This window comes from Bradyrhizobium sp. SUTN9-2 (assembly GCF_003122645.1).
Lineage (GTDB): Bacteria > Pseudomonadota > Alphaproteobacteria > Rhizobiales > Xanthobacteraceae > Bradyrhizobium > Bradyrhizobium yuanmingense.
Genome location: NZ_LAXE01000001.1, coordinates 3,319,877 through 3,373,414 on the forward strand (window position 1 = coordinate 3,319,877; position 53,538 = coordinate 3,373,414).

Sequence of the window (53,538 nt, forward strand, 5' to 3'; positions counted from 1 at the left end):
CGTTCGGCCAGTGCAGGCGCAGGCCGGCGCACCTCGTCGGCGAAGGATGGCCGCGCGGGCCGCGGCGGCGGCTCGGGCATTTGCGGCTCGGGATGATCGAGCAGCTCGGGCCGCGGCGCTTCGTCGGCCCAGCCGCCGGCATCGGGCATGGGGGCAAGGCGCGGCGGTTCGGCGGCACTCGGACGTTGCGGGATCTGGTCGCGGCTGGGCGCGGCGCGAACGATGTTGGGCTCGACGACGATGTCGGTCGGGCCGCCGATCATCAGCAGATGCTCGACATTGTCGCGCCGGACCAGGACCAGCCGGCGCCGGCCATCGACCGCAGCGGCGTCGATCACGGCGAGGCGGGGCATCCGGCCGCGCTGAGTGTTGGCGCCGATGCGGCTACCGGCGAATCGGCGAACCAGCCATGCAGCGACGCCGATCAACGCCAGAACGACGATGAACGCGACGATGAAGGTGATAGGGCTGCCTTGCATACTTGTCCCCGACAAATGGCGCTTTTTTCGTGCCCATGGTCAGTCGAATCGACCACCGGCGGACGATGCCCCAAACTGCGATTTCTTAACGTTCCACGGCAAGTTTTGCCGTCCCCAACTCTTAATAACCCATGAATCGCCCGATCCAAAACGACTTCTTGCCCTGTGCACGTCTCGCCAAACGGCTGGGTTAATGCCACTTTTCGCGGCGTCGAATGGCGGGGCGCAAGAATCAGTTTCGGCTGGGGACATGCATCACGACCGGTCCTTAACCAGCTGTTAACCATACAGGCGGCAAATTCTGCCTAGCGGCGGTCTCTAGGGTCCGTCGGGGCGGAGGGAGCCGCGACGATGTCCATCAACGATATTCCGGAACTGTCGGTGCTTCGCACCAAGATGCAGTGGCATCAGGAGCGCCAGCGCGTCCTGTCCGAGAACGTCTCCAATTCCGACACGCCGAAATTCCGGCCGCGCGACCTGGTCGAGCCGAAGTTCGACAAGGCCGGCGCCGTCACGGGGTCCATGGGGCCCTTGGTCCTGACCCGGACCAGCGCCTCGCATTTGGCGCCGTCGGGGGCCCCTTCCGCCTTCGACCAGAACAAGAACGCGGGTTTCGAGACCCGCCCCGCCGGCAATGCCGTCAATCTCGAGGAGGAGATGATGAAGGCCGCCAGCAACCAGATGGACTACGCCGCGGTGACCTCGCTCTATTCGAAGAGCCTGCGCCTGCTCAAGACCGCGATCGGCAAAGGTTAGGCCCTAAAGGAGGCGGATCATGGCAAATGACAGCAGCGACTTCGCCCGCTCCATGGCAATCGCGACCTCGGGCCTCCGCGCGCAGGCCGGCCGCATGCGGGTGATCTCGGAGAACATCGCGAATGCGGACTCGACGGCGCAGACTGCCGGCGGCGATCCCTACCGGCGCAAGGTGCCGACCTTCTCATCCGCGCTCGACCGCACGCTCGACGCGCAGGTCGTCACCCTCGGCAGGATCAAGCCCGACCAGTCCGCCTTCCGCGTCCGATACGAGCCGAACAATCCGGCTGCGGATGCCAGCGGCAACGTCAAATATCCCAACGTGAACTCGGTGGTCGAGATGACCGACATGCGCGACGCGCAGCGGTCCTACGAGGCCAACCTCAACATCATCAGTGCGACGCGCCGGATGATCCAGCGCACGCTCGACATCCTCAAGAGCTGAACAGGACATTTGAGCCATGGCATCACCGACAATTGCCGCCAATGCTTACGCCAGCCTCGCCCGCGTGCTGGAGAACACCGGCGCCGGCAAGGGCAGCGAACCGAACGGGCAATCCTTCGCCGCGCTGCTGAAGGACGCCGTCGGCAGCGTCGTGGAATCCGGCCGCAAGTCCGACGCGCAGACGGTCGCAATGGCCGCCGGCAAGGCCAACGTGATGGACGTGGTTACGGCGGTCGCAGACACCGATGTCGCGGTGTCCACGCTGGTCTCGGTCCGCGACCGCGTCATCGCGGCCTATGAAGACATCATGAAGATGCCGATCTGATGCGCGCCGTCATTCCGGGGCGCGACGAAGTCGCGAGCCCGGAATCCATGGTGCGACCAACGCTGCGGCTAAATGGATTCCGGGTTCTCGCTTCGCGAGCCCCGAATCACAAACAATTTCAGAGTGAGAACTCCCAAATGACCGGACCCGAGACCCTCGACGTCGCGCGCGATGCGATCTGGACCATCGTGATCGTGTCGTCGCCGCTGATGGTGGTTGGCCTCGTGGTCGGCGTCATCGTGTCGCTGTTCCAGGCGCTGACGCAGATCCAGGAGCAGACGCTGATCTACGTGCCGAAGATCCTCGCGATCTTTGCCACGATGCTGTTGGCGCTGCCGTTCATGGCCGATTCGATGCACGCCCACATGCTGCGGATATCGTCGCGAATCATAGGCGGCTGAGGCACTATGCGTGAATTATGCGCATCGACGTCTCGTTGCTGCCGGCGCTCGCCGCTTCCTTCATGCTCGCCTTCGCCCGGGTCGGCGCGATGGTGATGCTGCTGCCCGGCCTCGGCGAGACCAACATCCCGACGCGGATCAAGCTGTCGATCGCGCTGTTGCTCACGCTGATCATCCTGCCGCTGCATCGCAACGCCTATCAGGTCGACATGGGCTCGCTGGCGCCGCTGCTGGTGCTGATGCTGCATGAGATCGCGATCGGCATCGTGCTCGGCGCGACCGCGCGCGTGACTTTGTCGGCGCTCCAGGTTGCGGGATCCGTGATCGCGCAGCAGATGGGGCTCGGCTTCGTCACCTCGGTCGATCCGACGCAGGGCCAGCAGGGCGTGCTGGTCGGCAACTTCCTGACCATGCTGGGCGTGACGCTGCTGTTTGCCACCGACAGCCATCATCTGGTGATCGCGGCGCTGAACGACAGCTACACGATCTTCTCGCCGGGCGAGACCGTGTCGAGCGGCGACGTCGCCTCGCTTGCGACGCGTGCCTTCGCCGCCGCGTTCCGTCTCGGCTTGCAGCTCTCCGGGCCGTTCCTGGTGTTCGGCCTCGTCTTCAATATCGGACTGGGCGTGCTGGCGCGGCTGATGCCGCAGATGCAGGTCTATTTCGTCGGCGTGCCGCTGTCGATCTTCGCGGGCTTCCTGGTGCTTGCCGTGGTGCTCACCGCGATGATGGGCACCTTTCTCGACTACTTCATCGGTGTCATGCACCAGATGATGCCGCTCAAGTGAGGGGGATCGATCGGTGGCGGAAGACAACGATCCCGAAAGTCAAACAGAAGACCCGACGCAAAAGCGCCTCGACGATGCGCTCGAACGCGGCGACGTCGCCAAGAGCCAGGAGATCAACACCTGGTTCATGATGGCGGGCGGCACGCTCGTCGTCTCCACCTTCTCGGGCTCGGTCGGCAGCGGGCTGCTGACGCCGATGCGCAACCTGCTTGCCAATTCCTGGATGATCAAGACCGACGGCAAGGCCCTGCTGGCGCTGATGCAGCAGATCGAGCTCGCCGTGCTTGCCGCGGTCGGCGTGCCCCTGTTGATGCTGGTGCTGGCGGCCATCGCCGGCAACATGCTGCAGCACCGGCTGGTCTGGTCGGCCGAGTCCCTCAAGCCCAAATTCAACAAGATTTCGCCCGGCGCCGGCTTCAAACGCATCTTCGGCAAGCAGGCGGCCGCCAATTTTCTCAAAGGCATCGGCAAGCTCGTCGCCTTGGCCGTGGTCATGACCATGATCCTGTGGCCGGAGCGGCACCGCATGGAGGCGATGGTCAGGCTCGATCCGGCCGCCATGCTCGGCGCCAGCACCAGCATGACCATCCAACTGCTCGGCGCGGTCGTCGCCGCGCTCGCGATCGTCGCCATCGCCGACTATTTCTTCCAGTACCGAAGTTGGTTCCAGCGGCAGAAGATGTCGCTCCAGGAGATCAAGGAAGAGTACAAGCAGTCCGAAGGCGACCCCCACATCAAAGGCAAGATCAGGCAGCTGCGGCAGCAGCGCGCCAAGAAACGCATGATGGCGGCGGTTCCCAAGGCCTCCGTGATCATCACCAACCCAACCCACTATTCGGTAGCGCTGTCCTACGAGCGCGGCATGACCGCGCCGATCTGCGTCGCCAAGGGCGTCGACAATCTCGCCTTCAAGATCCGGGAGATCGCGCGCCAGCACGACATCCCGATCGTGGAGAACGTGCCGCTGGCCCGCGCGCTCTACGCCACGGTGGACATCGACCAGGAGATCCCGACCGAGCACTACCATGCCGTCGCCGAAGTCATCGGCTACGTCATGCGCCTGAAGCGCGGATTCAGCGCCGGGCGGGGATAAGATGCCCGAAAAGTACCGGAAATGGCCGTAATCTGGGAATCAGCGTACCTTTTGCCGCTGCTGCCCTTGCACCTCAGGGTCCGATTCAGGCAGGGAGGACCCCACGCGCCCGGTGGCGCGTTGATTCTCTGCCGACAGGCTGCGCCAGCTCGAGAATGACCGCCGAGACCGACCACGACCTCACACGCGAGCCCGTTGCGGCGCACGAGCCGTCGCCGCGCTCGGGCAGCATTGCGCTGGTGCTGCTGGTGGCCGCCGGCCTCGTCGCCGTGGCCGTCGGGCTGATGACGCTCGGGCGCGCGCAGGCGCAGCCCTATATCCTCGGTATCCTCGCCGTGCTGGCGATGGTCGGCCTGTTCAACCTGTTCGCCTTCGCCGCCGGCATCATCCGCTTCGCCGACCGCAATCTCGACGATCCCATCATCGGCCGCATCTCCGATCACGCCTTCGACGGGCTCGCGGTCACCGACGCGCGCGGACACGTGGTCTATTCCAATGCTGCCTATCTGACGCTGACCGGCGCCACCGGCCCGCAGGACGTGCGCCCGGTCGAGCGCGTCTTCATCGGCAATCCCGACGTCTCGGAAGCCGTGTTCCGGCTGCTCAAGGCCGCCCGCGAGGGCAAGCGGCAGCAGGAAGAGGTGCGCATCTCCGGCCATGACGGCAATCAGGGCCGCTGGCTGCGCATGCGCGTGCGCCCGCTCGGCACCGGCAAGCGCGAGGCGAAATACGCGGTGTGGTCGATCGCCGACATCACGCGCGACCGCGAACGCCAGGAGGACGTGTTCCAGGAGCTCCAGCACGCGATCGAATATCTCGATCACGCCCCGTGCGGCTTCTTCTCGGTCAATCCGGCCGGCGAGCTCGCCTATGTCAACGCGACATTGGCGAACTGGCTCGACTACGACCTCGCCGAGATCGGCTCCGGCGGCCTGAAGCTTACCGATATCGTCTCCGGCGACGGCGCTTCGCTCTTGACCTCGATCGTGGCGGTGCCGGGCGAGGTGAAGACCGAGGTGTTCGACATCGACCTGCGCATGCGCACCGGCAAGACCATGCCGGTGCGGCTCTATCACAAGCTCGCCTTCGGCGCCGACGGCGCGCCGGGGCCCTCGCGCACGCTCGTGATCAGCCGCGCCCGCGACGAGCGCAGCGACCCTGATCGTGCCGCCGAAGTGCGCTTCATGCGCTTCTTCGACCACACGCCGATGGCGATCGCGACCGTCGATCGCGCCGGCAACGTGGTGCGCGCCAATGCGCGCTACGCCAAGCTCAGTCAGGCGCTGGGGCTCGACACCTCCTCCAAGTCGATCTTCCGCGCGGTCAATTCGCGCGACCGGCACCTCCTGATCGCGGCCATCAACCAGGCCGCCGAAGGCAAGGCCGATATCGCGCCGGTCGAGGTGGCGCTGGAAGGGGCCAAGGAACGCTGGGGCCAGTTCTTCGTGACGCCGGTCGATTCGGCCGAGACCGAGGCGGAAGCCGCCATCGTGCACATGCTCGAGACCACTGAGCGGCGCGCGCTGGAAAACCAGATCAACCAGTCGCAGAAGATGGAGACGGTCGGCCAGCTCGCCGGCGGCATCGCCCACGACTTCAACAACGTGCTGTCCGCCATCATGATGGCGAACGACTTCCTGCTGAACGCGCACAAGCCGACCGACCCGTCGTTCCAGGACATCATGCAGATCAAGCAGAACGCAACGCGCGCCGCCACCCTGGTGCGGCAGTTGCTGGCGTTCTCGCGGCGGCAGACGCTGCGGCCGCAGGTGCTCGATCTCGGCGACGCGCTGTCCGATCTCACCATGCTGCTGCGCCGGCTGATCGGCGAGAAGGTCAAGCTCGACCTCGTCCACGGCCGCGACCTCTGGCCGGTGAAGGTCGACGTCTCCCAGTTCGAGCAGGTGATCGTCAACCTCGCGGTGAACGCGCGCGACGCCATGCCTGACGGCGGCAAGCTGATCATCCGCACCGCCAACGTCACCAGCGACGATTCGGGCAAGCTCGCCTACAAGGGCATGCCCGCCGCGGATTATGTCCGCATCGAGGTCGCCGACACCGGCACCGGCATCCCCGCCGACATCCGCGACAAGATCTTCGAGCCGTTCTTCTCGACGAAAGAGGTCGGCAAGGGCACGGGCCTCGGGCTCTCCACCGTCTACGGCATCGTCAAGCAGACCGGCGGCTTCATCTACGTCGATTCCGAGCCGGGGCAGGGCACCTCGTTCCACATCTTCCTGCCGCGCCACATCGCCGAACCGGAGGTGCAGGTCGAGCAGCCCGCAGCCGCAATCGGCGCGACCAGCGGAGCCGCGAAGGAAGCCGCGCCCGCTGGGGCGGCAGAGGCGAAGCCGCGTACCGACCTCACCGGGCAGGGCACCATCCTGCTGGTCGAGGACGAGGAGGGCCTGCGCGCGCTCAATGCCCGCGGCCTGCGCTCGCGCGGCTACACCGTGGTCGAGGCCGAGAACGGCGTCGAGGCCATGGAGGTGCTGGACGAGCAAAGTGGCGCGATCGATCTCGTCGTCTCTGACGTCGTCATGCCGGAGATGGACGGCCCGTCGCTGTTGAAGGCCATGCGCGAGAAGAACCCCGACATCAAGTTCATCTTCGTCTCCGGCTATGCCGAGGATGCCTTCGAGAAGAGCCTGCCCGAAGGCCAGCAGTTCGACTTCCTGCCAAAGCCCTTCACGCTCAGCCAGCTGGTCGCGGCGGTGAAGGAGACGATGACGAAGCAGGGGTGAGACCTGCCGCTCTCCTCGCAATGACGGCTGGTGGGCCAGCTCGGCTCGCGGACCCGGGGAAAAGCGGAAATCGGGTCGTAAACCCGGCGGTAAGCATCCTCCAATGGTTCCCGTAAAACCCCTGTCATATATGGGCTTTTGCCACATCCCCGCGACTGAGGGCCGCAGCCGCAAGTTCCGAAACCGGCTTCACTTTTCGGGAAGTCTGACCATCTTAGGGGCACGTCCCCATGCCGGGGATTTGGGAAACGCACATGACTTTCTCGCTTCGCTCCCGGAAATTCTTCAACACCATCGCCGTCGTGCTGGCGCTTGCGCTGCCGACCGCGCTGACGATCTCGTCGGCCGACGCCCGCGCGGGTGGCGGCATGTCGTCCGGTTCGCGCGGTACGCGCTCCTATTCGGCGCCGCCGTCGACCACGACCGCACCCGGCTCGGCCTCGCAGTTCAACCGCACCTACACCCAGCCGGGCGCAGGCATGAACTCGGCCGCGACCGCGCCGGCGCGCGGCGGCCTGTTTGGCCGCGCCGGCGGCTTCATGGGCGGCCTTGCGGCCGGCTTCCTCGGCGCCGGCCTGCTCGGCATGCTGTTCGGTGGCGGCCTGTTCGGCGGCCTCGGCGGCCTGTCCTCGATCATCGGCCTGATCATCCAGATCGCGCTGGTGGTGCTCGTGGTCCGGCTGGCAATGTCCTGGTGGCAGCGCCGTCACACTCCGCGGGCGGCTTACGCCAATGTTGAGGCCGGCGCAGCGCCCGGACCGCAGACGAACTATCGCAGCGGTCTCGGTGGTGGCCTTGGTGGCGGCCTCGGTGGCTTCGGCTTCGGCGCCAACAACGCGCCGCTCGAGATCAAGCCGGACGACTATGAGGCGTTCGAGCGCCTGCTCGGCGACGTCCAGGCCGCCTGGTCGAACGAGGACGTGGCCAAGCTGCACACGCTCGCGACGCCGGAAATGGTCTCCTATTTCGAGCAGGACCTCGCCCAGAACCGCGCCCGCAACGTGGTCAACAAGGTCACGGAAGTGAAGCTGTTGCAGGGCGACCTCGCGGAAGCCTGGCGCGAAGGCGAGACCGACTATGCCACGGTGGCGCTGCGCTTCGCGCTCACCGACAAGACGGTGGATCGCAACACCGGCGCAATCGTCGCCGGCAGCGAGCAGCCGGGCGAGGCGACCGAGATCTGGACCTTCGCCCGCCGGCCGGGCACAGGCTGGGAATTGTCAGCGATTCAGCAGACCAACTGATCGCGGACGAGATGAGGAACCAGGGCGTCGTGCTTCGGCACGGCGCCCTTTTTCTTTGGGTGTCTCGCCTCGCTGCATCGGAATAAGCGGCCGCGTGTCGGGTTGACATGGGGCGGTTAACAACAAGCACAACGGGAGGACAGCATGATCCGCATCGAGAGAACCGTGACGATTTCGAGCCTTGCGCTCGCCATGGCCTTGCTGGCGGCGCCCGCGGCGCAAGCGCAGTCGGCCGACATGACCTTTTTCGTGACGTCGAACGGGCCCGGCAAGGGCGCCGATCTCGGCGGTCTCGAAGGAGCCGACGCGCAATGCCAGAAGCTTGCACAAGCGGCCGGCGCCGGCACAAAGACTTGGCGCGCCTATCTGTCGACGCAAGCCGCCGACGGCAAGCCGGCCGTCAACGCCAAGGATCGCATCGGCAAGGGGCCGTGGCAGAACGCCAAGGGCACGGTGATCGCCAAGGACGTCGCCGAGCTGCACGGCGCAACGAACAATCTCACCAAGCAGACCGCGCTCAGCGAAAAGGGCGAGGTCATCAATGGTGCCGGCGACCAGCCGAACCGGCACGACATCCTCACGGGATCGCAACCGGACGGCACCGCGTTTGCCGGGCCGGACGATCGCACCTGCAAGAACTGGACGTCGAGCACGCAAGGCGCTGCGATGGTCGGCCATTTCGATCGCCGGGGTCTGCGCGACGACGAGCCCTCGAAATCCTGGAATAGTTCTCACCCCTCGCGCGGGCCCGACGGCGGCTGCTCGCAGGCCGATTTGAAGACCACCGGCGGCGACGGGCTGCTGTACTGCTTCGCGGCGAATTGAGACGCTGAGTTCTCTCCACCGTCGGAGCTCTCTCCATTCGTCATCGCGAGGAGCTCTTGCGACGAAGCAATCCAGAGTGTCTCCGCGGAGGCATTTCTGGATTGCTTCCGCCTTCGCCAAGCCTTCGGCGGACAAGTCGCTTGCGCTCGCAATGACGGCGTATGTTGAACCGCCGTTCCGCCTCACGCTGACGGAACCTTCAGCCACGTGCTACATTGGTCCGATCGCCTCCACGCTCACGGACCTCCCCCATGAAATACGAGCTCTACTACTGGCCCGAGATCCAGGGCCGCGGCGAATATGTGCGGCTGGCGCTGGAGGAGGCGGGCGCCGCTTACGTCGATGTCGCGCGCGGTCCGCGCGGATCGGCTGTGATGATGAAGATGATGGACGCGCAGAAGGGCACGCCGCCCTTTGCGCCGCCGTTCCTGAAAGCGGGCAAGCTCGTCATCGGCCAGACCGCCAACATCCTGTTCTATCTCGGCTCCCGCCATGGGCTTGCGCCGAAGACGGAAGCCGGCAGGCTCTGGGTGCACCAGCTTCAGCTCACGATCACGGACTTCGTCGTCGAGATCCACGACACCCATCATCCGCTCGGGCCCTCGCTCTATTATGAGGATCAGAAGGCGCCGGCGAAGAAGCGCACGGCCGACTTCTGGGACGAGCGCGTGCCGAAATATCTCGGCTATTTCGAGCGGCTCCTCGCCGGGAGCGGCGGCATTTACGTGACGGGCCGGCGCCTGACCTATGTCGACCTCTCGCTGTTCCAGCTCGTCGATGGGCTGCGTTATGCTTTCCCCAAGCGCATGAAGGCGTTCGAGAAGGATGTCCCGGGCCTCGTCGGCCTGCGCGACCGCATCGCCGCACGGCCCAACATCCAGGCCTATCTCGCAAGCGAGCGCCGCATTCCCTTCAACGAGCAGGGCATCTTCCGCCGCTATCGCGAGCTGGACCGATAGCGGCTTCGTGCAGTTGGCGCGTTCACCAGACGCCGGGGATGAGGCGATGGCGCACCCGCGCCGTGTAATCGGTGTAACCGGGCAGACCCTCGCGCAGCGTGCGCTCCTCGATCGGGATGCGGACCGCGAGCAAGGCGAGGAGGAGCGGCATCATCGCAAGTCCCCACCACGATCCCAGCAGCAACGGCACGCCGGTGAAGAACAGGAGCATGCCGCTGTACATGGGATGACGGACATAGGCATAGGGTCCGGTCGAGATCACGTGCTGCGCGCGCTCGGCTTGCAGCTTCACCACGGGCGCGGCGAACGAGTTCTCGCGGAACACCCACATGGTGAACAGTGTCGAGCCCAGGAACAGCCCGAGTCCGAGCACCTGCAACGCCGTCGACATGTCAGAGGATCGAACACGCCGGTCGAGCCCCATCAGGACAAGCCAGGCCAGGATGGCGACGATGAACAGCGCCATGAACATCTTGTCGGCGGCGGGCTGATCCTTTTGCAGCACCGGCCGCAGGCGTTCGGCGAGCAGCGCCGGATCGGTCCGGTAGAGCCACCAGCCGCAGAGTGGGCCGAGCAGGGCGGAGGTTGCGAGGAAGGCCCAGGCCGACGGCCAATGCAGCGTCCCCGCGCACGCGAACAGCAGCGCGCCCATGCCGACGACGAACACCGTGTTCCGCAATAGCAGCCGTGCGAACATGCGCAGGTCCCGAGTGAACGGCGCATGATCCTGGTGCAGCTATCCGGCAAAGATGCGGCCGGACACGCCAAAAGCCCGATCGACCGGATCGGGCGCTTCGGTCTCGGGACGCCTGATCAGGCGAGCTGATCGATCCGCGTGCCCTGACCCGGCGGCAGCGGCGCCGGCGGCTGCGGCTTGAAGGTCGGATTCTCGTCCTTGACCTTGGTCTGATCGTCCTGCGGCTTGGTCGTGTCGTAGTTCGGAACCACGATCGCGATCGGCGGGGGCGCAACGGTAGAAACCTTCATCCGCAAATCCTCACACATGGAAACAATCAAGCCTGCCCTGCGAGGAGCGAAATTTCCTTCAAGCCAATCGTTAAAATGTGAGGGAATTGGCGCGGTGAAGGCTGTGCACGCGTGGCATCCGCAAACCGAGACGACGAGGCCTCTCCCCGTCATTGCGAGGAGCCCTTGCGACGAAGCAATCCAGACTGCTTCCGCGGATACAGACTGGATTGCTTCGCTGCGCTCGCAATGACGGAGTATGCGGCGGACGCCATCGCGCGATACGCACCCCGCAAGGGTGCGGAAAGAGCTGGCGCGTGCCCTATTCGTCCTTGCCGCGCGTGATGGCGATGGACGCCTCTGTCTTGGTGCGGGTGCATTCCATGTTGAGCCGGCGGTAGCGCATGGTGACCTTGTCGCCGCGCAATAGACCCATCCGCTTCAGGCAGCGCGTCGCTCCCGTCGTGGTGTCGTCCTTGGTCACGGTGAAGACGATCGCCGCCATCGAGCCGACCAGCGCGTAGAATTCCGGCTTCGGCTTGCGATCACCCTTGGCGTAGAGCTCGATGGAATATTTGTCGCCGCGGCAACCCACGGACAGCTCCTTGGCCGCCGGGTGCGTCAGGTAAACGACATTGGCGGCGCGAAAATTCACCTTGAGGCGATCGACCTGGCTCGCCAGCTCCTTGGCGCTGTCGTCGCAGCGATCGGCGCGGGCAGGCGAAGCGAGAGCCACAAGGCCGGTGAAGGCGGCGGCGACCAGGATCGCGCCGCGGACGTTCAGTTTCAATGTCATGATGAAAAGCCCCTTAGGGCACGCATTCAAGCGTCGGCGGACGCGAATCGCAAGGGTGGGCAGAGGCATTTCCACGAGCTGTGCCAATGCCTTCCCGTGCCGAACCTACCCCTCCCATGCGCACCGCTCCCTTTCTTTTCTGGCTAGAATGCGCTTAGAACGCTTCTATGCTGAGAGGCCCGCCACGGCCCCAAAACCCCGAGATTTGCCCCATGAACGCTCCCACCGCCTTCCCCGACCAGTCCAAGCCCGTTCCGCCCTACAAGCACACCCCGCTGTTCCCGCTGGGCAAGGACGAGACGCCCTACAAGAAGATTTCGTCCGAGGGCGTCAGGGTCGAGAAGGTGCTCGGCAAGGACATGCTGGTGGTGTCGCGCGAGGCGCTGCGGGCGCTGTCGGAGGCGGCCTTTGGCGACATCAACCATTATCTGCGCCCCGGCCATCTGAAGCAGCTCCGCGCGATCCTCGAGGACGGCGAGGCGAGCCCGAACGACAAGTTCGTCGCTCTGGACTTCCTCAAGAACGCCAATATCGCGGCTGGCGGCGTGCTGCCGATGTGCCAGGACACCGGCACCGCGATCATCATGGGCAAGAAGGGCTGCAACGTCATCACCGACGGTGACGACGAGGCGGCGCTGTCCGAAGGCGCGCGTGACGCCTACCTGCGCCGCAATTTGCGCTACTCGCAGGTCGCGCCGCTCTCGATGTACGAGGAGAAGAACACCGCCAACAACATGCCGGCGCAGTGCGAGATCTACGCCGAGGGCGATGACGCCTACAAGTTCATGTTCATGGCCAAGGGCGGCGGCTCCGCCAACAAGAGCTTTCTGTTCCAGGCCACGCCCTCGGTGCTGACCAAGGACCGGCTGCTCGCGTTCCTGAAGGAAAAGATCCTCACCCTCGGCACCGCCGCGTGCCCGCCTTATCACCTCGCCATCGTGATCGGCGGCACCTCGGCCGAGCTGTGCATGAAGACGGTGAAGCTCGCTTCGGCGCGCTATCTCGATGCGTTGCCGACGCACGGCTCGCCCGACGGCAACGCCTTCCGCGACGTCGAGATGGAGAAGGAAATCCACAAGATGACGCAGTCGCTCGGCGTCGGGGCGCAGTTCGGCGGCAAGTATTTCTGCCACGACGTGCGCGTGATCCGCATGCCGCGCCACGGCGCATCGCTGCCGATCGGGCTTGGCGTGTCCTGCTCGGCCGACCGCCAGGTGCTCGGCAAGATCACCAGGGACGGCGTCTATCTCGAGGAGCTCGAGCACAATCCCGCGCAATACCTGCCGCAGGTCGAAGAGTCGCTCGGCGGTGAGGTCGTCAAGATCGACCTCAACCAGCCGATGAAGGACATCCTGGCGACCTTCTCGAAGTATCCGATCAAGACGCGGGTCTCGATGACGGGCACCATGATCGTCGCGCGCGATAGCGCCCACGCCAAGCTGCGCGAACGGCTGGAGAAGGGCGAGCCGCTGCCGGACTATTTCAAGAACCATCCGGTCTATTATGCCGGTCCCGCCAAGACGCCCGAGGGCTACGCCTCCGGCGCGTTCGGTCCGACCACCGCGGGCCGCATGGATTCCTTCGTCGACCAGTTCCAGGCTGCCGGCGGCTCGATGGTGATGGTCGCCAAGGGCAACCGCGCCCCTAGCGTGCGGGAGGCCTGCAAGAAATACGGCGGCTTCTATCTCGGCTCGATCGGCGGCGCCGCGGCGAACCTCGCCGAGCACTGCATCAAGAAGGTCGAGGTGCTCGAATATCCCGAGCTCGGCATGGAAGCGATCTGGCGCATCGAGGTCGTGGATTTCCCCGCGTTCATCATCATCGACGACAAGGGCAACGACTTCTTCAAGGAGTTGAATTTGGGCTAGTTGCTTCACCCGCACGCGCGCGGGGGAAGATGCTCGTGCCGTAACAATGATCGTCATGCCCGGGCTTGTCCCGCCTGCGCGGCCGAAGCCGCTTCGGCGAGGCGAAGGCCCGGGCATCCACGTTCTTAGTGCCGCAAAGAAGCCGTGGATGGCTGAACAACAAGCCCGGCCATGACGAAGCCAATGCTTCAGCGCCTCAACTGCAATTCGTGACCTGGTTGGAGCACAGCGCGCGCCACCAGCCGCGGACGCCGTCGTGGCTCTCGACCAGACCCCAGAGCCCACTGCAGGCGAAGATGCGCTTCGGGCCGCCGTCGGTGTCGAGCGGCCCGCCGAGCTCGCGCTGGGCCGGCATCCATTTGGCATCGATGAAGGGCGCCTGAAACAGCCCGCCCATGCGCGTGGTGCCATTGGCATAGTTCGCGCCGACCTTGTTCGAGGCGACCCAGCCGCGCCCGGCATAGGGCCTCGGCGCGCTGCGCGGATATCGCGTCTCGTCCTCATAGTCCTTGCCCGGCGGCCTCGCGTCTTCGATCAGGAACCAGCCGTCCCTGAAGCCGATGATGCGGAATTCGGTCAGCCAGCCGCCCTCGGGCGTGTTCTCGGCGCCGCCGAGCCTCAGCCGGTAGGGCGGCGGCAATGTGCCAAGCACGCGCGCCTTGATCGACGGCTCGGCGCGCACGTTGAGGCCGCTGGAATCCTTGTCGATGGACCAGGCGCCGAGATCGCAGGGCTCGGTGCCAGCAGGCAGCTTTGCGCGCTTGGCGGCGAGCTCGGCGTGCATCCCGGCGAAATCATTGTCGTCGTTATCAGGGGCCGGCCCGGTGCGCGGCTTCAGCTCGGCTGACGTCGCCCGCGTCGCGTCCGCAGTCAGCGTGACGACCAGAACCTGGCGCGCCGCAAAGACGCTCCCCGGTGTCTTCGGATCGTTCGATGTCGCGGGATAGACCGCGAGATAACCGGTCGACCCCTCGGTTCGATAAGCGGTGCCGGCAACATAGCCTGTCGGCACCAAGGCGAGCGCGCTCGCGCGCCACGCCGGTTCGCTGTCACCTGCGCGCGCGGCCTGTGCTACGGCAGACAGGACTGCCGCCGCGATGAGGAGGAGCGCACGCATCGGTGCAGCGCGCGGTTTACGCCCGCGCGCCCGTGAACGGGAAGCTGCCCATCGGGCCGATGCCCATCTCGCCACTGATGCTGTCGCCGGAGACCGTGCCGGTGAATTCGAGCGTGAGCGGCATCGGCTTGTCGATCGAGACCTTCCAGGAGACGTTGTCGCCGGAGACGGTGCCGTCGAAGATCTCGGTGGTATTGCCTTCCGCGCCCTGCGTGCCCGTGAGCGTGCCGCCAGCAGCCTTCAGGCTCAGCGTCGCCTGGCGCTCGCCCATCGGCGTCGTCATGGTCAGATTCCAGTTGCCGTCTACGGCCATTTCCGTCTCCCGAACAGATTGCGGCGGTCCGCGACGATCCGCGGCCGTCCCTGGCGGAGCCTATAGCCCAACTCGCAACTCCTGCCTAACGCTCCGGTAGGGCATTTAGGCGCGGGCAGCGGCGCGTCGGCGGTTGGTTACGATCAGCCGCAGAACGAAGTACTGCACGGCAAAAGCCAGGATCTTGGCGCCGCCTGCGACCACCATAAGATAGAACGCCCAGAGCTTCAGATCGCCGGTGGCGGCGACTGCCATCATGCCGGCGCCGATCACGAACATCAGCGCCGCCCAGGCATAGCCCGCGATGGTGACATATTCCGGGACGGTCTCGACGATGACGGGCGGCATGTAGCGCAGCATCCAGCCGCGCTTGAGCATGATCGCGCCGATCGCGAAATGTGCGATCGAGGGTTTTGCCAGCATGAAGCGCGGATCATTGGTCAGCAGCGTGATACCGCCGAGCACGATGACCAGAGCGAGGCTCGCATAGGTCATGTAGTGGAGCGGCTGTCCCTTGAGGCGCGCATAGAGCACCTGCGCGAACGCGCCGGCAATCGCCACCGCCGTTGCGAGGATCACGTTGTCGGTGAGGAGATAGACGGCCAGGAAGATGATAACGGAGAGGAGGTCGGAGGCGAGGCGGGCGAATACGTCCTTCATCGTCATTCCTGTTTCGCGGTCGTGGGCAGGGCGCAGACGGGCGCACCCTACTTGATCCGGCGATGCCCGGCATATCACTTTGTGAAGACAACCGCGCTGGTACGAGATGGGGCATGGCAGCGCCCCGACCAGAATGCCAGGCCGGGACCAGCAGCGCGGGATTCGGAACCGCAACGAGCAGGGCGCGATACGCGAGACACGGAGCCGCGCCGGACCACCCGTCTCTTACAATGTCAAGACGACGTAAACGACCTCCAGAAAATGAAGTGCTGCAACGAGCTGGCTGGTCATCTCGTCGACCAACCCCGTCCAGGGCAGGCGCGACACCATCGGGAGTGCGGCCGCGAGCAGAAGGCCGGCAGCGAGCAGGACGCCGCCTTCGAAGAACGTGAGGCTTCGCCCGCGCAGCCGTATCGCCAAGCATGCAAGTACGGCGCCGGCCGGGGCGATGACAGCGGTGGAATACGCGGTGATCGAGAGCATGTGCATCGGGCTTTCTTTGACCACGCAATATCCACGTGGATTCCGGGGTCGCGATCTCCTCGCGTCCCATTGGCGAGGGCTACGCCGCGCCGACCCAATTGCCGTGGAAGCCGTCGGGGACGCGGTGGCCGAGCTGCACCAACGCAGCGGGGCCGGCCTCGATATCGGTGGCATTGAATACGGCGAGGTCGCTGCGATTTTCACGCGCGCGCCAGAGCACCGCGAGCAGCCAGCCGTCGCCTTCGGCGGCATCCTTGGATCGCTCGACGAAAACAGGCTCGGAGATGGTGTCGCCGGCCGGCAGCAGGTATTGGCCGAGCCGCCTGCCGTTGCCGTCGACATGGACGATGCCCGACAGCGCGCCGAACATCGGCAGTTTCGGATTGGCGCAGGCGTACCAGCCGTGACGGCTCTTCAGCCCGGCGCGGCGATCGTCGATGCGCGGGAATTCTCCGGTGAGGTCGTCCAGGTAGGTCTGCTGGAAGCGGTCGGTATTGCCTGCGAGATCGAAGGTCCAGCGGCAATGGCGGGCGCGCGATTTCTCGGGATCGGTGGGGCGGCCGTCCGGATGCGGAAACAGCGGCGCTTCCTCGAACTGCATGACGTCGGCGACGATACGGCCCTCGTCCTCCCACGCATTCATGACATGGAAGACGTAGCAGGCTTCGGCACGAAACCAGACGATGTCCTTCGCCGTGCCGCTGCGCTTCATCACGCCGACATAGGCGCCCTTGTCCGGCTCCCAGGCATAGGGCGGCTTTCCGCTCATCGCGCGCTCCATGCTGCCCGTGATCGGCAGGATCGGAAACAGCACATGGTTCGCGGTGACGATGAAGTCGTGCACCATGCTGGCATAGGGCGCCTCAAACCGCTCGAACCGCGTCGCCTTGCCTGTTGCGTCGATCGATCCGTAGGAGAGGGCAGGCGTCAGCGGGCCCGCAGCGTTGTAGCCGAAGAACACTAGCTCGCCGGTGACGGGATCGATCTTGGGATGCGCGGTGAAACTGCCGGCGACGCGGCCCTGGTAGTTGTGATAGCCGCGCGTCGCCAGCGTGCCCGGCTCGATCTCCGTCGGCAGGTGCGCTTCTTCCAGCGCCAGCAGCTTGCCGGCGTGGAAGATGATGTTGGTGTTGGCGACGCCGCCATCGGTCAGGTTTGCCGGCGCATCCGGCAGCTTGCGGCCGAAGCCGCCGAACAGCGCGCGGCCGGCGTCGTGCTCGGCGAGCCATTTCGGCGTGCGGACCCAGCGGTTGCGGTAGCTGGCGCGCCCGTTCTCGAGATGGAAGGCGTGCAGCATCCCATCGCCGACGAACCAGTGCGCGCCGGGCGAATCGAACTGCGGATTGGGGCCGTTGCGATAGAGCGTGCCGTTCAGCTCGCGCGGCAATTCGCCGACGATCTTCAGGAAGGGCGCGTCGGCCTCGAATGGGATCGGCGCGATATTGTTGCTGCGCTCGGCCATGGCGTCGTGCTGCACGGCGAATCCTCCCTTATCTTTACATCGTAAAGATTGAGTAGACCCGATCGCAGCTTTCGTCAAGCGAAATCTTTACACTGTCAATATTGCGTCATATAGCTTGCAAATGGCCAAGACAGACACCAAGGGCGACGCGGCGCGCAGCCCGCGTGCCCTAAGAAAAACCACCTCGACCGCGGCATCGCGCACCTCGCGGCGCGCGAGAAGCGCCAAGACCGAGACGCCGTATCATCACGGCGCGCTCCGCGAAGCGCTGCTCCAGGCCGCCGAACGGGTGCTGGAGCGCGACGGGCTCGCTGGCCTGACGTTGCGCGCGGTGGCGCGCGAGGCCGGCGTCTCGCATGCCGCTCCCACCCATCATTTCGGCGACCTGACGGGCCTGCTCAGCGAGCTCGCGGCCGTCGGCTTCCGCCAGTTCAACGCGGTCATGAACGCTTCGTGCGATGCCGCCACCACGCCGCTCGAAGCCGCGCTGGCGCGGCCGAAAGCCTACATCGCCTATGCGCAGGCCCATCCTGGCATGTACGGCATCATGTTCCGCACCGAGCGGCTGGATTATTCGAGGCCGTCGCTGCACGAGGCGGCCGAGGCATCCTTCGCGGGCCTTACCAATGCGATCGGCATGATGCGGCAGGAGCAGATCAGCGGCGACGCGCTGACGCTGAACCAGGGCGCCGCGATCGCGCGAGCCTGGTCGCTGGTTCACGGCTTCACCATGCTGCTGCTCGACGGACGGCTGAAGGACATTCTCGCGCGGCTGCCGGAGGGAACGACGGCCGAGCGGCTGCTCGAGACGATGCTGACCGCTCCAGTGACCGGTAAGCTGCCCGGCTCCTGATCACCAGGTGTGACGCAACTCTTGCTTTATTCAAGCGTTGATGCGCCATGGCAAAGGCATCGCGCTCTCCCTGGAAACGTGCCAACCCCCGTAAACGCGCGGGTAAGGCATCCAAGCATCTCAGTCCTGCACAGAAATCGGCGGCGAAGGCACGCGCCCGCCGCGCCGGGCGACGCTATCCCAACCTCGTGGACAACATGCGCGTGGCAGCGAAGAAGACCTCCAAGAGGAAGACGCCTTCCAAGTCGAAATCCTCCAAGGCAAAGTCTGCGAAGAAATCTGTCAGGAAAACCGGCAAGCGTAACGCAAAGAAGACCTCAAAGTCCTCGCGCAAGCGCGTCGCCTCCGCGCGCGAAAAGGATCCGCGGGGCGGGCTGACAGCAGCTGGCAGAAAGGCTTTCGCCCGCAAGCAGGGTTCCCATCTGCGACCAGGCGTCACCAAGAAACAATCCGAGATGACCCCGCAGGAAATGCGCCGGAAGGGAAGCTGGGCGGTTCGCTTCTACGGCCGCGCCAAAGTGCCACCGCTGGTCGATGCCAAGGGTCAGCCGACCCGGCACGCATTGTCGGCACATGCCTGGGGCTAGCCTGTTCCGAGGACGGTGGCAGCGGCCAGGCGCATTGCCGCGAAGGGCGAGCGCCTGCTGGCGCGCTACCGCCGCATCAAGGACAATGCCTAGCGCATTGTCGCGAGCTCGACGGCGCGGCCGCGTGTGCCGATGATCTTGACCTCGTCCTTGCCGCAAGCGAAGCCGCGGGCGAGATCGTCGGCGGCCTTGCGCGCGAGCTCGTTGGCGTTCGGGTTGGCGATCGCGTCGACATAGGCGACGTGGCAGACCGGGCCCGGCGGCAGCCGGGTCACCACCAGCATGGCCTTGGTGTTCGGCCGCCCCTGCTTGTCGGGATCGGAATTGTCGGCGATGTGCCAGCGCTGGATGATCGCGAACGGCCTTGCGCCGTCAGCGCGCCATTCGATGGTCGTCTCCGACGAATTGAACGGGGCGAACCAGACTTTTGCCGCCGGTTCCTCAGCTGCTGCCTTGCGGTTGCGTCCGACCGCGACGATCTCGCGAAGGTCGTCCTCGGCGATCAGCACGATCAGGCCGTCCTTGCCCGGACAAACCCGCGTGCTGCTGCCGTCGAGCGCGCCGGGCTTGCCGATCTGCCGGCAATCTTTTGGTGCCGTCGAGGTGTAGCTGCTGCCCAGGGATTGGGCGTCGGCGCTGTTCAGGCCGATGCAAGCCATCAGGACGGCCAAGCCAATAGTAGTGATACGGTTCATGTGAGGCTTTGATGGACTGGAACTTCGTTCCATCAGACGTCTTGATTGTGGGCAAGGTTCAAACAGGGTTGGGATATACCTGACAGAAGCGCGGAATCGTTCTACAAGAGCGGCTTCGCTTGGGCTCCTCCTGCCTCGTTCGCGTTCTCATTTTCTCGATCATGCCAGCCACCTCGAACAAACCTTATCGCGTCGGCCGCTCCAAGACCGGGCTCGGCCTCTTCGCCACCAAGCCGATCAAGAAGGGGACCCGGATCATCCGCTATTTCGGACCGATTCTGGACTCGCGGATTCCCGAGCACGACGAGATCGAGAACAAATATCTGTTCGAGCTCAACGGGCGCTGGACCATCGACGGCTCGGTGCGCAAGAACCTCGCCCGCTACATCAACCATTCCTGCCGGCCCAACGCCGAGTCCGACGTCCGCCCGCGCGAGCGCAAGGTGTTCATCCGCGCCATCAGGAACATCGAGCCGGGCGACGAGATCAATTACGATTACGGCACCGACTATTTCAAAGCCTATCTGAAGCCGATCGGTTGCAAGTGCGACTCCTGCGAGAAGAAGCGCAAGAAGCTGCGCGCCGAGGCGAGGGCGGAAGCCGCCAAGGTGAAGGCGCGGGCCGAACGTAAGGCGCAGAAGGCGGGCGGGAAAACCACCGCTGCGAAAAAGAAGAAGCTGAACGGTAAGCACTTCCCCGGCAAGGTCGGCCGCGCCAAGGCGTAGCCTCGCGCGGCGGCCGCCGGCTTTCACGAGTCCCCCTGATTGATCCTCAGGCTGCCGGCTGAAATGCAGCGGAGTCTCCACGCACTGCGTCATTGCGAGCGAAAGCGACTTGTCCGCCGAAGCCTTGGCGAAGGCGGAAGCAATCCAGAATCCCACCGCGGAAAGACTCTGGATTGCTTCGCTGCGCTCGCAATGACGCTGTTGATACAGCGCGCTCAGATGTCTGACCGTCACCCTGAGGCGGCCGCCTCTTCGGCGGCCCTCGAAGGGCGACGGCCCGCTTGCATCGGGGTCGTTCATACTTCGAGGCTCGCTGCGCGAGCGCCTCTGGCCCCGTAGGATGAATTGAGCCCTTGCGAAACCTATCGCTTTTCCGCGCCGCTCGCCGTACTGGCTGCCTACCGGCGAGGCGTCGGGCAAAACACCCAAAATCTGTCAATCTCGTCGCACAGAAATATATTGCTTTTCCGAATTTCGGATTTATGGCATACGTCCGCCATCCCGGTCCTGCCAGAGGGGCGCTTCGCGATCGTCACGAGATGCGGGCCGGGGTGCGGTGGACGCGGTAGCGCCGGCGCGATTTGCCTGAGGGCAGGGCGGGCAACCGTGAGTCTCAGGCGATGCGCATACGACACGGCGCGGTCAACGCGGCTTGGTTGATGGTCTGGGGTGCGCACACTAAGCCCCGGGCGCCGAGGCCAAATCGTCCGCGGACGGAGAAGTCGTGTGGTCCTGACGCCCGGGGTCTGTGCGTCAAGCCTTGCGGTGATGCGGCGGCCCGACCGGGTGCGCGCATCAGAAGCCGCAAGTCGACGGGGGCAATAGTGCAACGCTCCCCGAGGAGAGCACGAAGGACACCGTTAAAACCATCCGCGCAGGGAAGGCCGGGCGACCGGCATCACCTGTAGTCCACCCCGTGTGCATTTCCTTGTACACGGACTCGGGTGCCGCCGGCGCCCGGCCTTCCCTGCGCCCTCCGGCAACCGAAGGGCGCAAGCAACGAAGCAAAGCTCGGGCGAAATCCGCCGCGAGAACGCGAGGTCATGCATGCATCCGGGTACGATCCGATATGACGAAGCTTTCGCGTTCCCCGATTTTGCGCCGCGGAGCTGGCACGCCAGGATCACGCCGCCACGGCGCGCCCGCTCTTCTTCAAGCCCACATATTGCAGCTCGGCGAACACGCCGGTGGCGATGGCTTGCGCGACGACCATGAGCTGGCCGGCGAGGTTCGGCGACACCGCGCCCGAGAGCAGCAGCGCGATGCTGCCGACGGTCCAGGCGGCGTTGCCGATCACGACCAGCAGCACCAGCGATTTCGCGACCGTGGCCCGCGAGGCGAGCCAGCCGACCAGGGCGGTGTAGGCGATCAGGAACAGGCCGCTCTCGCGCAGCAGCGCTTCGGGCAGGTTGAACAGCGCAGCGAAAGCGCTCGCGCCGAAGGTGAAGCCGAGCGCGGCGACGCCGCTGAAGACGGCGTCGGCGAAGAGGGCGCGGCGCAGGAAGGTGGATGCATCGATCATCTCAGGTCTCCTTGGTTGGGCTGGGGTGGAACTTTAGCGCCGACCGCGCCACCAGGCGCGGAGCAGACGGGCGAGCCGGAACGGGCAGAGGCTCCTGCCGACGCCGTGCTCGAAGGCGATGACCTGCGCGACCACATAGTCGCCGGTCGAATGCAGCAGCGGCTCCGGCATGTTGAGGCTGCGCGCCAGCATCCGCGTTGCGAACGCCATGGCCCAGGGCAAGACGTGGTCTGCGACGGTCCGGTAGAGCAGCAACGCGATCATGGTCATCTCCTGTTGCGACCAAAGATGCGCGTGCTCGTCCCCCATTTCGATTACCTCGGTGGTAATGGAAGCGCCTAAATTCGCGTGCTAGTTTTTGATCATGAACGCACATGCATCCACCGTACGTACCGAACGCAGCCAGCCGGTCCATATCGGCGACCATTTGCGGGAATGGCGGCAGCGCCGCCGCATGAGCCAGCTCGATCTTGCCGGCGAAGCCGAAATCTCGGCGCGGCATTTGAGCTTCGTCGAGACCGGTCGCGCCGCGCCGTCGCGCGACATGGTGCTCAGGCTCGCCGAGCGCCTGGACGTACCCTTGCGCGAACGCAACGTGCTGCTGGTCGCAGCCGGTTTCGCACCGGCCTTTCCGCAGCGCCCCCTGGAGGATCCCGCCTTGAAATCAGCCCGTCAGGCGATCGACCTCGTCTTGAAAGCGCATGAGCCCAATCCGGCGCTCGCGGTGGACCGGCACTGGAACCTGGTCTCCGCCAACCGCATGGTGGCGCCGCTGCTCGATGGCATCCCGCAGCATCTGCTCGGCCAGCCGGTCAACGTGCTGCGGCTGGCCTTCCATCGCGAGGCGCTGGCACCGCGCACGGTCAATCTCGCCGAATGGTGCGGGCACCTCCTGGAGCGGCTGCACCGGCAGTGCGAGGCGACAGCGGATCCGGAGCTGATCAAGCTTTACAATGATCTGAAGAGCTATCCGATTCCAGCGCGCTCGGCCCCGCTGCCAGCCGACAACGTCGCGATCCCGTTCAAGCTGCGGCATGGCGGGGAGATCCTCAGCTTCTTCTCCACCACCATGGTGTTCGGCACGCCGGTCGACATCACCCTGTCGGAGTTGGCGCTGGAGACGTTCTTTCCGGCGGACGAGCGCACCGCCGAACGGCTGAAGCAGATGGCGGCCGGGCTGCGCTAGCGCCGTTTACAGGACGGAGCAGCGCTCGCATAATCGGCGGATGGACACACGCGCGTTCCGGCGATTGCGGCCGGCCAATCCCGTCGGTGATCTCCTGCGCCGCTGGCGCACCCGTCGTGCATTGAGCCAGGCGGAGCTGGCGTTCGAGGCCGGCATTTCGATCAAGCATCTGAGCTATGTCGAGACCGGGAAGGCGGCGGCAAGCCGGGACATCCTGCTGCAGCTCGCCTCCGCGCTCGATCTGTCGTTGCGTGATCGCAATGCGCTGCTCGAGGCCGGCGGCTTCGCGCGGCAATATGGCGAGCGCGATCTGTCGGCGCCGGAGCTTGCCGAGGCGCGGCGTGCCATCGATCTTCTGCTTCTCCGTCACGAGCCGTTCCCGGCAATCGTCACCGACCGGCGCTGGAACGTGATGCAGGCCAATCGCGCCGCCTCGCGCCTGATGACCATGCTGCTTGGCCCTCTACGCATGCAGCGGCCGCTCAACCACATGCGCATGTTCCTCGCTCCCGACGAGCTCAAGCCGTTCGTCGAGAACTGGCCGATTGTTGCGGCCGCGCTGCTGGCACGGGCGCGGCATGAGGCGATGGCCGCGCCGCTCGATGAGGCCCTGCAATCGACCTGGCGCGAATTGATGCGGCTGCCGCAGCTGCCTGAGGCGACCGAGGACAACGCGGCCCCGGGGCCGCTCTGCGAGGTGCGCCTGCGCAAGGGCGATATCGGCGTTGGTTTGATCGGTGCGGTGCTGACGCTCGGCACCCCGCAGGACGTCACGCTGCAGGAGCTTCGCGTCGAGATGTTCATGCCTGTTGATGCCGCCTCCGAGGCCGCCTTGGTCGCGCTTGCAGATCAGGACGCTTGAGCCTGCACGGCTTCGCGCCGCTCGAAGCTCATGGCCTGCATCACCTCCGCGAACGGCCCGTTGCGGTCACTCAGTGTCGCCGTGGTGAGGCCCGCGCCATGGGCGCCGACGCGCGTCGCGGCGCGGATCAGGATCCATTCGCCCTCGGGCGGACGGAAGAAATAGAGGCTGATCTCCGGGTTGATGAAGGTCCATTGGCGCATGTCGACGATCTGCGCGACGCCGCTGGAGAAGTCCGCCGCCTGCACCGCCTGGAGCAGCGGCGTGTTCGGCTCGCCCTCGACCAGCGGCGCATCGAGCCGCATCCAGGCCGCGGCCGGGCCCGGCTTCTCCAGCGCGCCCTCAATGAGCCGCACCGACACGTTCTGGAAATAACGGCTCCATTTCTGCGCGAAGGCGGGCGGCGGGCTGCCGGCCTCGGGGCCCGTGTCGACGGGCGTGGGCCTCGCGAACGGATCGATGGGCGACTCGCCGCTCGGCGCCGTCAGCAGCGCCGTGCAGCGGCCGATCTCGGTCTCGCCGTCCATCAGCCGCACCTGCAGGGTCTTGGCCTTGCGACCGTCGCGCAGCAGCTCGCTGACCGCCCTGAACAGGCGCAGGCCCGCCGGCCGCCACAGATCGAAGGTCAGGCGCCGCACAGCAAAGCCGGATCTGGCGGCGAGGCGCTCGACCTCACGGGTCATCAGCGCGGTGGTGGCGCTTCCCTGCAGCATGTCCGGCGACCACGGCCCGCCGGCATGCTCGGTGGCCCGGAACAGTTCGCCGTCCGGCTTGAAAATGGCGCTCATCGCGGTCTCCCCTTTGGGCTTGATTGTGGTCGTAAGTATCGTGGCCGTAAGTATCGGGGCGGGGAGAACCGGTCACAATAACCGCAGAGGTGAAGTCGTGAGCCATGCAGGACGGGTGCCTTGCGCCGCCCCCGGTTCGGCTTATGTTCGGGCGGACCCTCGAAGTGCCCGAAGGAGGCGCCTGACATGAGCACGCTGAAACCGCTCCAGATCGACGTCGTCTCAGATGTGGTCTGCCCCTGGTGCTATATCGGCAAGCATCGCATCGAGAGCGCGCTGGCGCTGGTGCCTGACGTTCCGGTCAAGCTCAATTTCCGTCCCTTCTTCCTCAATCCCTGGGTGCCGCGCGAGGGCATCAGCCGCGAGGCCTATCTCACCCAGAAGTTCGGCTCGGTCGAAGCCTATAAGGGCATTGCGGGACGCGTCGTCGCGGCCGCGAGCGAGGAGGGGCTCGTCTACAAGCCGGAGCTCGTGGCGCGCCAGCCCAACACGACCGACTGCCATCGCCTGATCCTCTGGGCGGAAGCGATCGGCAAGGCGCCCGAGATGAAGCAGCGCCTGATGGAGCTGTACTTCCGCGACGGCGGCGATCTCACCGATGTGAACGTGCTGGTGCAGGCGGCAGCCGACATCGGCCTCGATGCCGACGACGTGCGCAAGCGCCTCGCCACCGACGAGGACGTCGCGCGCGTCTCGGCAGATGCCCAGGAAGCCGCCGACAAGGGCATCTCCGGCGTGCCGACCTACGTCTTTGCGCAGAAGTACGCCGTCTCCGGCGCGCAGGATCCGAACCTGCTTGCCCGCGCCATCCGACAGGTCTCCGAGGAGATCAACGCGCAGGCGGCGGAGTAGCTTTTTATTTTCGGAGCCGGCGAACCACGCCGCGCGCGGCCTCGTGCGCGGCGTTGAGGCCGACCAGCGCGCCGTGAATGAGCGCCACGACCGGGTCGTGCCGCCGCAGCGGGATCAGCACATCGCCGATGGCGAGGCGTCCGCGCCAGATCGGGTTGATCATGGGGTGATCGGCATTCGCCGTCGAGTCCGCGCTGGCGACGGCGGGGTCGGCGCAGAGATGGCGGGTAAGGTCGAGCGTGAGCTGCACGCCCGGCGAATATTTTGCAAAGCGCTCGTCGATCCCAAGCTTGAAGAAGAAGGCGCGATCCTGATGGCGCAACACGATGCCGGCCGCGACCGGCGTCGCGCCGGCGCGAAGGGTGACGATCTCGCACTGCGCGGTCTCTGCCAGCGCGGGCACTGCGCGGCGGATGAAGGTTGCGTCGCCCGGATGCTGGACCAGCGCGGTGCCCCGCTTGCCCTTCCAGCCGCTCGCTTCGAGCTGCAGGAAGGTTTCGAGCGCACGTCCGATCTGGTCGGAGCTGCGCGCGATCTCGAACACGACGGAGCCGTGCTCCTCGAGACGGTGGCGCTGGCGCCGCAGCTCCTTGAGCTTCTTGGCGCCGAGCGCCTCGCGCAACAGTGCGTCTCCATCCTGCGTCGCATCGAGGCTGGCGCGGATGTAGGAGCTGAGGATTCTCGGCTTCAGGCGGTCGCGCTTCAGCACCTGCTTGAGTGATGCCATGGCTGCGCCGTCGAGCGCGACGTCGGTCAGCACGAGCGCATGCGCGCCGGCCTCGCGCGCCTGCTGCAGCAGACGCTTGGCGGCTTCGAGCGGAGCGTCGCGGTCGAGCAGCGGGCTGCACAGCGTGCCATAGGGATGCGCGCTCACCAGGGCGGGCAGGGGAATCTTCAAAGCGCGCCAGAGTGAGACCACCGGCATCAGGCCGATCAGCCGGGCCGAAGTGCCGTCAAATGCGGCTAGCGCCAAGGCATCCGTGCGACCGCGCGCAGTTGCGCTGACGGCGAGCTCCCAGGCAGGCAGGTAATATCCGTTCGGCTCGATCGCCCGCTGCGCCAGCGCGCGCCATTGGCCGGTGTCGACGGCGGCAAGCGGGACAGGCGCGCGCGCCGTCACGGCATCCCTTGCCGATGCCGGATTGATCGCAGCCTGATGCGCGATGTCGACCACGTCCCGTCGTCCCCGTTCACGCGAGCTGAGCCCGTGCCACCGGTTATGCTTAGCGCAAAGATTGGAAAATACCGTTGGCACGCCGCCGCAATTCGAGCGGTGGTGTTAACATTCCATTCAGCATCCGGCCGCGGCTTGACCCTGAGGAATCGTGGCTAGTCTCCCGGCACGAAATGATCGCGGGTGCTCGCGCGGCCGCCGCTGGTGGTATCGGTGATGGTGATCTCGATGTCGCGGGAGGTCTTCGGCAGGTCGCTGGGCCCAACCTGTACCGACAGCCTGACCTCGCGGGTCTGATCCTGCCCGACCTCGATGATGGGCTTGCCGCCAGGTTCCGCCTCGATGCCGGCGACGCGAATGGTCGCGCCCGGCAGACCGGAGACTTCGAGCGCAAACGATCGCTGTGCACTCTTGTTGAGGATACGCACGGTGTAGTCGTTGCGCACGCCGCCGTCCGAAAGCTGGACGAAGAGGGGATTGCGCTCGTGCAGTACGTTGACGTCCATCGTCGCGCGAGTGGCGAGAGTGTACAGCATGATGCTGCCCACAATGGCGATGGCCGCGGCATAGATCAGCGTGCGCGGACGGATGATGCGGTAGATCGGCGGCTTGCCCTCGCGTCGGCGCTGCATGTTGATGTCGGTGTCGTAGCCGATCAGGCCCTGGGGCCGGCCGATCTCGCGCATGACGTTGTCGCAGGCGTCGATGCACAGGCCGCACTGGATGCAGCCGAGCTGGATGCCGTGGCGGATGTCGACGCCGGTCGGGCAGACATTGATGCACTGATGGCAGTCGACGCAATCGCCGGCGGGATCGCCATGGGCGCGCGCGGCATCCGCCTTCTTCACCGACATGCGCGGCTCGCCGCGGTCACGCCGATAGGTGACGTTGAGCGCCCATTCGTCGGTCAGCGCCGCCTGGATCCGCGGCCACGGGCACATGTAGATGCACATCTGCTCGCGGGCGTGACCGGCAAAGACATAGGTCGTAGCGGTGAGGATGCCGATCCAGAGATAGGCGATGAACGGGGCCTGGAAGGTCGCGAGCTCCTTCACCAGCGTCGGCGCGTCGGAAAAGTAGAGCACCCAGGCGCCGCCGGTCCACCAGGCGATCATGATCCAGAGGAAGTGCTTGAGCGCGACCTTGCGAAGATGGTCGAACGTCCAGTAGCGCTTGTCGCCCTGCATGCGCTCGCGCCGGTCGCCCTCGACCCAACGCTCGACCGCGTAGAACAGGTCGGTCCACACCGTCTGCGGGCACATGTAGCCGCACCACAGCCGTCCCGCGACCGCGTTCATCAGGAACAGAATCATCGCCGCGATGATGAGGAGGCCGGTGAAGTAGTAGACCTCCTGCGGCCACAGCTCGATCAAGAAGAAGTAGAAGCGCCGATGCGGGAAGTCGATCAGCACGGCCTGGTCGGGCAGGCCAGGTCCGCGATTCCAGCGCACGAATGGCAGCAGATAATAGGTCCCGAGCGTGACGCACAGGATCGCCCATTTGATGCGGCGGAAAGGGCCATGCACCGATTGCGGATAGACCTTCCTCCGCTTCTCGTAGAGAGGTCCCTCGATGAAGGTGTCGTCGGTCATCCCATGCTCCCCGCGTTTTGCGAAGGCGAGAGTCCGACTTGCCGGCGCAGAAGAGCCGGCAAAGAATCTCCAGCACTGCGCGGACTTTCGGGCTCGCGATGTTGTAGTATATCGTTTGGCCGTCACGCTTTGGTTTGACCAAGCTCAATGCGCGCATCTTTCCGAGATGCTGGGATAGCGCGGCCATGGTATTTGCGTCCTACGCAAGGGCGCTCTCGCTCAGGAGAGGTCATGGTCACGACGTCTTTTACGCCGATCGCGTCGCTCGTTGGCGGTGCGATGATTGGCCTCGCGGCCGTTCTGCTGATGTGGGCAACGGGTCGGATCGCAGGCGTCAGCGGCATCGCGGCGCGGCTGTTTCCGCCCTATGAGGACAGCGAACTCGCTGGGCGCCTTGCCTTCGTCGCCGGTCTTGCTGCTGCGCCCGTGCTGGTCCGGCTCGTCACCGGAGGTCTGCCGGAGCAGACGATCGCGGCGGGGCCGGCCCTCCTGATCATCGGCGGATTGCTCACGGGTTTCGGTTCGGTGTGGGGCAGCGGCTGCACCTCGGGCCACGGCGTTTGCGGCCTGTCGCGGCTGTCGGTGCGCTCGCTGGTTGCGACCATCACCTTCATGGCCGCCGGCATGGCGACCGTGTTCTTGATGCGGCACTGGAACTGACGGCGATGGCAATCCTGGTTCAATTCGCGATTGGGCTGATCTTCGGCCTCGGCCTCATCGTCTCCGGCATGTCGAACCCCGCAAAGGTGCTGAACTTCCTGGACGTCGCCGGCATTCAGGCAGGGACATGGGATGCAAGCCTCGCCTTCGTGATGGCGGGCGCGGTGGCCGTGACCTTCGTCGGCTTCAGCCGCGTTCTCAAGCTTCCGCGTCCATTCTTCGCTGATCGATTCTATTTGCCGACGCGGCGAGACATCGATCCCAGGATCGTCGCAGGTCCGGCGATCTTCGGCATCGGCTGGGGGCTGGTAGGCTTTTGCCCGGGGCCGGCGCTGACCGCGCTCGGATTTGGCTCGCTCTCCGCCGTCATCTTTGTCGTGGCGATGTGCGCCGGCATGGTGCTCGCCCGCTTCATCGCTCAGCTGCCGTCATCGACGCGCTACATCACGCCGGCCGATCCACTCGAAACCTGAGGTCACGGGACCGGGCGAATAGTCTCGCCCGGTCTCCGACCATCAAGCCTTCATCGCTCACCAGCTACCGACGCCGACGCTGACGCCGGGCGCGCGAATGCCGACGCCGGCGCGCGGGCCGTCATCGTAGTGGCGATGATAGCTCCGGCGCTCATAGTAGCGGTCGCGCGGCATGTAATTGTAGGAATCGCGCACGATCACGCGCGACCCGCCGCGCGTGCGATAGCAGCGACCATCCTCGTCGCAGACGAGTCGCACCTGCTGCACGAGATCCGGATTGGTGTATTCGCTGGTCGTATAGATATCGGAAGCCTTGGCCCCCGAGGCGGCGGCCAAGGCCCCCACGCCTGCCAGCAGCGCAATAGTCAACGTCCTCATCATGTCCTCCTCGAAACTGCCCTCGGCGGTAACAAGAAGGGGAGGCGGTGATCGTTCCGGGTCATCTACAGGTTTTTCCCGGAACTTGTCGTCAGGGGCGGGTTCCTAGATCGGCTCGTAAGTCTCCGTGCCGCAGATGTCGTCGGCGTCGGCGCGCCGGCGGTCCACGACCCTGCCGTCGTTGATCGTCACGATGTAGGTCTGGGCGCCGAGCGACGTACCGGTCGCCGAGGTGAGCTGCGCGCGGACGCACGCGGTCCAGCCCGGTCCTCGCAGCTCACGATGCGGCGGGGCGACGTGAACCTCGCGCGGATAGGACGTTGCGAGAAAGACGACGTCGATCTGCTCGCGCACCACGCGCTTGACGTCGGGCGGCGCTTCCGGCGGCTGCTCGGGCTCCTTCATGCGCATGAATTCCGGCACCGGTGCGCGGCTGTCGGCAAAGCCGCAGGCACCGAGCGCAAGCGCGCCAATGAGCAGCGCCGCATGAGCAATGATCCGCAACATCCGTGAAAGGTCCCCTGCGGGCCGACAGATAGGCACGAATGCGATCGGACGAAGTCCAGGCCGATCAAGATTTGCTGAGGTCCCGGAACCCGGACATCGCTATTCCGCGATTGGGGGCTGGCTTGTACCCCAGAGGTGGGGGATTGCGGTAATGCGGATTCTGGTCATCACGCCGCCGTGCTGGCGCTGAGGGCCGCCTCAGCGCAGGCGCAGTGCCCGCCCAATGACCGCGTCGAGTCGATCGACGTTGCGGGGCTCATCATCGCTCGCGGGTGTTACGCGCGTGATTGCGAGCCAGTCATGATGGTGGTGTGCACGCGATGCGAACCTTCGTTCACATCGCGCCCGCTATTGCACGAAAGCGAGGCCGACGCGCTTGTCGCTGCGCCAAACTGTGCGACAATGCCGTACGAAATGGTCACAGGCGATCGAGAGCGTGACCGATTGCGGCAACATGACGGGAGTGTCGAGGTCGATCGCCGCGCCGCCCGCCGACATGTTTCGCACCGTGCAAGGAATGCCGCTGTTTTCGAACGTGATCTTTCCGCCCTTGAAAACACGGTGACGTTGCGATGTGCGCTTCTCAATCATCTGCATCAGTCCTGCCGATGAGTATGAAGTAGTGCATAGAAATTACGTTGAACTAAACTCAATACTGGCGCTACTTGCACGGCGTTTCAGACTTTGTTTACGACGTTAGAGCGGCGAGCCGCTCGTGCGAACCTGCCCAAAGAGCCTACCCAAAGAGCCTACCCAAGTGCCTTTCCTTTATGGCGTGACACGCCGATGGAGATATTGATGAAGACTTCGCTTTCGATTTTGTTCGCCGCAGCGCTCTCGCTGGCCTCGATACCCGCCCACGCCGTCAAGTGGGACCTCTCGACCATGACCTGCAAGCAGTTCCTCGAGAGCGGCGAGGACAACATCGGCGTCGTGCTGACCTGGATGGACGGCTGGTACAAGGGCGACGAAGACAACGCGATCATCGACACCGCCGTCTTCATCGAGAATGCCAAGAAGTTCGGCGCCTATTGCGGAAAGAATCCGACCGTCAGCGTCGTCACCGCGGCCGACGAGATCCTCGGCAAGTGACATTGCCGGCGCAATGACGGCAAGCGCGATCGCGCTTGCTGTCCCGACCCGATTTCCATCGAGAGCCGCGTCGAGCCTTGCGCTTCGCGCGGCTCTCTTGTTTTCAGGGCGCGTTCACCCCGGCAGCATCGCGAACGCGCTCGACACCATCGCGGCCGGCTTGCCGTCGGCGGCCGAGAGCAGCGTGACGCGGCCAAAGCTCATGGTGCGCCCGAGCCGCACCACGCGCGCATCCGCCAGCACGTCGGACGCGGCGATCGCGCGCATGAAATGCGTGGTCTGATCGACCGTGGTCATGGGACGGTAGCCGCGATTGGCCGCGAGGATCGCGATCACCATTGCGGTATCGGCGAGCGCCATCAGGGCCTGGCCGCAGACCACGCCGCCGTTGCGGCACAGCCGCTCCGAAAACGGCATGCGCAGCAGCGCGCCGGGCTGCCAATCCGGGACGTCCGCGGGCGGCACATGCTCGATGCGCTCGACCGCGAGGTTGAGGTCCTGGACCCAGGGCGCAAAGACCTCGCCGATGATGCGTCTGGCGTCGGCGGGGCCGAACTCGGCTTCTGGCTGCGTTTGCATTGCTGTCGCGCTCTCCTGTGTTGCCGGATGTTTCACCGCATTGTGCGCGCATCCGCGAGGCAAAGTCACCCGGTCTGGCGCCGGCCGCCTCGGCTTGAAAATGCCTGACTTGGCCCGATATGATGCCTGGCTTGGGTAGGGGTGGATGATGTTGCGTCGCTGTATCCTCGTCTTTTGCATGGGCCTGCTCGGTCTCGCGCTGAGCGGGTGCACCAAATGCGGTCCGATCTGGGACGATTGGCTGCAGACGCCCAAATCATGCCGATCGGATCGGCACTAGCGGCCACCGGTCGTGACCGGGCTGACGAGGATGACAGGGCACGGGGCGATCCGCGCCTCATGGAAGACTTAAGGAGTGAATGATGAAGCTTTTCCGTTTGGCCGCGGTGCTGGCCGTGCTGGCGGGACCTGCCTACGCGCAAATGCCCAACATCAATTTGATGCAGGATGCTCCGAGCAAGTCCCCGGAGGAGAAGGCCATCGAGGCCGAGCGCGAGAAGGCCTACAAGGAAACGCTGAAGAAGATTCCGGATTCCAAGCCGTCCAGCGATCCCTGGGGCGGCATGCGCGCCGAACAGCCGAAGCAGCCGGCGGCGCCGAAGGCGTCGGCCGCAACCAGTGCGCCGAAGAAGACCAAGAGCGGGACGGCCGCCAACTGACCCGTTCCGGGGACGCACAATGCTCCTCGGAAGGACTCCTCTTGATCCGGCCCGCGCCCTACATTGTCGGTAGCGTAGTGCGCAGAGGAAGGCAGGACATGGCCGATCGTCCGCGGGATCTCGCCGAGCGGATGGCGCGCCGGCGCAAGGCGGCCGGCAAGCCCGGCCAGTCCGCCGGCGATGGCTATCTGCGCGAGACCTTCACGCTGCCGCGGGCGGCGGCACGGGAGCGGGCGCAGGCCTTCTTCGCCCGCTACCCCAAGGCCGGCTATATGAGCGAGGTCGAGACCTGGCGCGAATTGCCCGGCGGCGATATCGAGTTCACCATGCGTCGGCTGCCCAGCGCCGACTGACGCGCGCTATGGCGCAGAGGGCGAAACGGTTCAGGCCGTCTTTCGCCCGATCGCCTTCAGCTCGCGGTCGATGCGCAGCTGCACGCGCCGGATCGCCAGCAGGTCGATCCGGGTCTCGGTCTTGCCGGTCTTGATCCGGTCGCCGATGCGAAACTGCCATTGCCAGATTCCGGGAATCGCCGTCTTGGCGATGGTGAACTCGACGCCCCTGTGATTCATGGTCACCTCCCACGATTCACCCTCATGCCTGCAAACATGTTGGTCGTCGCAATATTCCGCAGAAAGCAAAATGTCGCCCACGGCCTCCGTGGTTCTCCGACCATGAACAAAGTTCCTGGAGCCCGGACGCGATGCGTTCGGCAGGCCGCGGTTCCAACCTGCGGCGCCGGATCCGCTTTAGGTTAACGGCATGTGCCTTGCTTGCCCGACTCGCGGGCAAGCAACCATGGGCGCCTCATGCTCGGCATTCCCCGCCGCTACTCGCATTTCGTCTTCGGCATCATCCAGTCCGGGCTGACCTCGCTGATCGCGGCGGGGATCGCCAGCTTTCCCGCCGGCAGCCCGATGCTCTTCGTGCGGCACTGGATGGTGTCATGGCTGATCGCATGGGCCGCGATGCTGCCGGTCGTGCTGCTGGCGGCGCCCGCGATCCGCGCCTTCTCGCTGCGCCTGACGCAGGAGGAGCAGGAGCCCCGCGCTGGCCGGTAGCCGGGCGACCCTAGCCGGCTGGCTGACGACAGCCTGACAGGCGGACCGCCGGCAGGTGCGCGATCGAAAGGCCGCACACTGGCCCCGTACCGGTCCCAATTTCGACATCCGTCCGCACCACTGCGGACACACCCGTCGGCAAGATTTTATCCGTTCGGCGCAGCCATGGGGGAAACGTGGCGCGCCGGAAACGGGGTGGCATCATATGGATAACGTAGAGCGGTCATTCGCCGCCGCGACGGCGGCTGGCTTCGTCGTGCTGGTGATAGGTCTGGTTTTGCTGGCGGTGCTCTAGCAGGCGCTGCTGCAGACGGAACTGACGTGCTGGGCCGTCCTATCGAAGGCGCCGGCGCGCCTTGCCTCTCAAAAGTGGCAAAACAACCCCATGCACAGTAGGGGTCCTGGCGATTTCATCGCTTCGCCAAGGGGTTGCTGGTAGTATTTAGCTACCTGGTGCATCCGCGGTCGCGGCGCCCCGACCGGCGATGCCGATCGGAGGTTCCGGGCAAGGAACAGAGCGGAGTGCCGCATCGCGGGCGGGCCTGGCCCGCTCCGGACGGCGGTCCTGGCAGTGCCTAATGAACCTTGATCTCGTTCAGCGGCAGACGGAGCTCGGCGGCGCGCTCTTCGCGGTCCTTCTTGCGGAACTCGTTTTCCTTGCGCTCGAACTTCACCATCTCCTCGTGGGCGGCGTCCAGCAGCGGCTTTCGCCTCAGCGTGTCGTGGTGCGTGTCGTTGTTCGTCATGACCAGAGATCCCCAAAAGTTGCGGTCCCATCCCCACAGAAGGCCCGAGACCGCGAAAGGTTCGGTGCCGTAGGATTACGGAAACATGACGGCGCCCCGGTCGCGCGTCGTTGATCCCGGTCATGTTCGCTTCGAGGAACCCGGCGCAGGCCCGGCTATTTCGGCGGCTGCAGCCCTGGCGATTTGACCCAATCGTTCAGATGATTGGCAACGTCGGCCTGGCGCGCCTTCTTGAGCAGCGCGTCCCGCTCCGGCCCGGGAGGTAGCTTGGACGCCTGCTCGCGGACCTGCTTCACCCATGCCGACAGCCGGTCCTGAAGGGTCAGTTGCTGCTTGAAACGTCGTCGCTTCAACATGGCGCGCTCTTTCCTTGCGAGGAGGCGGGAGCGCGAGGTCAGCGTTCTCATCACCGATAGTGGCCAGGGTCCGCGCGGTGATGATGCATTAGGATCCAGAAATGGATCCGCGTCTGTTCAGTTGTGCACGCAGTGCGGACGGCGTGACGATCCAGCATGGCCGGTTCGACCAGCTCCGTTGTCTCCTGGTCCAGTCAAAATCGGGCAAAAGAACATATTGCGAACCTAGAACAAATGGGGTACATTGCTTTTATCGCCGAGCTGCCTCGCAACCGTTTGTCCCTCACGCGAATCCTCGCCATAAGGAGCACGACCAATGTCCGCAACTGCCCTGCGTATCGTCGAAGGATCCTCCATGGACAAGAGTAAAGCTCTGGCCGCCGCGCTCTCCCAGATCGAGCGGCAGTTCGGCAAGGGCTCGGTGATGAAGCTCGGCAAGAACGACCGCTCCATGGACATCGAGGCGGTGTCCTCCGGCTCGCTCGGGCTCGATATCGCGCTCGGCATCGGCGGCCTGCCCAAGGGGCGCATCGTCGAGATCTACGGGCCGGAATCGTCCGGCAAGACCACGCTGGCGCTGCATACGGTGGCGGAAGCGCAGAAGAAGGGTGGCATCTGCGCCTTCATCGATGCCGAGCACGCGCTCGATCCGGTCTATGCCCGCAAGCTCGGCGTCAACATCGACGAGCTCCTGATCTCGCAGCCCGACACCGGCGAGCAGGCGCTGGAGATCTGCGACACCCTGGTGCGCTCGGGCGCGGTCGATGTTCTCGTGGTCGATTCGGTGGCGGCGCTGGTGCCGAAGGCCGAGCTCGAGGGCGAGATGGGCGATGCGCTGCCGGGACTTCAAGCACGGTTGATGAGCCAGGCGCTGCGCAAGCTCACGGCCTCCATCAACAAATCCAACACGATGGTGATCTTCATCAACCAGATCCGCATGAAGATCGGTGTGATGTACGGCTCGCCGGAAACCACCACCGGCGGCAATGCGCTGAAATTCTACGCCTCCGTCCGCCTCGACATCCGCCGCATCGGCGCGATCAAGGAGCGCGACGAGGTGGTCGGCAACACCACGCGCGTCAAGGTGGTCAAGAACAAGCTGGCCCCGCCGTTCAAGCAGGTCGAGTTCGACATCATGTACGGCGAGGGCGTCTCCAAGATGGGCGAGATCCTCGATCTCGGCGTCAAGGCCGGCATCGTCGAGAAGTCCGGCGCCTGGTTCTCCTATGACAGCCAGCGCCTCGGCCAGGGCCGCGAGAACGCCAAGGCGTTCCTGAAAGGCAACCCCGACATCACCGCCAAGATCGAGACCGCGATCCGCCAGAACTCCGGCCTGATCGCCGAGCAGATCCTGGCCGGCACGCCGGAGCGCGACGCCGACGGCGAGGAGCCGGCGGACGAGTAAGACCTAACGCGAAAATTTTTCGCGAGGAGCGGGCACTGAGGACGTTGAGTTGCCGACGTCTTCGGTGCCCGTTTCGTGTTGCGTGAGGGCGCGTCGACGATGAAGCGTGTGATTCTGACTAGTTCGTCCGGCGTTGGTCTCACCTATGCCGGTCGTGCTGACATGGTCGTCCCGTTGATCTTTCGGTTCGTTTGGGGGCCGTTGCCTACGTCGCACCACCTCGAGGACTATCTTACGGGAGGCTATTACAGGGGCGATCCGGAGGTGCGGTGGTCCGATCTTGTTGGCCGGTTGCCTCAGACCGGTCTCGCGCACAAGGAGACTGGCCTGGTTTGGTTTTGCGAGACCTATGGCGTCGAGTTCATCGAGCTGTGGTTCGACCCTGAGCCTAACAGTCAATTGCAACTGATCTGGATCCTGGACTATTTGCGGTCCCATCCATCGATCACCCATTGTCTTAGACTGCGACGAGTCAATTTCGATCTGCGCGAAGCGGACGGCCCGCAACTTCGCGATCGTACGGTGCGGGAATCGGAGATCGCAGAGTGCGACTTCGAGATAGCCAACATGGCCTGGGAGGCGTATCGGGCGCCGACGCCTGAACTTTGCTTCGGGTTGCTGACAAGGGATTTACCCAGGCTACCTTTCCTGAAGCCGGCTCTGGAAGCGTTGCTAGCTGAACTGCCGTCACCAATCACCGGATTGGGCGCGACGGAGGCGCGGCTTATCGAGCTGATTGCAAGGGGGCACAACCGTACAAAAGAACTGTTTCAGCCGGGCGGGCTGCTCGAAACGCGCGTGTTCGACCAGTGGGAGCTGGGTCCGTTGCTCGAAGGGCTTGCGTCGGGCCCGATGCCGGCGGTCGCAGGTCTCGATCCGAAACTCGCGACGCTCGCCCCGCACGATGCGCGAGGTCGCAACGCCGCCTATCGTCGGAGCCGGTTGTCGCTGACTGAATTTGGCAAAGCGGTTCTGGAAGGCCGCGAAGATTTCCGTCGCCACAATCCGATTCGACGTTGGTGGGGCGGCACGCTGCTCACCAATGAACGGCTTTGGCGGTGGGATGGCGAGCGCCGGTTGTTGATTGCGCCCTAGCGGCGCACGCAGTGCCGTAGGGCCGAAGGCGTAATCCACCACCGTTCGGTTCAGCGGACGCAGAAGTGGTGGGTTACGTCTCGCGGACTGCGCTTCGCGCAGCCGCGAGGCTAACTCACCCTACAAATCCTACTCCGCGGCTTCCGCGTAATCGCTCACCGGCGGGCAGGAGCACACCAGGTTGCGGTCGCCGTAGACGTTGTCGACGCGGCCGACGGGGCACCAATATTTGTCGGTGCGCGAGACGCCGTCGGGGAAGCAACCTTCGCTGCGGGTGTAGGCGCGCTTCCAATCGTCGTCGGCGATGTCGTGCACGGTGTGCGGGGCGTGGCGCAAGGGCGAGGCTGCGATCTCAAAGCGACCGGCCTCGACCTCGGCGATTTCCTTGCGGATCGCGATCATGGCGTCGCAAAAACGATCCAGCTCGGCCTTGGATTCCGATTCGGTCGGCTCGATCATCAGCGTGCCCGGTACCGGGAAGCTCATGGTCGGGGCGTGGAAGCCGTAATCGATCAGGCGCTTTGCGATGTCGTCGACGGTGACGCCACTCGTCGTCTTCAGCGGACGCGGATCGACGATGCACTCATGCGCGACGCGTCCCTTCTCGTTCTTGTAGAGCACCGGGAAATGCGGATCGAGGCGCGCTGCGATGTAATTGGCGTTGAGGATCGCGATCTCGGTGGCGCGCTTCAGGCCTTCACCGCCCATCATCAGGATGTAGATGTAGGAGATGGTAAGGATCGACGCCGAACCGAACGGCGCGGCCGAGACCGGACCGACCGGCGCGTCTGCCTTCGTCGCGGGGTGGCCGGGGAGGAACGGGGCGAGATGCGCCTTGACGCCGATCGGGCCCATGCCGGGGCCGCCGCCGCCATGCGGGATGCAGAAGGTCTTGTGCAGGTTGAGATGGCTGACGTCGGCGCCGTAATCGCCGGGCCTGGAAAGGCCGACCTGCGCATTGAGGTTGGCGCCGTCGAGATACACCTGGCCGCCATGGCCGTGCACGATGTCGCAGATCTCGCGGATGTGCTCCTCGAACACGCCGTGGGTCGAGGGATAGGTGATCATGACAGCTGCGAGGTCGTTCGCGTGCTTCTCCGCCTTGGCGCGGAGATCATTGACGTCGACGTCGCCGTTCTTCTCGCAAGACACCACCACCACGTCCATGCCGACCATCGCGGCCGAGGCCGGATTGGTGCCGTGGGCGGAGGAGGGGATCAGGCAGATCTTGCGATGGCCCTGTCCGCGCGCGGCATGATAGCCGCGGATCGCGAGCAGCCCGGCATATTCGCCCTGCGCGCCCGAGTTCGGCTGCAGCGAGATCGCGTCATAGCCGGTGATGTCGCAGAGCCATTTCTCCAGGCGTGCGAACAGCGCGTGATAGCCTTGAGCTTGCTCGCGCGGGGCGAACGGATGCAGCGAGCCGAATTCCGGCCAGGTCAGCGGCATCATCTCGGTGGTCGCGTTCAGCTTCATGGTGCAGGATCCCAGCGGGATCATGGCGCGGTCGAGCGCGAGGTCGCGATCACTGAGCTTGCGCATGTAGCGCAGCATCTCGGTTTCCGAGCGATGCGCATGGAAGACGGGATGGGTCAGGAACGCGGTCCCGCGCTTCAAGTCGTCCGGCAGCGCCTCGCGCGTCTCGGCGTCGATCTCGGCATAGGCAAGCTTGCCGCCGAAGGCGCGCCAGACGGCTTCGACCGTCGCGGGCGTCGTGGTCTCGTCGAGCGCGATGCGAAGGGCGGTATCACTGATGCCGAGATTGATCTTCTCGGCCAAAGCGCGCGCGACGATCTCCTCGTGCTTGCCGCTGCAATCGACGCTGAGCGTGTCGAAGAAGCTTTCGCTGGCAGGCGCAAAGCCGAGCTTGCGCAGGCCGGTCGCGAGCACGGCGGTGCGGCGGTGGACGTTGCGCGCGATCTGCGTGAGGCCCTCGGGGCCGTGATAGACCGCGTACATCGAGGCGATCACGGCGAGCAGCACCTGCGCGGTGCAGATGTTGGATGTCGCCTTCTCGCGGCGGATGTGCTGCTCGCGGGTCTGCAGCGCGAGGCGATAGGCCGGCGCACCGCGGGAATCGACGGAGAGGCCGACGATGCGGCCGGGCAGCGAACGCTTCAGCGCATCGCGCACCGCCATATAGGCCGCGTGCGGTCCGCCATAGCCCATCGGCACGCCGAAGCGCTGGGCCGAGCCGATCGCGATGTCGGCGCCCAGTTCGCCGGGCGAGGCGAGCAGCGTCAGCGCCAGCAGGTCGGCGGCAACGATGGCGAGCGCGCCCTTGGCCTTCAGCGCCGCGATCGCGGGCCTGAGATCGCGCAGCGCGCCGGATGAGCCCGGGTATTGCAGCAGCGCACCGAGCACGTCCGCTTTGTCGAGATCGGTGAGGGGATCGCCGACGACCAGGGTCCACCCCAGCGGCTCGGCGCGGGTGCGCATCACCGCCAGCGTCTGCGGATGCACGTCCTTGTCGACGAAGAAGGCTTTTGCCTTCACCTGCGAGTGGCGCTCGGCGAGCGCCATGGCTTCGGCCGCCGCGGTGGCTTCATCGAGCAGCGAGGCGTTGGCGACGTCGAGCCCGGTGAGGTCGCAGATCATGGTCTGGAAGTTGAGCAGCGCTTCCAGCCGGCCCTGGCTGATCTCGGGCTGGTAGGGCGTATAGGCCGTATACCAGGCCGGGTTCTCCAGGATGTTGCGCTGGATCACCGCAGGCAGGATGGTGCCTGAATAGCCCTGGCCGATCAGCGAGGTGAACACCTGGTTTTGACGCGCAAGCTCGGTCATGTGCGCGATCGCCTCGGTCTCGCTCAAGGGCTTGCCCAGATCGAGCGGGGCGGCCTGCCGGATCGAGGCCGGCAAGGTCTCCGCGATCAGCGCATCGACGCTCTTGGCGCCGACCGCCTCCAGCATCGCGGTGACGTCTCGCGCGGACGGGCCGATGTGGCGGCGGACGAAACTGGCGGTGTCGCCGTTGGATTTGCGGTGCGCGGTCATCATGGGTCCTCGCTTCAGGTCTTCTGTCGTCGCCGTCATGCCCGGGCCTGTCCCGGGCATCCACGTTCTTCGTGCCGTGAGAAGGCCGTGGATGGCCGGGACAAGCCCGGCCATGACGATGTGAAAAGATCGCGCTTCATCTCACGCGGTATGCGCCTTGTAGGCAGCTTCATCCATGAGGCCGCCGAGCTCGCTTCTGTCGGCAATCTTGATCTTGAAGAACCAGGCCTTGCCTTGCGCGTCCGAGTTCACCAGCGCCGGCTCGGATGCGAGCTCGGCGTTGGTCTCGAGCACTTCGCCAGAGATCGGCGCGTAGACGTCGGAGGCCGCCTTGACGGATTCGACGACCGCGGCGGCTTCGGCCTTCTTCAGCGCGCGGCCGACCTTGGGCAGCTCGACGAACACGACGTCGCCGAGCTGCTGCTGCGCGTAATCGGTGATGCCGACGGTGGCGACATCGCCGTCGATCGCCAGCCATTCGTGATCAGAGGTGTACAGCGTCGTGGTCATTTCGAATCCTCAGCGTTTGTAGGTGTTCTTGACGAAGGGCATGGCGGCGACCTGCAAGGGCAGTCGCTGGCCGCGCACCTCGGCGAAGAGCTTTGTGCCAAGCGCGCTCAGATTCGTGGGCACGTAGCCCATCGCAACCGGCGCATTCAGGCTCGGGCCGAAACCGCCCGAGGTGACTTGTCCGATCGGCTCGCCGCCCGCGTCATTCGCAAACAGCAGCGCGCCCTCGCGCACCGGCGCGCGGCCTTCGGCGCGCAAGCCGACGCGGCGGCGGGATGCGCCGCCATCGAAATGGGCGAGGATCTTCGCAGCGCCGGGAAAGCCGCCGGTGCGCGCGCCGCCGCTGCGGCGGCTTTTCTGCACCGACCATTCCAGCGCGGCCTCGACCGGCGTGGTCGTGGTGTCGATGTCGTGGCCGTACAGGCAGAGCCCGGCTTCCAGCCGCAGACTGTCGCGGGCCCCGAGGCCAATCGGGAGCACGTCGGGATTTTCCAGCAGCATTTTTGCCAGGCGTTCGGCATCGCCTGATGGAACCGAGATCTCGAAGCCGTCCTCGCCGGTGTAGCCGGAGCGCGAGACGAAGCACTTGATGCCGGCGACCTCATGCGGGCCGGCATCCATGAATTTCATGGCTGATACCTCTGCACAGAATTTCGCCAGCGCCGCCTCCGCCTTCGGGCCCTGCAACGCGATCAGCGCGCGGTCGGCAAGCTGCTCGATCACGCAGGCGTCGGACAGGTTGGCGCGCAGATGCGCCTCGTCCTCGGCCTTGCAGGCGGCGTTGACGACCAGGAACAGGTGATCGCCGAAATTGGCGACCATCAGGTCGTCGAGAATGCCGCCGTCGTCATTGGTGAACTGGGCGTAGCGCTGCCGCCCCCCGGCGATCGCCACGATATCCTGCGGCACCAGCCGCTCCAGCGCGCGGGCGGCGTCCTCCACATTGCCGGATTTCGGCCGGAGCGCGAGCTGGCCCATGTGGGAGACGTCGAACAGGCCCGCTTTGGTGCGGGTATGGAGGTGCTCCTTCAAGATGCCCGCGGGGTACTGCACGGGCATGTCATAGCCCGCGAACGGCACCATCTTGCCGCCCAGGGACACATGGAGGTCGTAGAGGGGGGTGCGTTTCAGGGAGTCTTGGTCGTGCGCTAGCATCTTGAGGGCCCTCGGCGGTTCCCCGGGGAGGATTCCCCGATGGACACCAGTCGAAGCCCCATCTGTCGCTGTGCCTGAGAGTATTATCCCGTCGGCGGACGCTGTCCGGGCCTAGACCCGTCGGCGCCTCTTTCCAGATGCTGTCAAAGCCACGCGGTCCTTTTGCCTGAGAGTTTCCGGGGCGGTTGCTCCTTCGGCGCCGGCTACCAAGTGCCGGTCTCTCCCGACGTGGCCGTACGATACAGATGGGTAGAGACCACAGCGGAGCCAAGCCTGTCAACGCGTCCGCGCGCCCTATCCAACGGGATTGCAAGGGGATTGAGCGCCTGCGGCAACCCTCTGATCTCTCTGCACAGTTTCTGGACAGCGAAGCTGGCCTTGTCTAAAAGCGCTTTGGCCCGCAGATATCAGCCTTAACGGTCTGGTTTGGACCGCGAAAAGCGGGCCCAAGCATACCCGATTGGATGAACATGAGCGGCGTCAACGAGATCAGGTCGACCTTTCTGAACTTCTTTGCCGAGAACGGCCACGAGATCGTGCCGTCCTCGCCACTCGTGCCGCGCAACGACCCGACGTTGATGTTCACCAATGCCGGCATGGTGCAGTTCAAGAACGTCTTCACCGGCGTCGAGAAGCGGCCCTATCAGCGCGCCACCACCTCGCAGAAATGCGTGCGCGCCGGCGGCAAGCACAACGACCTCGACAATGTCGGCTACACCGCGCGCCATCTCACCTTCTTCGAGATGCTCGGCAATTTCTCGTTCGGCGATTACTTCAAGGAGCGCGCGATCGAGCTCGCCTGGAAGCTGATCACGAGCGAGTTCGGGCTGAAGAAGGACAAGCTGCTCGTCACCGTCTACCACACCGACGACGAGGCGGCCGGCCTGTGGAAGAAGATCGCCGGCTTCTCCGACGACCGCATCATCCGCATCCCGACCTCGGACAATTTCTGGGCGATGGGCGACACCGGGCCGTGCGGCCCGTGCTCGGAGATCTTCATCGACCGCGGCGAGCACATCTGGGGCGGTCCTCCGGGATCGCCGGAAGAGGACGGCGACCGCTTCCTCGAATTCTGGAATCTCGTGTTCATGCAATACGAGCAGGTGACGAAGGAGGAGCGCGTTAATCTGCCGCGTCCCTCGATCGACACCGGCATGGGCCTGGAGCGCATGGCCTGCATCCTCCAGGGCGTCGAGAGCGTGTTCGAGACCGACCTGTTCAAGAACCTGATCGACGCGACCTCGTCCGCGCTCGGCAGCGGACCGAACGAGCAGAACGTCGGCTCGTTCCGCGTCATCGCCGATCACTTGCGCTCGTCCGCCTTCCTGGTCTCCGACGGCGTGCTGCCCTCGAACGAGGGCCGCGGCTATGTGCTGCGCCGGATCATGCGCCGGGCGATGCGCCATGCCCAGCTCTTGGGTGCCAAGGAGCCTTTGATGCACCGCCTCGTCTGGGCGCTGGTGCGCGAGATGGGCCAGGCCTATCCGGAATTGATGCGCGCGGAAAAACTGATCGAGGAAACGCTGCGGCTGGAAGAGACCCGCTTCCGCAAGACTCTCTCGCGCGGCTTGGCCATCCTCGACGAGAAGAGCGCGTCCTTAAAGAAGGGCGACATGTTCGACGGCGACGTCGCCTTCACGCTCTACGACACCTACGGCTTCCCGCTCGACCTGACGCAGGACGCGCTGAAGTCGCGCGGCATCGGCGTCGACCAGGCGGCGTTCACCGACGCGATGGAGCGCCAGAAGGCCAAGGCGCGCGAGTCCTGGAAGGGCTCCGGTGAGGCGGCCTCCGAGGCGATCTGGTTCCCGCTGCGCGAGAAGCTCGGCGCCACCGAATTCCTGGGCTACGAGACCGAGAGTGCCGAAGGCGTGGTCTCGGCGCTGGTCAAGGATGGCGCCGAGGTGACGAGCCTCAAGGCCGGCGAGACGGGTGCGATCGTGCTGAACCAGACGCCGTTCTATGCGGAGTCCGGCGGCCAGGTCGGCGACACCGGCGTGCTCTCGGGCGAGGGCGGCATCAAGGTCCGCGTCACTGATACGCAGAAGAAGCTCGGCGATCTCTTCGTCCATATCGGCACGGTCGAGAGCGGCGAACTGAAGCTCGGCACGGCGCTGCAGCTCGAGGTCGATCATTCCAGGCGCTCGACCATCCGCGCCCATCACTCCGCGACCCACATCATCCACGAGGCGCTGCGCCAGGTGCTCGGCGATCACATCGCCCAGCGCGGCTCGATGGTCGCGCCGGATCGGCTGCGCTTCGACTTCGTGCATCCGAAGCCGATCACGGCCGAGGAGCTCGCCCGCGTCGAGGACATCGCCAACGACGTGGTGCTGGAGAACGACGAGGTCACCACGCGCGTCATGGGCGTCGACGAGGCCCGCGAGGCCGGCGCGCGCGCGCTGTTCGGCGAGAAGTATGGCGACGAGGTCCGCGTCGTCTCGATGGGCAGGACCGCGCGCGAGCGCGGCGCCAACGCGCTCGGCTGGTCGGTCGAGCTCTGCGGCGGCACCCATGTGAAGCGCACCGGCGATATCGGCCTGATCACGGTCACGAGCGAGAGCGCGGTCGCCTCCGGCGTGCGCCGGATCGAGGCGCTGACGGGCAACTACGCGCGAAAACATGCCAACGACACCATGGCGCTGGCGAAGATCGCGGCGAACGAGCTGCGCACCTCGCTCGACGACGTGCCGGCGCGCATCTCGGCGCTGATGGAGGAGCGCAAGAAGCTCGAGCGCGAACTCTCCGATGCCCGCAAGAAGCTGGCGATGGGCGGCGGCGCCGCCGCCGGCAATAACGGCGCAGCGTCGGGCGTGCGCGAGGCCGGCGGCGTCAAGCTGATGGCGCGTGCGGTCGAAGGCATCGAGATGAAGGATCTCAAGAGCCTCGCCGACGACGGCAAGAAGCAGATCGGCTCGGGCGTCGTCGCCATCGTCGGCGTCACCGGGGACGGCAAGGCCGGAATTGTGGTCGGCGTCACGCAGGACCTCACCGCGCGCTTCAATGCCGTGAATCTCGTGCGCATCGCCTCCGAGGCGCTCGGCGGCAAGGGCGGCGGCGGCCGGCCGGACATGGCCCAGGCCGGCGGCCCCGATGGCGCCAAGGCGTCCGAGGCCCTGAGCGCGATCGAAAAAGCGATGGCGGGCGCTTAGCTCAATGTCTACCGGACTGCTGAACGCTCAGCCCTTGTTCAGGAAGACGTAGTCGGCGGAGTAGGGCGCGCTCCTGAACTCGCCGGCCTTGTCGCAGGCACCGTCGAGCTTGCCGCCATGGGTGTTGATGCGCTGGACCGTGGTCACGGGCGTGAGTGCGCCGCTGCCGCGATGCGAGGTGACGTCTAGTTTCAGCCAGGGAATGTCGGCTGCGGTCGCGCCCGGCGCATTGCCGGCGGCTTTACCCGTCACCGCGCTGCCGTCGGCAAGCTCCCAGTTCGGCCCGGCATAGTGTGATCGGCATGGTCGCATCTCCGCGCGAGGGCCACAGAATTGAAAAAGGGCCGCGCTTTGGCGCGGCCCTTGATCATGTCTGGCCCAGTCGGGCGAAATTGCGGACAGCTTACGCCGCCAGCTCTTTCGTGAGGTTCTCGGCGACCTTGTCGAGGAAGCCGGTGGTCGAGAGCCAGCGCTGGTCGGCGCCGACGAGGAGCGCGAGGTCCTTGGTCATGTAGCCAGCCTCGACGGTGTCGACGCAGACCTTCTCCAGCATGGCCGCGAACTTGGCGAGCTCGGGGTTGTTGTCGAGCTTGGCGCGGTGCGACAGGCCTCTCGTCCAGGCGAAGATCGAGGCGATCGAGTTGGTCGAGGTCTCCTTGCCCTTCTGGTGCTCGCGGTAATGGCGGGTCACCGTGCCGTGGGCAGCTTCCGCCTCGACGGTCTTGCCGTCGGGGGTGAGCAGCACCGAGGTCATCAGGCCGAGCGAGCCGTAGCCCTGCGCGACCGTGTCGGACTGCACGTCGCCGTCGTAGTTCTTACAGGCCCAGACATAGCCGCCGGACCATTTCAGCGCCGAGGCCACCATGTCGTCGATCAGGCGGTGCTCGTAGGTCAGGCCCTTGGCGTCGAACTCCTTCTTGAACTCGCGGTCGAAGATGTCCTGGAAGATGTCCTTGAAGCGCCCGTCATAGACCTTGAGGATCGTGTTCTTGGTCGACAGGTACACCGGGTAATTGCGCAGCAGGCCGTAATTGAAGGAGGCGCGGGCGAAGTCGATGATGGAATCGTCGAGATTGTACATCTCCATCGCGACGCCGGCGCCGGGCGCCTTGAACACTTCCTTCTCGATCACGGTGCCGTCCTCGCCGACGAACTTCAGCGAGAGGGTGCCCTTGCCGGGGAACTTGATGTCGGTGGCGCGGTACTGGTCGCCATAGGCGTGGCGGCCGATGATGATCGGCTTGGTCCAGCCGGGAACCAGGCGCGGCACGTTCTTGCAGATGATCGGCTCGCGGAAGATCACTCCGCCGAGGATGTTGCGGATGGTGCCGTTCGGCGACTTCCACATCTGCTTGAGATTGAACTCCTTCACCCGGGCTTCATCCGGGGTGATGGTGGCGCATTTGACGCCGACGCCGACCTTCTTGATCGCCTCGGCCGCGTCGATCGTCACCTGATCATTGGTGTGGTCGCGGTATTCCATGCCCAGGTCGAAATAGAGCAGCTCGACATCGAGGAACGGGTTGATCAGCTTGTCCTTGATGTACTGCCAGATGATCCGGGTCATCTCGTCGCCATCGAGCTCGACGACGGGATTGGATACCTTGATTTTTGCCATGATCGGGGGAGCCTCTTGGGAACGGCGCTTTTGGCGCGCCACGGGAATATCCGCCGCCTCTTAGCACCTGATAGCAGCGGGCGAAAGCCAAGGGATTATGCACTTTTAGCTCATCCAGCTTGCGCAGGCGGGAAGCGGCCGGCCGGCCCTCGGCCAGACCTTCGGGGCACGTTCCAGGCGAGACTCAAAAGTCGAATCCAACCCGTTATTTCCCTTGAGAATTTTGTCAGGACAGGCAAACGACAGGCGGGCAGCGCCCGAGCCGGCCGGTCGCCGACTTGAATCGATTCCTAAGAACGGCCTCGCCAAGGCCTTGAGAGACAGTGTGAAAGCAAAGAGAGATGTCGGGGACTGACAAAAGCAAGGCCGGCCTTTCCCTCGACGGTCCCATCGTGATCCTGGTCGAGCCGCAGCTCGGCGAGAATATCGGCATGGCCGCGCGCGCCATGGGCAACTTCGCCCTCGACCGGATGCGCATCGTCAATCCCCGGGACGGCTGGCCCAACATCGCGGCCCAGCGCGCCGCGGCCGGTGCGGACCATATCCTGGAGAAGGCGCAGCTGTTCGACACGGTCGAGCAGGCGGTTGCCGACCTCGACCTCCTGTTCGCCACCACCGCACGCCCCCACGACCAAGCCAAGCCCGTGGTCGGGCCGGAGGCCGCAGCGGCCGAGATCGCAGGTCACGTCGCGACGGGCGGCAGGGCCGGCATCCTGTTCGGCCGCGAGCGCTGGGGGTTGACCAACGAGGAGGTCGGGCTCGCCAACCGCATCATCACCTTTCCGGTCAATCCGGGCTTCGCCTCGCTCAACCTCGCCCAGGCCGTGCTCTTGGTCGGCTACGAATGGTTCAAGCGCGCGACGTCGGGCGAACTGCCGCACGCCATGCCGGAGCGCTCCGAGCGCGCCTCGCAGCACCAGATGCAGGCCTTCTTCGACAATCTCGTGCGCGAGCTCGACAAGGTCGAGTTCCTGCGCCCGGCCGAGAAGCGCGACACCATGCTGGTGAACCTGCGCAACATCTTCACCCGCATGGAGCCGACCAAGCAGGACATGCACACGCTGCACGGCGTGATCATGGCGATCGCCGAGGGGCGCAAGGGTCCGGCCAAGGGCGGCGTGCTCGACGGCGAGCAGGCCACGCGCCTGCGCGCGCTGCTGGCCGAGCACGGGCAGGGCGGCGGTGTGCCCGACAGCGGCTCGACCGTGCGGGGCCTTGCCCGCCTGCTCCGCCGCAACCCGACCGACGCCGAACGCCTGCTCTGGCAGGCGCTGACGCGTGATCGCCGCTTCGCAGGTGGGTTCAAGCGCCAGACTCCCGTGGGGCGCCACATCCCGGACTTCGTCTCCTTCCCGCACCGGATCGCGATCGAGCTGGTGAACCCGGGCGAGGGCGAGGCGATTGCAGCCGATCGCGCGTCGCGGCGGGCGTGGCTGGAGGCGCGAGATTATCGCGTGCTCGACATTCGGGCCGTGGATGTGGAGCGCGATCTCGAGGCGGAGCTGGTGCGGCTTGCCGAGATGTTGGGACAGTAGGGTCAGTGGGCCGCGCTGTCATCGAAGCGGGCGGATGCGGCGATGATGGCGGCAAGCAGCGCGGCGATCAGGATGATGGCCAGTGCGGCTGTCCACCCATAGGCCTCAACGGCACTTCCGACCGCGACAGGCCCGGCCACCTGGCCGAGATTGCTGCCCTGCATCACCAGACCGGTGACAACAGGAATGAGTGCGGCGGATGGCGCGAGCAACGGGATCGATGAGATCAGGACGGCCGGCATCAGGCCACCAACCGCCGCGAACAGGATGCACAGCAGAAGCGTCGGCATATCGCTGAACATCTGCAAGAAGATGCCAGGACCTGAAAAGCCCATGGCCAGACAGGCCGCGAAGATCAGCACTGAACGCCGGGCACCGCGCGCGAGCAGGTAGCCGGCAGCGACATTGCCGATGATGTTGCTTGCGGTGGCGAGGGCACTGAGCATGCCGGCCGTGCCATGGGGGATGTTCATCCGTTCCATCAGCAGCACCGGGAGGAAGCTGAACAGCGCGAAGAACATCAGGCTGTAGAGGACAAAACATCCGGCCAGCAGAAGCGGGCCTTTGCTTGCCGCCACGTACACGGCATCGGACATCGTCCGTCGCCACGATGCCGGGGTGCGCTTCGGAGCGGCCGGAATACTCATCCACGCGGCCACGATGGCGATCGCTGCAGGACCGGCGCTGCCCCACCACAGTGCGCGCCAGTCGCTGAAGAACGTCCCGACGAGCATCGCGAGCGCAATGCCGGCCGGCATGAAGCAGCTCCACAGGGCAAGCGGAACGTCCTGTTGCCCGGACGGGACTGCTCTGTTCAGGATCGCCGGACCCGCAACAATGATCAGAAGAAATCCTGAGCCTTCTACGATGCGCGATGCGAGAAGCACCGCATAGTCGGTTGCGAGCGCGCCGATGATGGCGCCAAGGATGAGCAGCCCGAGGCCGAGAATGAGACTTCGCCGATCTCCGGCGCGGGCGACGAGGGAGCCGGCAGGGATACCGCCCAACAGGCCGAGAACAGCGATGATCCCGGTCAGCCAGCCGGCAGCGGCGAGGTCAAGGCCCAGATCCTTTTGCAGCATGGGCGTGGCGATCGCAGCCTTCCCCACCTGGATCGCGGCGACGGCGCCGGAGCCCACGACGATGCTCACCACATGCCAATGCCGATCTCGCAAGGACGAGGCAGGTGCTGCCGCCGCCATCAGGCCGCCTCCGTGAGCCGCCCAGCGGCCAGGGCGCGAGCGATCTCGGCGACATGGCGTCCCTGAAAGCGTGCCCCGGCCAGTTCGTTGGCGCTTGGACGACGATCCCCGCCGCTGCCGTCGTCGGCGAGGGTCGATGCGCCGTAGGGCGAGCATCCGGTGACCTCGTCCATGCGCATCTGTCCCTTGAATGTGTAGGGCAGCCCGACCACGACCATGCCGAGGTGCAGCAGCACGCTGTGCACGGACAGAATGGTGCTTTCCTGGCCGCCATGCTGGCTGCCCGTCGATGTGAAGACGCTGCCGACCTTGCCCACGAGCTTGTTCTCGAACCACAGGCCGCCGCACTGGTCGAGGAAGTTCTTCATCTGCGCGGCCATGTTCCCGAAACGCGTCGGGGTGCCAAGGATGATCGCGTCGTAGTCCGGCAATTCGGCAACGGCGGCGGTGTCGGCGCGTTGATCGACCTTGTATCCGGCCCTCTGCGCGACGTGGTCGGGAACAATTTCCGGCACGCGCTTGATGGCGACTTCGGCTTCGGCCTCCCGTGCACCCCGGGCCATCTCTTCAGCCATCGTCTCGATGTGACCGTAGGACGAGTAGTACAGCACCAGGACCTTCGTCATTTTGCTTCCTCGCTCTTAGGTGGGGGCTAGCAGCCAAAATAGGTCTGTGCTTGATCAGCGGTAGCGCGATAAGATCGATGAGTTCGATCGATTGGATAGATCATGCTGGACGTGCTGACGCTAGATCAGTTGCGAACATTCGTGACGGTGGCGGAATGCGGGAGCTTCCGGGCGGCCGCGGCTCGGCTGTCCCGTGTTCAGTCCGCCATCAGCCATGCCATCGCCAATCTGGAGGCCGAACTGGGTGTTGCGCTGTTCGATCGCACGGGTCATCGGCCGGTCCTGACGCCCGAGGGGCAGTCACTGCTCGCCAACGCGCGTGACATTCTCCTCAGGGTCGATGCGATGCGGGCGCGGGCCCGGGGCCTTGGCGAGGGAGTCGAACTCGAGCTTTCCCTGACAATCGACACGTTGTTTCCGATCGGCATGGTCGGCGCAGCATTGACGAAGATGCGCGCTGCCTATCCCTCGGTTTCAATCAGGCTTGCGGTCGAGCCGCTGGGTGGACCGATCGCCTCGCTGATCGACAAGCGCAGTTCGCTTGCGATCGTGGTCGGCGAGGATTTTCGCGATCCGCGGATCGCACTCGAGGCGATCTCGTCGGTCGAGCAGGTTGCCGTCGTTTCCGTCGATCACCCATTGGCGAGGCGGCAATCGCGCAACAGGATCAGCCTTCAGGATCTGGCCGATCATCTGCAGATCGTTCTGTCCGATCCGACGCCGCTGACGGAAGGGCGCATGTTCGGTGTGCTTTCGCCCCAGACCTGCCGGGTCACCAATCAGGACACCAAGCATGCGATGATTCTCGCCGGTCTCGGCTGGGGCCGCCTGCCGTTCTGGCTGGTGGAGCGCGATCTGAGGGAAAGGCGCCTCGTGCGCCTTGCCACCACCGCCCTCGGACGGCGCAGCCAGGTTGCCGCAGAAGCCTATCTCGCGCACCGGCTGGACCAGCCGCTCGGACCAGCCGCGCTGGCTTTTCGCGAGGCCTTGTTGCAGATCGCCGAGGCGTAGGCGGACACGGCTCGAGGCGCGTCGCGTGCTCGACATTAGGGCAGTGGATGTGGAGCGGTGATCTGGAGGCGGAACTGGTGCGGCTTCAGGGGATGATGGCCAAGTCGGCCTGAGCATCGGGCCGCACGGACCCGTCGCCTGCAAGTGCGCAACCAAGGGCTGTGCATAGACAAGATTGGTTGCTATGAAGTCTCTGGAAATTGAGTGGGGACTGCATGTTTGGAAGGATCGGCCGCGCAGGAGTTCGTGCGGCAGCAAGCTTCGGTGTTGTGGCGCTGACGGCCTTGCTCGAAATGTCAGGCGCTCGCGCGGAAATGCCGTTGGCTTCCAAGTGTAACGCGGTCGGCAATTTCAGCCTCGATGACAGGATCGCAGGCTGCACCGCCATCATTCAGGCGGCGGGGACGGGCATGCAGCAAGGTGTGGTCATGGCGCGCTTCCGCCGCGCCATGTTCTACCGCCAGAAGGGCGAGATCGACCTTGCGATAGCGGACTACAACGAGATCATTGAGCGCGATCCGGGCAATCTGAACTCCCGCATCGCGAGGGCTTCTGCGCTGATCCAAAAGCGAGAGCCCGAGGCTGCGCTGCTTGATTATGCCAAGGTGATCGAGCTCGATCCGAAGAATACCTACGCCTATATCGGACGTGCTCACGTCTATTCGGCGAGACGCGACTTCGTCCGTGCCATCGCCGATTATGATCAGGCCCTTCTGATTCATCCGGACAATGTCATAGCGCATGTCGAACGAGGCCTCTCTTACGTCCGGAATGGGGATCCCGATCGGGCCATGGCTGACTGCGATCGTGCGGTCGAGATCAGCCCGCAAAACGGTGGAGGCCAATTGTGCCGCGGTCGAGTTTACTTCGCAAAGGGTAAGAGAGAGCTCGCGTTGGCCGCACTGGATCAAACCATCCAGATCAAACCCAGAAGCGAGAATTTTTACTACTTCCGAGCCGAATCCTTTTCTCAACTGGGTGAACTCGACCGCGCGATCGCCGACTATGACCGGATCATCGAGCTAAACCCACAGAGCCGGTCTGCCTATGGTTGCCGGGGCGTCGCCTATTTTCAAAAGGGTGATTACGATCGCGCCATTGCCGATTACAATCAGGTGATCCAGCTGGCACATAAGGGTCAAGGAAACACCGGCGATCGGCAGAGGCAGCTTCAAGGTCAGGATGCAGATCCCATTTCTGCGTCCGTCGCAGGTGAATCGATTGCGCTCGCGTCCACGGATGGCCCCGTGCTCCGCGCTCGGGGTGGGGCCTACCACGCGAAAGGGGAGCTTGACCGCGCTATCGCAGACTTCGATGACGCGATACGCCTCAACCCCAAGGATAAGGATGCATTCGGGCTCCGCGCCAACGCGTACAAGGCCAAGGGGGACTTCGGCCGCTCGCTCGAGGACTACGATCAACTCGTGCAGCTCGATCCCAAGGATGCGCGCGCCTACTTTCATCGTGCGAGGCTCTATTGGCAGACCGCTTCCTTCGCCCAATCGTTGACCGATCTGGATCAGGCGATCGAGCTCGATCCGAAAGGTGCCTATCCAGTCATCTGGCGCGAAATTGTTGCAAGGCGCAGCGACCAACCGAGCCGGCTGAGCGAGGCTGCAAAGCGGCTCGACGCGACGAAATGGCCCGCGCCGGTCGTCAACCTCTTCCTGGGTACGACGACGCCGGAGCAAGTGCGCAGCGCAGCGGACGATGCCGACCCGGCGAAGAAGAAGGGGCAGGTCTGCGAGGCGAATTTCTATATTGCCGGCGAGCCCTGCAGAGCGGCTCCAGGGAAGAGGCGTTAAAACTGTTCGAGCAGGCGGCTGCCGATTGCCCGAGGACCTTTATCGAGAAGTCGGCCGCCGACGTCGAGCTTGCCGCGCTGCGAGCGAGCCGCTGATCGAGCGGACGGGTCCGTAGGCGGGCAAATCAAAGCTTACAGTTGAGACGGAATGGTGGGCACGGCGCGTCGCGCCTTTGCCCACCCTACGAAGTCATCGTAGCCCGGATGGAGCGCAGCGCGATCCGGGACAGTGTCCCCTTTACGAAGCAAGAACCGTCACACGGCCTCCAACTGCTCCGCCGCGCGCTTCTTCTTCGCCTTGGCCTGGCCGAGCAGGGGGCCTGCCGTAAGCGCCGCGGTATCCGCGACGGCCGGGTCGCG

58 protein-coding genes, 2 pseudogenes and 1 riboswitch (1 of these 61 running past the window's edge) are annotated in these 53,538 nt (G+C 65.1%); of the genes and pseudogenes, 29 read left to right on the forward strand and 31 right to left on the reverse strand.

Going from position 1 to position 53,538, the window contains the following annotated elements; all coding sequences use genetic code 11:
- On the reverse strand, nucleotides 1-479 hold a 479-nt coding region (locus tag XF30_RS15135; protein WP_192893414.1), incomplete at its 3' end, for a flagellar biosynthetic protein FliO.
- A 351-nt stretch (nucleotides 480-830) separates the two neighbouring features.
- Here XF30_RS15135 and flgB point away from each other — a divergent pair.
- From flgB to XF30_RS15185, 10 genes are all read left to right on the forward strand, one after another.
- Nucleotides 831-1,235 carry a flagellar basal body rod protein FlgB gene (flgB, locus tag XF30_RS15140; protein ID WP_036013075.1) on the forward strand — a complete coding sequence of 135 codons (405 nt, stop codon included), beginning with the start codon at nucleotides 831-833 and terminating at the stop codon, nucleotides 1,233-1,235.
- 19 nt (nucleotides 1,236-1,254) lie between these two features.
- Entirely contained in the window at nucleotides 1,255-1,680 is a 426-nt protein-coding gene (flgC, locus tag XF30_RS15145; protein WP_036013073.1) for a flagellar basal body rod protein FlgC, read from the forward strand.
- Nucleotides 1,681-1,696: 16 nt separating this feature from the next.
- A complete protein-coding gene (fliE, locus tag XF30_RS15150) occupies nucleotides 1,697-2,005 on the forward strand; it encodes a flagellar hook-basal body complex protein FliE (RefSeq protein WP_036013071.1) in 309 nt (102 codons plus the stop codon).
- A 137-nt stretch (nucleotides 2,006-2,142) separates the two neighbouring features.
- On the forward strand, nucleotides 2,143-2,406 hold the full coding sequence (fliQ, locus tag XF30_RS15155) for a flagellar biosynthesis protein FliQ (RefSeq protein ID WP_025037372.1): 264 nt from the start codon (nucleotides 2,143-2,145) through the stop codon (nucleotides 2,404-2,406).
- 17 nt (nucleotides 2,407-2,423) lie between these two features.
- Nucleotides 2,424-3,194: a flagellar biosynthetic protein FliR gene (fliR, locus tag XF30_RS15160; protein ID WP_027575944.1), complete on the forward strand. Its 771-nt coding sequence runs from the start codon at nucleotides 2,424-2,426 to the stop codon at nucleotides 3,192-3,194.
- A gap of 13 nt (nucleotides 3,195-3,207) precedes the next feature.
- Nucleotides 3,208-4,287 carry a flagellar biosynthesis protein FlhB gene (gene flhB, locus XF30_RS15165; RefSeq protein ID WP_109143187.1) on the forward strand — a complete coding sequence of 360 codons (1,080 nt, stop codon included), beginning with the start codon at nucleotides 3,208-3,210 and terminating at the stop codon, nucleotides 4,285-4,287.
- Between the two features lie 155 nt (nucleotides 4,288-4,442).
- Nucleotides 4,443-7,031, forward strand: a complete 2,589-nt coding sequence (gene cckA / locus XF30_RS15170; protein WP_109143188.1) for a cell cycle histidine kinase CckA — start codon at nucleotides 4,443-4,445, stop codon at nucleotides 7,029-7,031.
- 230 nt (nucleotides 7,032-7,261) lie between these two features.
- Entirely contained in the window at nucleotides 7,262-8,275 is a 1,014-nt protein-coding gene (locus XF30_RS15175; protein WP_036027903.1) for a Tim44 domain-containing protein, read from the forward strand.
- A 144-nt stretch (nucleotides 8,276-8,419) separates the two neighbouring features.
- Nucleotides 8,420-9,100, forward strand: a complete 681-nt coding sequence (locus tag XF30_RS15180) for a lectin (protein ID WP_109143189.1) — start codon at nucleotides 8,420-8,422, stop codon at nucleotides 9,098-9,100.
- A gap of 251 nt (nucleotides 9,101-9,351) precedes the next feature.
- Entirely contained in the window at nucleotides 9,352-10,059 is a 708-nt protein-coding gene (locus tag XF30_RS15185; RefSeq protein WP_109143190.1) for a glutathione S-transferase, read from the forward strand.
- Between the two features lie 22 nt (nucleotides 10,060-10,081).
- Here XF30_RS15185 and XF30_RS15190 read toward each other — a convergent pair whose 3' ends face one another.
- From XF30_RS15190 to XF30_RS15200, 3 genes are all read right to left on the reverse strand, one after another.
- A complete protein-coding gene (locus tag XF30_RS15190; RefSeq protein ID WP_109143191.1) occupies nucleotides 10,082-10,756 on the reverse strand; it encodes a methyltransferase family protein in 675 nt (224 codons plus the stop codon).
- Nucleotides 10,757-10,872: 116 nt separating this feature from the next.
- Nucleotides 10,873-11,046 carry a hypothetical protein gene (locus XF30_RS38505; protein ID WP_167361693.1) on the reverse strand — a complete coding sequence of 58 codons (174 nt, stop codon included), beginning with the start codon at nucleotides 11,044-11,046 and terminating at the stop codon, nucleotides 10,873-10,875.
- Between the two features lie 301 nt (nucleotides 11,047-11,347).
- On the reverse strand, nucleotides 11,348-11,821 hold the full coding sequence (locus XF30_RS15200; protein ID WP_036013057.1) for a hypothetical protein: 474 nt from the start codon (nucleotides 11,819-11,821) through the stop codon (nucleotides 11,348-11,350).
- Between the two features lie 212 nt (nucleotides 11,822-12,033).
- Here XF30_RS15200 and XF30_RS15205 point away from each other — a divergent pair, with 212 nt between their 5' ends.
- A complete protein-coding gene (locus XF30_RS15205; protein WP_036027899.1) occupies nucleotides 12,034-13,689 on the forward strand; it encodes a fumarate hydratase in 1,656 nt (551 codons plus the stop codon).
- A 196-nt stretch (nucleotides 13,690-13,885) separates the two neighbouring features.
- On the opposite strand, the gene XF30_RS15210 is transcribed toward XF30_RS15205, so the two are convergent.
- The 5 genes from XF30_RS15210 to XF30_RS15230 form a co-directional block, all read right to left on the reverse strand.
- On the reverse strand, nucleotides 13,886-14,806 hold the full coding sequence (locus tag XF30_RS15210; protein WP_109143192.1) for an SH3 domain-containing protein: 921 nt from the start codon (nucleotides 14,804-14,806) through the stop codon (nucleotides 13,886-13,888).
- A 16-nt stretch (nucleotides 14,807-14,822) separates the two neighbouring features.
- Nucleotides 14,823-15,119 carry a hypothetical protein gene (locus tag XF30_RS15215; protein ID WP_036013050.1) on the reverse strand — a complete coding sequence of 99 codons (297 nt, stop codon included), beginning with the start codon at nucleotides 15,117-15,119 and terminating at the stop codon, nucleotides 14,823-14,825.
- A gap of 105 nt (nucleotides 15,120-15,224) precedes the next feature.
- On the reverse strand, nucleotides 15,225-15,779 hold the full coding sequence (locus XF30_RS15220) for an inner membrane-spanning protein YciB (protein ID WP_036013049.1): 555 nt from the start codon (nucleotides 15,777-15,779) through the stop codon (nucleotides 15,225-15,227).
- Nucleotides 15,780-16,004: 225 nt separating this feature from the next.
- Entirely contained in the window at nucleotides 16,005-16,262 is a 258-nt protein-coding gene (locus XF30_RS15225; RefSeq protein WP_349644142.1) for a hypothetical protein, read from the reverse strand.
- A 79-nt stretch (nucleotides 16,263-16,341) separates the two neighbouring features.
- Complete coding sequence (locus tag XF30_RS15230; RefSeq protein ID WP_109143193.1) at nucleotides 16,342-17,739, reverse strand: carotenoid oxygenase family protein; 1,398 nt, start codon at nucleotides 17,737-17,739, stop codon at nucleotides 16,342-16,344.
- 106 nt (nucleotides 17,740-17,845) lie between these two features.
- Between XF30_RS15230 and XF30_RS15235 the strand changes: the two genes are divergently transcribed.
- On the forward strand, nucleotides 17,846-18,577 hold the full coding sequence (locus XF30_RS15235) for a TetR/AcrR family transcriptional regulator (protein WP_109143194.1): 732 nt from the start codon (nucleotides 17,846-17,848) through the stop codon (nucleotides 18,575-18,577).
- A 47-nt stretch (nucleotides 18,578-18,624) separates the two neighbouring features.
- Nucleotides 18,625-19,164 carry a DUF6321 domain-containing protein gene (locus XF30_RS15240; RefSeq protein WP_244608957.1) on the forward strand — a complete coding sequence of 180 codons (540 nt, stop codon included), beginning with the start codon at nucleotides 18,625-18,627 and terminating at the stop codon, nucleotides 19,162-19,164.
- An 89-nt stretch (nucleotides 19,165-19,253) separates the two neighbouring features.
- Here XF30_RS15240 and XF30_RS15245 read toward each other — a convergent pair whose 3' ends face one another.
- The gene (locus XF30_RS15245) at nucleotides 19,254-19,859 is read right to left on the reverse strand and encodes a hypothetical protein (protein ID WP_036013042.1); all 606 of its coding nucleotides are present in this window, start codon (nucleotides 19,857-19,859) and stop codon (nucleotides 19,254-19,256) included.
- A 161-nt stretch (nucleotides 19,860-20,020) separates the two neighbouring features.
- Between XF30_RS15245 and XF30_RS15250 the strand changes: the two genes are divergently transcribed.
- Nucleotides 20,021-20,584 carry an SET domain-containing protein gene (locus XF30_RS15250; RefSeq protein WP_109145723.1) on the forward strand — a complete coding sequence of 188 codons (564 nt, stop codon included), beginning with the start codon at nucleotides 20,021-20,023 and terminating at the stop codon, nucleotides 20,582-20,584.
- 1,123 nt (nucleotides 20,585-21,707) lie between these two features.
- On the opposite strand, the gene XF30_RS15255 is transcribed toward XF30_RS15250, so the two are convergent.
- On the reverse strand, nucleotides 21,708-22,106 hold the full coding sequence (locus tag XF30_RS15255) for a hypothetical protein (RefSeq protein WP_109143195.1): 399 nt from the start codon (nucleotides 22,104-22,106) through the stop codon (nucleotides 21,708-21,710).
- A gap of 33 nt (nucleotides 22,107-22,139) precedes the next feature.
- Nucleotides 22,140-22,370 carry a hypothetical protein gene (locus XF30_RS15260; protein WP_192893150.1) on the reverse strand — a complete coding sequence of 77 codons (231 nt, stop codon included), beginning with the start codon at nucleotides 22,368-22,370 and terminating at the stop codon, nucleotides 22,140-22,142.
- 100 nt (nucleotides 22,371-22,470) lie between these two features.
- Here XF30_RS15260 and XF30_RS15265 point away from each other — a divergent pair, with 100 nt between their 5' ends.
- Entirely contained in the window at nucleotides 22,471-23,292 is an 822-nt protein-coding gene (locus tag XF30_RS15265) for a helix-turn-helix domain-containing protein (RefSeq protein ID WP_109143196.1), read from the forward strand.
- Between the two features lie 40 nt (nucleotides 23,293-23,332).
- On the forward strand, nucleotides 23,333-24,154 hold the full coding sequence (locus tag XF30_RS15270) for a helix-turn-helix domain-containing protein (protein ID WP_109143197.1): 822 nt from the start codon (nucleotides 23,333-23,335) through the stop codon (nucleotides 24,152-24,154).
- On the opposite strand, the gene XF30_RS15275 is transcribed toward XF30_RS15270, so the two are convergent.
- Nucleotides 24,142-24,942 (reverse strand): thioesterase family protein, encoded by an 801-nt coding sequence (locus XF30_RS15275; protein ID WP_109143198.1) that lies wholly within the window; start codon nucleotides 24,940-24,942, stop codon nucleotides 24,142-24,144. The genes XF30_RS15270 and XF30_RS15275 overlap by 13 nt on opposite strands.
- 186 nt (nucleotides 24,943-25,128) lie before the next feature.
- Here XF30_RS15275 and XF30_RS15280 point away from each other — a divergent pair, with 186 nt between their 5' ends.
- On the forward strand, nucleotides 25,129-25,794 hold the full coding sequence (locus XF30_RS15280) for a DsbA family oxidoreductase (protein WP_036043828.1): 666 nt from the start codon (nucleotides 25,129-25,131) through the stop codon (nucleotides 25,792-25,794).
- A 4-nt stretch (nucleotides 25,795-25,798) separates the two neighbouring features.
- On the opposite strand, the gene XF30_RS15285 is transcribed toward XF30_RS15280, so the two are convergent.
- From XF30_RS15285 to XF30_RS39370, 3 genes and pseudogenes are all read right to left on the reverse strand, one after another.
- Complete coding sequence (locus XF30_RS15285) at nucleotides 25,799-26,968, reverse strand: GNAT family N-acetyltransferase (protein ID WP_109143199.1); 1,170 nt, start codon at nucleotides 26,966-26,968, stop codon at nucleotides 25,799-25,801.
- A gap of 155 nt (nucleotides 26,969-27,123) precedes the next feature.
- Entirely contained in the window at nucleotides 27,124-28,560 is a 1,437-nt protein-coding gene (ccoG, locus tag XF30_RS15290) for a cytochrome c oxidase accessory protein CcoG (RefSeq protein ID WP_109143200.1), read from the reverse strand.
- Nucleotides 28,561-28,603: 43 nt separating this feature from the next.
- A pseudogene (locus XF30_RS39370) lies at nucleotides 28,604-28,744 on the reverse strand (ArsR/SmtB family transcription factor); the annotation flags it as partial.
- A 47-nt stretch (nucleotides 28,745-28,791) separates the two neighbouring features.
- Here XF30_RS39370 and XF30_RS15300 point away from each other — a divergent pair.
- Together XF30_RS15300 and XF30_RS15305 are read left to right on the forward strand one after the other, a co-directional pair.
- Nucleotides 28,792-29,220 carry a YeeE/YedE family protein gene (locus XF30_RS15300; protein WP_036013017.1) on the forward strand — a complete coding sequence of 143 codons (429 nt, stop codon included), beginning with the start codon at nucleotides 28,792-28,794 and terminating at the stop codon, nucleotides 29,218-29,220.
- A gap of 5 nt (nucleotides 29,221-29,225) precedes the next feature.
- Nucleotides 29,226-29,693: a DUF6691 family protein gene (locus tag XF30_RS15305; protein WP_036013015.1), complete on the forward strand. Its 468-nt coding sequence runs from the start codon at nucleotides 29,226-29,228 to the stop codon at nucleotides 29,691-29,693.
- A 57-nt stretch (nucleotides 29,694-29,750) separates the two neighbouring features.
- Here XF30_RS15305 and XF30_RS15310 read toward each other — a convergent pair whose 3' ends face one another.
- The 3 genes from XF30_RS15310 to XF30_RS15320 all read right to left on the reverse strand — a co-directional run bounded on the left by XF30_RS15310 (nucleotide 29,751) and on the right by XF30_RS15320 (nucleotide 31,175).
- Nucleotides 29,751-30,074 (reverse strand): hypothetical protein, encoded by a 324-nt coding sequence (locus XF30_RS15310; RefSeq protein ID WP_036013014.1) that lies wholly within the window; start codon nucleotides 30,072-30,074, stop codon nucleotides 29,751-29,753.
- A 102-nt stretch (nucleotides 30,075-30,176) separates the two neighbouring features.
- The gene (locus XF30_RS15315) at nucleotides 30,177-30,578 is read right to left on the reverse strand and encodes a hypothetical protein (RefSeq protein WP_036027875.1); all 402 of its coding nucleotides are present in this window, start codon (nucleotides 30,576-30,578) and stop codon (nucleotides 30,177-30,179) included.
- A 348-nt stretch (nucleotides 30,579-30,926) separates the two neighbouring features.
- Nucleotides 30,927-31,175: a PilZ domain-containing protein gene (locus tag XF30_RS15320; RefSeq protein WP_225147583.1), complete on the reverse strand. Its 249-nt coding sequence runs from the start codon at nucleotides 31,173-31,175 to the stop codon at nucleotides 30,927-30,929.
- Between the two features lie 201 nt (nucleotides 31,176-31,376).
- On the opposite strand from XF30_RS15320, the gene XF30_RS15325 reads away from it, so the two are divergent.
- Nucleotides 31,377-31,670, forward strand: coding sequence for an HdeA family protein (locus XF30_RS15325; protein ID WP_192893151.1), 294 nt, complete (start codon nucleotides 31,377-31,379; stop codon nucleotides 31,668-31,670).
- A 114-nt stretch (nucleotides 31,671-31,784) separates the two neighbouring features.
- Here the strand turns inward: XF30_RS15325 and XF30_RS15330 are convergent, their stop codons facing one another.
- Nucleotides 31,785-32,249, reverse strand: coding sequence for a PaaI family thioesterase (locus XF30_RS15330; protein WP_109143202.1), 465 nt, complete (start codon nucleotides 32,247-32,249; stop codon nucleotides 31,785-31,787).
- A 362-nt stretch (nucleotides 32,250-32,611) separates the two neighbouring features.
- On the opposite strand from XF30_RS15330, the gene XF30_RS15340 reads away from it, so the two are divergent.
- Together XF30_RS15340 and XF30_RS15345 are read left to right on the forward strand one after the other, a co-directional pair.
- Nucleotides 32,612-32,908, forward strand: coding sequence for a hypothetical protein (locus XF30_RS15340; protein WP_109145724.1), 297 nt, complete (start codon nucleotides 32,612-32,614; stop codon nucleotides 32,906-32,908).
- Between the two features lie 98 nt (nucleotides 32,909-33,006).
- On the forward strand, nucleotides 33,007-33,261 hold the full coding sequence (locus tag XF30_RS15345) for a hypothetical protein (RefSeq protein WP_036013009.1): 255 nt from the start codon (nucleotides 33,007-33,009) through the stop codon (nucleotides 33,259-33,261).
- Nucleotides 33,262-33,291: 30 nt separating this feature from the next.
- On the opposite strand, the gene XF30_RS15350 is transcribed toward XF30_RS15345, so the two are convergent.
- Entirely contained in the window at nucleotides 33,292-33,480 is a 189-nt protein-coding gene (locus XF30_RS15350; protein WP_109143203.1) for a hypothetical protein, read from the reverse strand.
- Nucleotides 33,481-33,717: 237 nt separating this feature from the next.
- Here XF30_RS15350 and XF30_RS15355 point away from each other — a divergent pair, with 237 nt between their 5' ends.
- Nucleotides 33,718-33,969 carry a DUF2798 domain-containing protein gene (locus XF30_RS15355; RefSeq protein ID WP_109143204.1) on the forward strand — a complete coding sequence of 84 codons (252 nt, stop codon included), beginning with the start codon at nucleotides 33,718-33,720 and terminating at the stop codon, nucleotides 33,967-33,969.
- Between the two features lie 575 nt (nucleotides 33,970-34,544).
- On the opposite strand, the gene XF30_RS15360 is transcribed toward XF30_RS15355, so the two are convergent.
- On the reverse strand, nucleotides 34,545-34,715 hold the full coding sequence (locus tag XF30_RS15360; RefSeq protein ID WP_109143205.1) for a hypothetical protein: 171 nt from the start codon (nucleotides 34,713-34,715) through the stop codon (nucleotides 34,545-34,547).
- A gap of 155 nt (nucleotides 34,716-34,870) precedes the next feature.
- Entirely contained in the window at nucleotides 34,871-35,071 is a 201-nt protein-coding gene (locus XF30_RS15365; protein WP_109145725.1) for a hypothetical protein, read from the reverse strand.
- A gap of 316 nt (nucleotides 35,072-35,387) precedes the next feature.
- Here XF30_RS15365 and recA point away from each other — a divergent pair, with 316 nt between their 5' ends.
- Nucleotides 35,388-36,476 (forward strand): recombinase RecA, encoded by a 1,089-nt coding sequence (recA, locus tag XF30_RS15370; RefSeq protein WP_027577058.1) that lies wholly within the window; start codon nucleotides 35,388-35,390, stop codon nucleotides 36,474-36,476.
- 99 nt (nucleotides 36,477-36,575) lie between these two features.
- Nucleotides 36,576-37,571 (forward strand): hypothetical protein, encoded by a 996-nt coding sequence (locus XF30_RS15375; RefSeq protein ID WP_036012995.1) that lies wholly within the window; start codon nucleotides 36,576-36,578, stop codon nucleotides 37,569-37,571.
- Nucleotides 37,572-37,700: 129 nt separating this feature from the next.
- Here the strand turns inward: XF30_RS15375 and gcvP are convergent, their stop codons facing one another.
- The 3 genes from gcvP to gcvT form a co-directional block, all read right to left on the reverse strand.
- Nucleotides 37,701-40,565 (reverse strand): aminomethyl-transferring glycine dehydrogenase, encoded by a 2,865-nt coding sequence (gene gcvP, locus XF30_RS15380; RefSeq protein WP_192893416.1) that lies wholly within the window; start codon nucleotides 40,563-40,565, stop codon nucleotides 37,701-37,703.
- A 141-nt stretch (nucleotides 40,566-40,706) separates the two neighbouring features.
- Entirely contained in the window at nucleotides 40,707-41,075 is a 369-nt protein-coding gene (gcvH, locus tag XF30_RS15385) for a glycine cleavage system protein GcvH (protein WP_109143207.1), read from the reverse strand.
- A gap of 9 nt (nucleotides 41,076-41,084) precedes the next feature.
- Nucleotides 41,085-42,230: a glycine cleavage system aminomethyltransferase GcvT gene (gcvT, locus tag XF30_RS15390; protein ID WP_109143208.1), complete on the reverse strand. Its 1,146-nt coding sequence runs from the start codon at nucleotides 42,228-42,230 to the stop codon at nucleotides 41,085-41,087.
- 145 nt (nucleotides 42,231-42,375) lie between these two features.
- Nucleotides 42,376-42,466, reverse strand: a riboswitch (glycine riboswitch).
- 234 nt (nucleotides 42,467-42,700) lie between these two features.
- Between gcvT and alaS the strand changes: the two genes are divergently transcribed.
- A complete protein-coding gene (gene alaS / locus XF30_RS15395; protein WP_192893152.1) occupies nucleotides 42,701-45,382 on the forward strand; it encodes an alanine--tRNA ligase in 2,682 nt (893 codons plus the stop codon).
- 27 nt (nucleotides 45,383-45,409) lie between these two features.
- Here alaS and XF30_RS15400 read toward each other — a convergent pair.
- Together XF30_RS15400 and XF30_RS15405 are read right to left on the reverse strand one after the other, a co-directional pair.
- Nucleotides 45,410-45,700 (reverse strand): annotated as a pseudogene (locus XF30_RS15400) (DUF3455 domain-containing protein); the annotation flags it as partial.
- A gap of 85 nt (nucleotides 45,701-45,785) precedes the next feature.
- Complete coding sequence (locus XF30_RS15405) at nucleotides 45,786-47,000, reverse strand: NADP-dependent isocitrate dehydrogenase (RefSeq protein ID WP_109143210.1); 1,215 nt, start codon at nucleotides 46,998-47,000, stop codon at nucleotides 45,786-45,788.
- Between the two features lie 341 nt (nucleotides 47,001-47,341).
- On the opposite strand from XF30_RS15405, the gene XF30_RS15410 reads away from it, so the two are divergent.
- Nucleotides 47,342-48,535 carry a TrmJ/YjtD family RNA methyltransferase gene (locus tag XF30_RS15410; RefSeq protein WP_109143211.1) on the forward strand — a complete coding sequence of 398 codons (1,194 nt, stop codon included), beginning with the start codon at nucleotides 47,342-47,344 and terminating at the stop codon, nucleotides 48,533-48,535.
- A 2-nt stretch (nucleotides 48,536-48,537) separates the two neighbouring features.
- On the opposite strand, the gene XF30_RS15415 is transcribed toward XF30_RS15410, so the two are convergent.
- Nucleotides 48,538-49,737 (reverse strand): MFS transporter, encoded by a 1,200-nt coding sequence (locus XF30_RS15415; protein WP_109143212.1) that lies wholly within the window; start codon nucleotides 49,735-49,737, stop codon nucleotides 48,538-48,540.
- Nucleotides 49,737-50,363: an NAD(P)H:quinone oxidoreductase gene (gene wrbA / locus XF30_RS15420; RefSeq protein WP_036012985.1), complete on the reverse strand. Its 627-nt coding sequence runs from the start codon at nucleotides 50,361-50,363 to the stop codon at nucleotides 49,737-49,739. Before wrbA ends, XF30_RS15415 begins: the two co-directional genes overlap by 1 nt.
- Before the next feature lie 102 nt (nucleotides 50,364-50,465).
- Between wrbA and XF30_RS15425 the strand changes: the two genes are divergently transcribed.
- Nucleotides 50,466-51,374, forward strand: coding sequence for a LysR family transcriptional regulator (locus XF30_RS15425; protein ID WP_109143213.1), 909 nt, complete (start codon nucleotides 50,466-50,468; stop codon nucleotides 51,372-51,374).
- 215 nt (nucleotides 51,375-51,589) lie between these two features.
- A complete protein-coding gene (locus XF30_RS15430; protein ID WP_244608959.1) occupies nucleotides 51,590-53,179 on the forward strand; it encodes a tetratricopeptide repeat protein in 1,590 nt (529 codons plus the stop codon).
- 254 nt (nucleotides 53,180-53,433) lie between these two features.
- On the opposite strand, the gene XF30_RS15435 is transcribed toward XF30_RS15430, so the two are convergent.
- On the reverse strand, nucleotides 53,434-53,538 hold the end of the coding sequence (locus XF30_RS15435) for a TetR/AcrR family transcriptional regulator (protein WP_036012964.1). The gene runs 543 nt beyond the window's last position; 105 of the gene's 648 nt are visible here — the last part of the coding sequence; its start codon lies beyond the right edge, outside the window — the gene reads right to left on this strand; it ends in the stop codon at nucleotides 53,434-53,436.

What these genes read in the sequence shown, in the direction of transcription:
- XF30_RS15275 (WP_109143198.1), bottom strand. Translation starts at nt 24,942, where the DNA reads ATGAGCGCCATTTTCAAGCCGGACGGCGAACTGTTCCGGGCCACCGAG.
- XF30_RS15235 (WP_109143194.1), top strand. Translation starts at nt 17,846, where the DNA reads ATGGCCAAGACAGACACCAAGGGCGACGCGGCGCGCAGCCCGCGTGCC.
- fliR (WP_027575944.1), top strand. Translation starts at nt 2,424, where the DNA reads ATGCGCATCGACGTCTCGTTGCTGCCGGCGCTCGCCGCTTCCTTCATG.
- XF30_RS15300 (WP_036013017.1), top strand. Translation starts at nt 28,792, where the DNA reads ATGGTCACGACGTCTTTTACGCCGATCGCGTCGCTCGTTGGCGGTGCG.
- wrbA (WP_036012985.1), bottom strand. Translation starts at nt 50,363, where the DNA reads ATGACGAAGGTCCTGGTGCTGTACTACTCGTCCTACGGTCACATCGAG.
- XF30_RS15310 (WP_036013014.1), bottom strand. Translation starts at nt 30,074, where the DNA reads ATGATGAGGACGTTGACTATTGCGCTGCTGGCAGGCGTGGGGGCCTTG.
- XF30_RS15245 (WP_036013042.1), bottom strand. Translation starts at nt 19,859, where the DNA reads ATGAACCGTATCACTACTATTGGCTTGGCCGTCCTGATGGCTTGCATC.
- XF30_RS15405 (WP_109143210.1), bottom strand. Translation starts at nt 47,000, where the DNA reads ATGGCAAAAATCAAGGTATCCAATCCCGTCGTCGAGCTCGATGGCGAC.
- ccoG (WP_109143200.1), bottom strand. Translation starts at nt 28,560, where the DNA reads ATGACCGACGACACCTTCATCGAGGGACCTCTCTACGAGAAGCGGAGG.
- XF30_RS15225 (WP_349644142.1), bottom strand. Translation starts at nt 16,262, where the DNA reads ATGCTCTCGATCACCGCGTATTCCACCGCTGTCATCGCCCCGGCCGGC.
- alaS (WP_192893152.1), top strand. Translation starts at nt 42,701, where the DNA reads ATGAGCGGCGTCAACGAGATCAGGTCGACCTTTCTGAACTTCTTTGCC.
- XF30_RS15360 (WP_109143205.1), bottom strand. Translation starts at nt 34,715, where the DNA reads ATGACGAACAACGACACGCACCACGACACGCTGAGGCGAAAGCCGCTG.
- XF30_RS15330 (WP_109143202.1), bottom strand. Translation starts at nt 32,249, where the DNA reads ATGCAAACGCAGCCAGAAGCCGAGTTCGGCCCCGCCGACGCCAGACGC.
- XF30_RS15315 (WP_036027875.1), bottom strand. Translation starts at nt 30,578, where the DNA reads ATGTTGCGGATCATTGCTCATGCGGCGCTGCTCATTGGCGCGCTTGCG.
- XF30_RS15415 (WP_109143212.1), bottom strand. Translation starts at nt 49,737, where the DNA reads ATGGCGGCGGCAGCACCTGCCTCGTCCTTGCGAGATCGGCATTGGCAT.
- gcvH (WP_109143207.1), bottom strand. Translation starts at nt 41,075, where the DNA reads ATGACCACGACGCTGTACACCTCTGATCACGAATGGCTGGCGATCGAC.
- XF30_RS15260 (WP_192893150.1), bottom strand. Translation starts at nt 22,370, where the DNA reads ATGATCGCGTTGCTGCTCTACCGGACCGTCGCAGACCACGTCTTGCCC.
- XF30_RS15375 (WP_036012995.1), top strand. Translation starts at nt 36,576, where the DNA reads ATGAAGCGTGTGATTCTGACTAGTTCGTCCGGCGTTGGTCTCACCTAT.
- XF30_RS15240 (WP_244608957.1), top strand. Translation starts at nt 18,625, where the DNA reads ATGGCAAAGGCATCGCGCTCTCCCTGGAAACGTGCCAACCCCCGTAAA.
- flgC (WP_036013073.1), top strand. Translation starts at nt 1,255, where the DNA reads ATGGCAAATGACAGCAGCGACTTCGCCCGCTCCATGGCAATCGCGACC.
- XF30_RS15345 (WP_036013009.1), top strand. Translation starts at nt 33,007, where the DNA reads ATGGCCGATCGTCCGCGGGATCTCGCCGAGCGGATGGCGCGCCGGCGC.
- XF30_RS15410 (WP_109143211.1), top strand. Translation starts at nt 47,342, where the DNA reads ATGTCGGGGACTGACAAAAGCAAGGCCGGCCTTTCCCTCGACGGTCCC.
- XF30_RS15305 (WP_036013015.1), top strand. Translation starts at nt 29,226, where the DNA reads ATGGCAATCCTGGTTCAATTCGCGATTGGGCTGATCTTCGGCCTCGGC.
- XF30_RS15325 (WP_192893151.1), top strand. Translation starts at nt 31,377, where the DNA reads ATGAAGACTTCGCTTTCGATTTTGTTCGCCGCAGCGCTCTCGCTGGCC.
- XF30_RS15265 (WP_109143196.1), top strand. Translation starts at nt 22,471, where the DNA reads ATGAACGCACATGCATCCACCGTACGTACCGAACGCAGCCAGCCGGTC.
- XF30_RS15200 (WP_036013057.1), bottom strand. Translation starts at nt 11,821, where the DNA reads ATGACATTGAAACTGAACGTCCGCGGCGCGATCCTGGTCGCCGCCGCC.
- XF30_RS15365 (WP_109145725.1), bottom strand. Translation starts at nt 35,071, where the DNA reads ATGTTGAAGCGACGACGTTTCAAGCAGCAACTGACCCTTCAGGACCGG.
- fliQ (WP_025037372.1), top strand. Translation starts at nt 2,143, where the DNA reads ATGACCGGACCCGAGACCCTCGACGTCGCGCGCGATGCGATCTGGACC.
- XF30_RS15425 (WP_109143213.1), top strand. Translation starts at nt 50,466, where the DNA reads ATGCTGGACGTGCTGACGCTAGATCAGTTGCGAACATTCGTGACGGTG.
- XF30_RS15180 (WP_109143189.1), top strand. Translation starts at nt 8,420, where the DNA reads ATGATCCGCATCGAGAGAACCGTGACGATTTCGAGCCTTGCGCTCGCC.
- XF30_RS15220 (WP_036013049.1), bottom strand. Translation starts at nt 15,779, where the DNA reads ATGAAGGACGTATTCGCCCGCCTCGCCTCCGACCTCCTCTCCGTTATC.
- flgB (WP_036013075.1), top strand. Translation starts at nt 831, where the DNA reads ATGTCCATCAACGATATTCCGGAACTGTCGGTGCTTCGCACCAAGATG.
- XF30_RS38505 (WP_167361693.1), bottom strand. Translation starts at nt 11,046, where the DNA reads ATGAAGGTTTCTACCGTTGCGCCCCCGCCGATCGCGATCGTGGTTCCG.
- recA (WP_027577058.1), top strand. Translation starts at nt 35,388, where the DNA reads ATGTCCGCAACTGCCCTGCGTATCGTCGAAGGATCCTCCATGGACAAG.
- XF30_RS15210 (WP_109143192.1), bottom strand. Translation starts at nt 14,806, where the DNA reads ATGCGTGCGCTCCTCCTCATCGCGGCGGCAGTCCTGTCTGCCGTAGCA.
- XF30_RS15340 (WP_109145724.1), top strand. Translation starts at nt 32,612, where the DNA reads ATGAAGCTTTTCCGTTTGGCCGCGGTGCTGGCCGTGCTGGCGGGACCT.
- XF30_RS15175 (WP_036027903.1), top strand. Translation starts at nt 7,262, where the DNA reads ATGCCGGGGATTTGGGAAACGCACATGACTTTCTCGCTTCGCTCCCGG.
- XF30_RS15350 (WP_109143203.1), bottom strand. Translation starts at nt 33,480, where the DNA reads ATGAATCACAGGGGCGTCGAGTTCACCATCGCCAAGACGGCGATTCCC.
- XF30_RS15185 (WP_109143190.1), top strand. Translation starts at nt 9,352, where the DNA reads ATGAAATACGAGCTCTACTACTGGCCCGAGATCCAGGGCCGCGGCGAA.
- fliE (WP_036013071.1), top strand. Translation starts at nt 1,697, where the DNA reads ATGGCATCACCGACAATTGCCGCCAATGCTTACGCCAGCCTCGCCCGC.
- XF30_RS15255 (WP_109143195.1), bottom strand. Translation starts at nt 22,106, where the DNA reads ATGATCGATGCATCCACCTTCCTGCGCCGCGCCCTCTTCGCCGACGCC.
- XF30_RS15320 (WP_225147583.1), bottom strand. Translation starts at nt 31,175, where the DNA reads ATGCAGATGATTGAGAAGCGCACATCGCAACGTCACCGTGTTTTCAAG.
- XF30_RS15430 (WP_244608959.1), top strand. Translation starts at nt 51,590, where the DNA reads ATGTTTGGAAGGATCGGCCGCGCAGGAGTTCGTGCGGCAGCAAGCTTC.
- XF30_RS15250 (WP_109145723.1), top strand. Translation starts at nt 20,021, where the DNA reads ATGCCAGCCACCTCGAACAAACCTTATCGCGTCGGCCGCTCCAAGACC.
- XF30_RS15270 (WP_109143197.1), top strand. Translation starts at nt 23,333, where the DNA reads ATGGACACACGCGCGTTCCGGCGATTGCGGCCGGCCAATCCCGTCGGT.
- XF30_RS15215 (WP_036013050.1), bottom strand. Translation starts at nt 15,119, where the DNA reads ATGGCCGTAGACGGCAACTGGAATCTGACCATGACGACGCCGATGGGC.
- gcvP (WP_192893416.1), bottom strand. Translation starts at nt 40,565, where the DNA reads ATGACCGCGCACCGCAAATCCAACGGCGACACCGCCAGTTTCGTCCGC.
- cckA (WP_109143188.1), top strand. Translation starts at nt 4,443, where the DNA reads ATGACCGCCGAGACCGACCACGACCTCACACGCGAGCCCGTTGCGGCG.
- XF30_RS15205 (WP_036027899.1), top strand. Translation starts at nt 12,034, where the DNA reads ATGAACGCTCCCACCGCCTTCCCCGACCAGTCCAAGCCCGTTCCGCCC.
- XF30_RS15280 (WP_036043828.1), top strand. Translation starts at nt 25,129, where the DNA reads ATGAGCACGCTGAAACCGCTCCAGATCGACGTCGTCTCAGATGTGGTC.
- gcvT (WP_109143208.1), bottom strand. Translation starts at nt 42,230, where the DNA reads ATGCTAGCGCACGACCAAGACTCCCTGAAACGCACCCCCCTCTACGAC.
- XF30_RS15190 (WP_109143191.1), bottom strand. Translation starts at nt 10,756, where the DNA reads ATGTTCGCACGGCTGCTATTGCGGAACACGGTGTTCGTCGTCGGCATG.
- XF30_RS15355 (WP_109143204.1), top strand. Translation starts at nt 33,718, where the DNA reads ATGCTCGGCATTCCCCGCCGCTACTCGCATTTCGTCTTCGGCATCATC.